This window comes from Aquimarina macrocephali JAMB N27 (assembly GCF_000520995.1).
In the GTDB taxonomy this organism is placed as follows: domain Bacteria; phylum Bacteroidota; class Bacteroidia; order Flavobacteriales; family Flavobacteriaceae; genus Aquimarina; species Aquimarina macrocephali.
Genome location: NZ_JACA01000041.1, coordinates 57672 through 115342, shown reverse-complemented (window position 1 = coordinate 115342; position 57671 = coordinate 57672). Strand labels below are relative to the sequence as shown.

Annotated in this window: 47 protein-coding genes (2 of these 47 cut by a window edge); 35 read left to right on the top strand and 12 right to left on the bottom strand. The window is 33.2% G+C overall.

What is annotated here, in order from left to right:
- Positions 1 to 458, bottom strand: partial view of a putative porin gene (locus Z054_RS0120445; protein WP_024771899.1) — the start only. The gene continues 1528 nt to the left of window position 1, outside the view; 458 of the gene's 1986 nt are visible here — the first part of the coding sequence; its start codon is at positions 456 to 458; its stop codon lies beyond the left edge, outside the window.
- Between the two features lie 282 nt (positions 459 to 740).
- Here Z054_RS0120445 and Z054_RS0120440 point away from each other — a divergent pair, with 282 nt between their 5' ends.
- The 3 genes from Z054_RS0120440 to Z054_RS30475 all read left to right on the top strand — a co-directional run bounded on the left by Z054_RS0120440 (position 741) and on the right by Z054_RS30475 (position 7895).
- Positions 741 to 1343, top strand: coding sequence for a ribonuclease HII (locus Z054_RS0120440; RefSeq protein ID WP_024771898.1), 603 nt, complete (start codon positions 741 to 743; stop codon positions 1341 to 1343).
- A 137-nt stretch (positions 1344 to 1480) separates the two neighbouring features.
- A complete protein-coding gene (locus Z054_RS0120435) occupies positions 1481 to 3949 on the top strand; it encodes a hypothetical protein (protein ID WP_024771897.1) in 2469 nt (822 codons plus the stop codon).
- A 286-nt stretch (positions 3950 to 4235) separates the two neighbouring features.
- Positions 4236 to 7895 carry a reprolysin-like metallopeptidase gene (locus Z054_RS30475; protein WP_024771896.1) on the top strand — a complete coding sequence of 1220 codons (3660 nt, stop codon included), beginning with the start codon at positions 4236 to 4238 and terminating at the stop codon, positions 7893 to 7895.
- A gap of 74 nt (positions 7896 to 7969) precedes the next feature.
- Here Z054_RS30475 and Z054_RS0120425 read toward each other — a convergent pair whose 3' ends face one another.
- From Z054_RS0120425 to Z054_RS0120415, 3 genes are all read right to left on the bottom strand, one after another.
- Positions 7970 to 8506, bottom strand: a complete 537-nt coding sequence (locus Z054_RS0120425) for a hypothetical protein (protein WP_024771895.1) — start codon at positions 8504 to 8506, stop codon at positions 7970 to 7972.
- A gap of 99 nt (positions 8507 to 8605) precedes the next feature.
- Complete coding sequence (lipB, locus tag Z054_RS0120420; protein ID WP_024771894.1) at positions 8606 to 9322, bottom strand: lipoyl(octanoyl) transferase LipB; 717 nt, start codon at positions 9320 to 9322, stop codon at positions 8606 to 8608.
- Positions 9323 to 9366: 44 nt separating this feature from the next.
- Positions 9367 to 10128 carry a hypothetical protein gene (locus Z054_RS0120415; RefSeq protein ID WP_024771893.1) on the bottom strand — a complete coding sequence of 254 codons (762 nt, stop codon included), beginning with the start codon at positions 10126 to 10128 and terminating at the stop codon, positions 9367 to 9369.
- Positions 10129 to 10455: 327 nt separating this feature from the next.
- On the opposite strand from Z054_RS0120415, the gene Z054_RS0120410 reads away from it, so the two are divergent.
- A complete protein-coding gene (locus tag Z054_RS0120410) occupies positions 10456 to 11775 on the top strand; it encodes a hypothetical protein (protein ID WP_152538627.1) in 1320 nt (439 codons plus the stop codon).
- Positions 11776 to 11882: 107 nt separating this feature from the next.
- Here the strand turns inward: Z054_RS0120410 and Z054_RS0120405 are convergent, their stop codons facing one another.
- The 3 genes from Z054_RS0120405 to Z054_RS31085 form a co-directional block, all read right to left on the bottom strand.
- Entirely contained in the window at positions 11883 to 12473 is a 591-nt protein-coding gene (locus tag Z054_RS0120405) for a hypothetical protein (RefSeq protein WP_024771891.1), read from the bottom strand.
- A gap of 15 nt (positions 12474 to 12488) precedes the next feature.
- A complete protein-coding gene (locus Z054_RS0120400; RefSeq protein WP_024771890.1) occupies positions 12489 to 14054 on the bottom strand; it encodes a S41 family peptidase in 1566 nt (521 codons plus the stop codon).
- A gap of 133 nt (positions 14055 to 14187) precedes the next feature.
- On the bottom strand, positions 14188 to 14343 hold the full coding sequence (locus Z054_RS31085; protein WP_074410361.1) for a YqaE/Pmp3 family membrane protein: 156 nt from the start codon (positions 14341 to 14343) through the stop codon (positions 14188 to 14190).
- 160 nt (positions 14344 to 14503) lie between these two features.
- On the opposite strand from Z054_RS31085, the gene Z054_RS0120390 reads away from it, so the two are divergent.
- From Z054_RS0120390 to Z054_RS30470, 7 genes are all read left to right on the top strand, one after another.
- Positions 14504 to 15559, top strand: a complete 1056-nt coding sequence (locus Z054_RS0120390; RefSeq protein ID WP_024771889.1) for a response regulator transcription factor — start codon at positions 14504 to 14506, stop codon at positions 15557 to 15559.
- A 102-nt stretch (positions 15560 to 15661) separates the two neighbouring features.
- The gene (locus tag Z054_RS0120385; RefSeq protein ID WP_024771888.1) at positions 15662 to 16141 is read left to right on the top strand and encodes a DUF1573 domain-containing protein; all 480 of its coding nucleotides are present in this window, start codon (positions 15662 to 15664) and stop codon (positions 16139 to 16141) included.
- A 183-nt stretch (positions 16142 to 16324) separates the two neighbouring features.
- Complete coding sequence (locus Z054_RS32245; RefSeq protein ID WP_024771887.1) at positions 16325 to 17209, top strand: hypothetical protein; 885 nt, start codon at positions 16325 to 16327, stop codon at positions 17207 to 17209.
- A 95-nt stretch (positions 17210 to 17304) separates the two neighbouring features.
- Positions 17305 to 18453: an MBL fold metallo-hydrolase gene (locus Z054_RS0120375; protein WP_024771886.1), complete on the top strand. Its 1149-nt coding sequence runs from the start codon at positions 17305 to 17307 to the stop codon at positions 18451 to 18453.
- 334 nt (positions 18454 to 18787) lie between these two features.
- Positions 18788 to 20479 carry a lysine--tRNA ligase gene (gene lysS, locus Z054_RS0120370; RefSeq protein WP_024771885.1) on the top strand — a complete coding sequence of 564 codons (1692 nt, stop codon included), beginning with the start codon at positions 18788 to 18790 and terminating at the stop codon, positions 20477 to 20479.
- An 89-nt stretch (positions 20480 to 20568) separates the two neighbouring features.
- Positions 20569 to 22164, top strand: coding sequence for a hypothetical protein (locus Z054_RS0120365; RefSeq protein WP_024771884.1), 1596 nt, complete (start codon positions 20569 to 20571; stop codon positions 22162 to 22164).
- 449 nt (positions 22165 to 22613) lie between these two features.
- Positions 22614 to 23222 (top strand): SPOR domain-containing protein, encoded by a 609-nt coding sequence (locus Z054_RS30470; RefSeq protein ID WP_024771883.1) that lies wholly within the window; start codon positions 22614 to 22616, stop codon positions 23220 to 23222.
- 109 nt (positions 23223 to 23331) lie between these two features.
- Here the strand turns inward: Z054_RS30470 and Z054_RS0120355 are convergent, their stop codons facing one another.
- From Z054_RS0120355 to yiaA, 4 genes are all read right to left on the bottom strand, one after another.
- Positions 23332 to 23676, bottom strand: coding sequence for a DUF6515 family protein (locus Z054_RS0120355; RefSeq protein ID WP_024771882.1), 345 nt, complete (start codon positions 23674 to 23676; stop codon positions 23332 to 23334).
- Positions 23677 to 23961: 285 nt separating this feature from the next.
- Positions 23962 to 24507: a GDYXXLXY domain-containing protein gene (locus Z054_RS0120350; RefSeq protein WP_024771881.1), complete on the bottom strand. Its 546-nt coding sequence runs from the start codon at positions 24505 to 24507 to the stop codon at positions 23962 to 23964.
- A 248-nt stretch (positions 24508 to 24755) separates the two neighbouring features.
- Positions 24756 to 26036, bottom strand: coding sequence for a DUF2157 domain-containing protein (locus tag Z054_RS0120345; protein ID WP_024771880.1), 1281 nt, complete (start codon positions 26034 to 26036; stop codon positions 24756 to 24758).
- A 362-nt stretch (positions 26037 to 26398) separates the two neighbouring features.
- On the bottom strand, positions 26399 to 26875 hold the full coding sequence (gene yiaA, locus Z054_RS0120340; RefSeq protein WP_024771879.1) for an inner membrane protein YiaA: 477 nt from the start codon (positions 26873 to 26875) through the stop codon (positions 26399 to 26401).
- A gap of 179 nt (positions 26876 to 27054) precedes the next feature.
- Here yiaA and Z054_RS0120335 point away from each other — a divergent pair, with 179 nt between their 5' ends.
- The 5 genes from Z054_RS0120335 to Z054_RS0120315 all read left to right on the top strand — a co-directional run bounded on the left by Z054_RS0120335 (position 27055) and on the right by Z054_RS0120315 (position 35802).
- On the top strand, positions 27055 to 28539 hold the full coding sequence (locus Z054_RS0120335) for a hypothetical protein (RefSeq protein ID WP_024771878.1): 1485 nt from the start codon (positions 27055 to 27057) through the stop codon (positions 28537 to 28539).
- Between the two features lie 62 nt (positions 28540 to 28601).
- Positions 28602 to 29375: an AraC family transcriptional regulator gene (locus tag Z054_RS30465; RefSeq protein WP_024771877.1), complete on the top strand. Its 774-nt coding sequence runs from the start codon at positions 28602 to 28604 to the stop codon at positions 29373 to 29375.
- Positions 29376 to 29898: 523 nt separating this feature from the next.
- Positions 29899 to 31353, top strand: coding sequence for a S41 family peptidase (locus tag Z054_RS0120325; protein ID WP_024771876.1), 1455 nt, complete (start codon positions 29899 to 29901; stop codon positions 31351 to 31353).
- A 412-nt stretch (positions 31354 to 31765) separates the two neighbouring features.
- Positions 31766 to 34180 (top strand): ATP-binding protein, encoded by a 2415-nt coding sequence (locus Z054_RS0120320; RefSeq protein ID WP_024771875.1) that lies wholly within the window; start codon positions 31766 to 31768, stop codon positions 34178 to 34180.
- Positions 34181 to 34407: 227 nt separating this feature from the next.
- Positions 34408 to 35802, top strand: coding sequence for a hypothetical protein (locus tag Z054_RS0120315; RefSeq protein WP_024771874.1), 1395 nt, complete (start codon positions 34408 to 34410; stop codon positions 35800 to 35802).
- Between the two features lie 152 nt (positions 35803 to 35954).
- On the opposite strand, the gene Z054_RS0120310 is transcribed toward Z054_RS0120315, so the two are convergent.
- Entirely contained in the window at positions 35955 to 36170 is a 216-nt protein-coding gene (locus Z054_RS0120310; protein ID WP_024771873.1) for a helix-turn-helix domain-containing protein, read from the bottom strand.
- A gap of 122 nt (positions 36171 to 36292) precedes the next feature.
- On the opposite strand from Z054_RS0120310, the gene Z054_RS0120305 reads away from it, so the two are divergent.
- From Z054_RS0120305 to Z054_RS0120210, 19 genes are all read left to right on the top strand, one after another.
- Positions 36293 to 36598, top strand: a complete 306-nt coding sequence (locus Z054_RS0120305) for a hypothetical protein (RefSeq protein ID WP_024771872.1) — start codon at positions 36293 to 36295, stop codon at positions 36596 to 36598.
- Positions 36599 to 36824: 226 nt separating this feature from the next.
- Entirely contained in the window at positions 36825 to 37310 is a 486-nt protein-coding gene (locus Z054_RS0120300) for a hypothetical protein (RefSeq protein ID WP_024771871.1), read from the top strand.
- Positions 37311 to 37793: 483 nt separating this feature from the next.
- Positions 37794 to 39053, top strand: coding sequence for a hypothetical protein (locus Z054_RS0120295; protein WP_024771870.1), 1260 nt, complete (start codon positions 37794 to 37796; stop codon positions 39051 to 39053).
- Positions 39054 to 39319: 266 nt separating this feature from the next.
- Positions 39320 to 40327: an LVIVD repeat-containing protein gene (locus tag Z054_RS0120290; RefSeq protein ID WP_024771869.1), complete on the top strand. Its 1008-nt coding sequence runs from the start codon at positions 39320 to 39322 to the stop codon at positions 40325 to 40327.
- Positions 40328 to 40448: 121 nt separating this feature from the next.
- Positions 40449 to 40808 (top strand): hypothetical protein, encoded by a 360-nt coding sequence (locus tag Z054_RS0120285; protein WP_024771868.1) that lies wholly within the window; start codon positions 40449 to 40451, stop codon positions 40806 to 40808.
- Positions 40809 to 40998: 190 nt separating this feature from the next.
- On the top strand, positions 40999 to 41640 hold the full coding sequence (locus Z054_RS0120280; protein WP_024771867.1) for a hypothetical protein: 642 nt from the start codon (positions 40999 to 41001) through the stop codon (positions 41638 to 41640).
- Between the two features lie 404 nt (positions 41641 to 42044).
- Positions 42045 to 44543 (top strand): zinc-dependent metalloprotease, encoded by a 2499-nt coding sequence (locus tag Z054_RS0120275; RefSeq protein ID WP_024771866.1) that lies wholly within the window; start codon positions 42045 to 42047, stop codon positions 44541 to 44543.
- Between the two features lie 224 nt (positions 44544 to 44767).
- Positions 44768 to 45454 carry an aquaporin Z gene (gene aqpZ / locus Z054_RS0120270; protein ID WP_024771865.1) on the top strand — a complete coding sequence of 229 codons (687 nt, stop codon included), beginning with the start codon at positions 44768 to 44770 and terminating at the stop codon, positions 45452 to 45454.
- Positions 45455 to 45790: 336 nt separating this feature from the next.
- Positions 45791 to 46237 (top strand): hypothetical protein, encoded by a 447-nt coding sequence (locus Z054_RS0120265; RefSeq protein ID WP_024771864.1) that lies wholly within the window; start codon positions 45791 to 45793, stop codon positions 46235 to 46237.
- Between the two features lie 127 nt (positions 46238 to 46364).
- Complete coding sequence (locus Z054_RS0120260; RefSeq protein ID WP_024771863.1) at positions 46365 to 47792, top strand: SDR family oxidoreductase; 1428 nt, start codon at positions 46365 to 46367, stop codon at positions 47790 to 47792.
- A 235-nt stretch (positions 47793 to 48027) separates the two neighbouring features.
- Positions 48028 to 49266 (top strand): C1 family peptidase, encoded by a 1239-nt coding sequence (locus Z054_RS0120255; protein WP_024771862.1) that lies wholly within the window; start codon positions 48028 to 48030, stop codon positions 49264 to 49266.
- A gap of 318 nt (positions 49267 to 49584) precedes the next feature.
- On the top strand, positions 49585 to 50052 hold the full coding sequence (locus Z054_RS0120245; RefSeq protein ID WP_024771861.1) for a hypothetical protein: 468 nt from the start codon (positions 49585 to 49587) through the stop codon (positions 50050 to 50052).
- Positions 50053 to 50249: 197 nt separating this feature from the next.
- Positions 50250 to 51161: a DUF5694 domain-containing protein gene (locus Z054_RS30460; protein WP_024771860.1), complete on the top strand. Its 912-nt coding sequence runs from the start codon at positions 50250 to 50252 to the stop codon at positions 51159 to 51161.
- A gap of 284 nt (positions 51162 to 51445) precedes the next feature.
- On the top strand, positions 51446 to 52540 hold the full coding sequence (locus Z054_RS0120235) for a serine hydrolase domain-containing protein (RefSeq protein ID WP_024771859.1): 1095 nt from the start codon (positions 51446 to 51448) through the stop codon (positions 52538 to 52540).
- 150 nt (positions 52541 to 52690) lie between these two features.
- A complete protein-coding gene (locus Z054_RS0120230; RefSeq protein WP_024771858.1) occupies positions 52691 to 53386 on the top strand; it encodes a hypothetical protein in 696 nt (231 codons plus the stop codon).
- Positions 53387 to 53753: 367 nt separating this feature from the next.
- Complete coding sequence (locus Z054_RS0120225) at positions 53754 to 54533, top strand: sensor histidine kinase (protein ID WP_161635317.1); 780 nt, start codon at positions 53754 to 53756, stop codon at positions 54531 to 54533.
- Positions 54530 to 55249, top strand: a complete 720-nt coding sequence (locus Z054_RS0120220) for a LytR/AlgR family response regulator transcription factor (protein WP_024771856.1) — start codon at positions 54530 to 54532, stop codon at positions 55247 to 55249. The genes Z054_RS0120225 and Z054_RS0120220 overlap by 4 nt, the downstream gene beginning before the upstream one ends.
- Positions 55250 to 55394: 145 nt before the next feature.
- Complete coding sequence (locus tag Z054_RS0120215) at positions 55395 to 56891, top strand: serine hydrolase (protein WP_024771855.1); 1497 nt, start codon at positions 55395 to 55397, stop codon at positions 56889 to 56891.
- Positions 56892 to 57101: 210 nt separating this feature from the next.
- On the top strand, positions 57102 to 57671 hold the 5' portion of the coding sequence (locus Z054_RS0120210) for an SIR2 family NAD-dependent protein deacylase (protein WP_024771854.1). Its footprint extends 264 nt past the window's final position; 570 of the gene's 834 nt are visible here — the first part of the coding sequence; the start codon lies at positions 57102 to 57104; the stop codon falls past the right edge of the window.

Genomic DNA, 57671 nt, shown 5'->3' with positions numbered 1-57671 from the left:
TGCTCAAAGGTGGTTTTAAAATACAACTCGGTAAGAGGAGTAGGTACCTGATAATATACTATATCCTCGGCTTCCATAAAATTGAAATGCCTGGCTCTGGCCCCCATTAGTGGTAATATATGATCTCTTTCTTCTTGCTTGGCTAAACTATTATAGGTTTGCCCAACATTATGAATAGGAAGTAACTCAAAATCATCTTTACGCAGATAATTGAACTTATAATCCTTTTGTATGGTCAATGTTGTATCCAGATATGTCGTATCACTTTTTATTGTTATGATCTTATATTCTGTAACCGGTGGCTTCTTTTTTTTAGTCTTTGGTTGTCTTAACGATTTTCTGGGTTCTTGAGATCCATCCCCACCTAGATTAGAATCACCTACTCTCTCCTGGTCTCTTTGCGCCCAAATCACCGAAGCCGATAAAAGTGCAACTATAAATATTATGTTTTTTCTCATTAGAATGCTAAACTGTGGCAAAAATATACTTTTTTAACGAAAGTAAATGCTACTCATTGTTTGTATAATTTGGTTTATGTATTAGAAAATCTATTCCAGTTTCTAACTCCTGCAGAATATAACGCTTCGCTACATTTTTAAGTGTAATCCACTGGCGCTTATAAAATGTTATATTCTATGTAATTAAAATCCTCATCATAAAATTCTAACCTATAAGTTAACTTTTTCATCAATTTCGAAAAATTGTTTTTAGGTATTCTATGCATACTGTATCTTCGTATTATGCTTACATTAAAACTAAATCCTGATCTTCTCGAATGTGGTACCGATGAAGCCGGACGAGGATGCCTGGCAGGTCCGGTCACAGCAGCTGCCGTAATCTTACCTGATGATTTCAATAATTCGGTTCTTAATGATTCTAAACAACTTACCGAAATCAAAAGAAACCAATTAAAACCCATAATAGAAGACTCCTCTTTGACCTATGGTGTGACACATATTTTTATGGAAGAGATTGATGAGATTAATATTTTGAATGCTTCTATTTTGGCTATGCAAAGATCAATAGAGCAGTTAAAACCTCAACCAGAACATATCATTGTAGACGGAAACAGATTTAAGCCATATCATAATACACCCTATACTTGCGTTATTAAGGGAGATGGAAAATATTTAAACATTGCAGCAGCCTCTGTATTGGCAAAAACATATCGTGATGAGTTTATGGAAAAAATACATGAAGAGTTCCCTATGTACAACTGGAAAAAAAATAAAGGATACCCAACAGTAGAACATCGAGATGCCATTCGTAAATATGGTATTACCAAATATCACAGGAAAAGCTTTAGGTTATTACCAGAACAACTTACACTAGATCTTAAATAATTATATCTTTGAGGCTTACAGGAGAAAAACTCCAATTATATTTCTATCATTAAACAAGAATATCTATTTTGCAAACCAGGAAATTGAACTTTTTTATTTTGACAACTGAATTCAGGAATATAAAACGCATCGGCATAATGAAAAAAATAGTTGCAGTTCTCTTAGTTTTTATTGCTATTTCTTGTGACGATACATCGAAAAAATCAAATTCTTTATTGGATCACATCCCAAGAGACACTCAAATCATTATAAAAATCAATGACCTTGAAGGAGCTGCCAGTAAATTAAGAGATAACAATTTTATCAAAAACAATAACCAGATCGCTTTTTTTGAATACTTCAAAAACTTGTCTATCCTGGATCAAACACATCAAACTGAGAGTATTTTATGTTTCTCTCCACTAGGGAAAAATGATTATGAGTATACGTATATTTCAAAATTTGACCCTTCTGTAATCAATACCGATTCACTTAACACAAAACAAATTGAAACTATAAATTATTCGGAGAATACCATTTATAAGGTTACATCAAAAGGAAAATCATTTTTTGCCACTAGACAGGATAGTTTGCTTATTGCCTCTTCGTCTCAATTATTGATCGAAAATGCAATACGAATGCAAACCGCTCCAATTCCTATTGATAAAGATTTACAAAAAGTATATGAAGTTTCTGGTACAGAAAACACACTATCTGTGTTGGTTAACGGAAAAAAACTACAAAACATTCACAATGCTTTACTACCTAATACAGAACTGGAAAGCTTACAAAATTTTAGTGGTTGGATATCTGCCGATGCCACTATAGGTCAAGATGCAATGTATCTGGATGGTATTGCTATAGAAAAAGATTCGCTATCCAGTACCATTGGGATTTTTGACAACACTATCGCTCAGGAAAATAAGATTTCAAAAGTTACACCTGTTACCGCAAAAGGGTTTATCTCTTATACTTATGATGATTTTGATGTATTGAAAAAAAATCTATCTATAGCGCAGGACAGGGAATTAGAAGATATCCCTGGGGATCTTGACGATATATTATCAGGTGTTTCTGAAATAGGCATGATTTTTCTGGACAAAGAAAATATATTAGTTCTAAATTCTCTAAGTCCCGAAACTGTTCAAGAGAGTTTGGCAGGAGACAAAATAGATACCTATAGAAATACACCTATATACAGTTATAAAGGCTCCTCTGCTTTTTCTCAAATCCTTAATCCTTTGGTTAACGATTTTGATGCCAAATATTATTTTGTTAGGGATGACTTTATCATTTTCGGATCTTCTACCAAAGCTCTTAGAGATGTTATTGCCAATATTCTGAATCAGACATTACTCCATGATCAAGAGTATTACAAAACAATTATAAAAGATTTATCTGATGAATCTTCGATATTAATAGCAGGTAATATCAAAAACATAAAAGAATATATCTCTGAAAATGTTGAAGAAGAATATTCATCACAATGGGAAGCTCTTAAAGATAAAGGATATCAAATAGGAATAGTACAGGTTATAAAAGAAAATGATTTTGCTCATGTACATAGCATCTTACAAAAAAACAGGGCTAAAGGAGCGGCAACATCTGTAACGCAAACTGCATCAACTACGTTGGAGAATAAGGTACTAACCAGACCCATTCTTGTTAAAAACCACAGAACCAAAGGTATGGATGTAGCTGTACAGGATATCGAAAACAACATGTATCTAATTTCTGATAAAGGTGCTATTTTCTGGAAAAAACAAATCGACGGTGAAATACTCGGCGATATTCAACAAATAGATATCTACAAAAATGGCAGATATCAACTATTATTTAGTACTGCTAATACCATGTACCTGATTGATCGTGATGGAAAAGATGTAAAACCATATCCTAAGACATTTGAAAAACCAATTACACAACCACTTGCGTTATTTGATTATGACAAAAGCAAACGTTACCGTATTGTTATTACCCAGGGTAATGAAATAAAAATGTTTGATGCTGAAGCAAAAGCTGTAACTGGATTTAGGTTTAAAAACACAGAAACAGATCTTATTTTACCGCCGAAACATATTAGAATCGGGACCAAAGATTATATTTTACTTCCCGAAAAAAATGGAAAGTTAACGATCCTGGATCGACTGGGTAAACCACGAGTTAATGTAAAAGAAAAAGTTGATTTTTCTAAAAATGAATGGTATCAATATCTGAACAAATTTACATCCACCACCAAAAGCGGAAAATTAATTCAAGTACAAAATGATGGCAATGCTGTAGAACAAAATCTAAGTTTACACGAGGATAATAGAATGGTAGCTACCAATAAAACCCTGGTTACTTTTTCTGAAAATAAACTTACCATAAAAGGCAAAACCCTTGAACTCGATTTTGGAGTGTATACAGAACCTAAACTCTATTTTATTAATAATAAGATTTACGTTACCATTACAGATATACAAGCCAAAAAAGTATACTTATACGATAGCAATGCTGAGTTATTTCCTAATTTCCCAGTATACGGTAATTCTGTACTAAGTTTAGGCAATATGGATAAAGATCCTAATCTAGAATTTGTAGTTCAGGGAGAAGAAAATGGCGTGCTCATCTACCAAATAAATTAATCCATTGTTAAAAAAATAACAATAATAGAAAATCTAAAATTTAGATTTTGGATTTTCTATTCACAGAATTCACTTTACATGTAACGCTATAATACGTAAGATTTTACCGATTTTCACCATACTACATTACAGAAATAAACTAATGCATTTTATTTAACATTAAATTAAGATTTCACACAAGTTATTATTATTTTATGTTAAATATCATTTCATAGGCACTAAACTTCATTATCAGGAGTTGTACAGCCAACGACACAAATTTTACTAACACAAATCAAACTCAATTATGAAAACAAGTATTTTTAACAAAATACTGGTGCTCGCGTTCTTTTTAGTGAGTATTAGTGTTAATGCACAACTATGGAGTCCCGTATCTCCTGCAAAAGCACAAGCCAAATCCAAAGAACTTAGAAAAACAACTCCAACTAAGTATCAATTATTTAACTTAAACACTACAGAGTTAAGATCTATCTTGCAACGTACGCCATCAAGAGTGCAGCAAAAAAGTTCAAGTATTGTAATCCAACTCCCAACTGCAAAAGGAGTACTTCAAAAATTTAGAATTCTTGAAGCTTCTGTTCTTGAAGAAGGACTCGCAAAACGATTTCCCAGTATCCAATCTTTTGTCGGTTATGGGATTGATGATCCTACATCTATTGCCAGATTTAGTTTCTCGAAAATTGGTTTACATGCAATGATAACTTCTGGAAATCATTCGACCATTTATATCGATCCTTATACAAAAGATAAGGGAAGTTATATCTGTTATGCTAAATCAGACTTACCTGCCGATCCTAATAATTTTGAGTGCCTTGTTGAAGAAAACGTTAAATCAAACTTTTCTAATCAGCAATTCAATGCTTTAAAAAATGCTAATGACGGTAAGTTAAGAACGTTTAGACTAGCTATCGCATGTACTGGAGAATATTCACAATTTCATATAAATAATCAGGGAATCAGCTCTAGTGCCTCTGATCAGGTAAAAAAAGAAGCTGTACTTTCTGCTGTAAATAATACCATGACTCGAGTAAATGGTATTTTTGAAAGAGATCTTGCTTTAACCATGGTATTGGTAAATAATAATACAGATATTATTTTTCTAGATGCAAATACTGATAACTTAAGTAACAGTAATGCAAATGCTTTAATTAACGAAAGTCAGACTGTTTGTGACAATGCTATAGGTTTTAACAATTATGACATTGGACATGCGTTTAGCACAGGAGGAGGAGGACTGGCACAGCTTAGATCTCCTTGTACAAACTCTAAAGCACGAGGAATCACAGGAAGTGGTCGCCCTATCGGAGATGCATATGATGTGGATTATGTTGCCCATGAAATGGGACATCAGTATGGTGGAAATCACACTCAAAATAATAGTTGCCAGAGATCCAATGCATCTGTCGAGCCAGGAAGTGCTTCTACGATTATGGGGTATGCTGGTATTTGTTCTCCAAACGTACAAAACAATAGTGATGCTTATTTTCATGCGATCAGCATTCAGGAAATGTGGCAGAATATTTCACAGGGAAACAGTAGATGTGGTGCTCAAAGTAATACTGGTAATGCTGCTCCTACTGCCAATGCAGGACAGGATTATACAATCCCGGCTTCGACACCATTTGTATTAAAAGGTAATGGATCTGATGCTAATTCTGGGAACAATCTTACGTATTGCTGGGAGCAAATGGATGCACAACCTGCAACCATGCCACCTGTTGCTACGTCAACAAACGGACCTGCTTTTAGATCTTTGACTCCAATTGCTTCGCCTGATAGATATATGCCGGCATTACCTACAGTTATTTCGGGACAAACGTCTTCTACCTGGGAGGTTGTTCCTTCTGTAAGCAGAACAATGAATTTTAGACTTACCGTAAGAGATAATGCATCTGGTGGTGCTAGTAGTGCCAGCGACGATTCAAAAATAACAGTTGCAGGTGCAGCTGGACCTTTTGTTGTTAATGCACCCAATACTAATGTTAACTGGGCTTCGGGATCTACACAAACCGTTACCTGGGATGTAGCAGGAACGACTGCTAATGGTATTAATGCGGCAAACGTAGATATTTTACTATCTACCGATGGAGGAAATACATATACAACAACAATTGCTTCTGCAGTACCTAATGATGGTTCTCATAGCATCACTGTTCCCAATGCTGTAGGAACACAGAACAGAATAATGGTTAGAGGATCCGGACATATTTTCTATGATATTTCTAATGCTAATTTTGAAATCTCTGGAGGAAGCGGTGGAGATACTCAAGCTCCAACAACTCCTGATGGTTTAGCTGCTTCAAATATCACACAAACTACTGTTGATCTTAACTGGAATGCTGCTACAGATAATGTGGGAGTTACAGGATATGATATCTATCAAGGGAATACTGTAATTACAACAGTAACCTCTACTTCGCATCAGGTGACCGGGTTATCAGCAAATACATCATATAGTTTTAGAGTAAAAGCTAAGGATGCAGCGGGTAATGAATCTAATTTCAGTAACACTGCCAATGCAACTACGCTTTCACAACCAGATACTCAAGCACCAACAGCTCCTGCTAATTTAGCAGCTTCTAATATTACAAAAACTACTGTTGATCTTTCCTGGGATGCTTCTACCGATAATGTAGGAGTTAGCGGATATGATGTTTATAGAGGTACTACAGTGATCACAACCGTTACTACTACTTCTTATCAGGCTACCGGATTATCACCAGATACTGCTTATAACTTTAGCGTAAAGGCAAAAGATGCTTCGGGTAACGAATCTAGCGCCAGTAATACAGTAAATATTACGACTTTACCATCTACAGGAGGTTCTTCTTGTACCGGAGAGATTTCGGCTTTCCCATATACTGAAGGGTTCGAAAATACTCTTGGAGCATGGAAACAGGCAACTGGAGATGATTTTAACTGGACTGTAGACGCTAACGGAACTCCATCAAGAAACACTGGGCCTTCTAGTGCTGTAGAAGGAACCTATTATGTATATATGGAATCGTCTACACCTAATTACTCAACAAAAAGAGCGATTCTTAATTCTCCTTGTTTTGATCTAACAGCTCAAACCGCTGCAAACTTTTCATTCCAATATCATATGTATGGTGCTTCAACTATGGGTAGCTTAGCATTAGAAGCGAGTAATGATAATGGTGTTACATGGACTTCAGTTTGGTCTAAATCAGGAAATCAAGGAAATTCATGGCAATCTGCAACTGTAGATTTAAGTGCATACTTAGGTTCTACTGTACAATTACGTTTTAATGGTGTTACTGGTACTACCTGGCAAGGTGATATGGCAATAGATGATGTAAACTTAGGTGAAGGAGGAGGATCAGGTACTACTTGTACTGATGTGTTATTAACTCTTAATTTTGATAATTACCCACAAGAGACAAGCTGGCAAATTGCTGATAGTAACAATCAAGTTGTTGCGTCTGGAGGAACATATGATACTCAGCCTGATGGATCAACATTAACAATCACAGAGTGTTTAGATCCTGGAACTTATATTTTTACACTTAATGACACGTATGGTGATGGAATTTGCTGTGCATATGGTAATGGTTCCTATACACTTACATCAGAAGGAACTACAATAGCCTCTGGAGGGTCTTTCGGAACTTCTGAAGCTACAACATTTACAATCGGTAGTCCTTCTGCAAGATCATTAGTAACCATTGATGGCACAATGACTACAAAACAACTAGAAATATCTGCATTCCCTAATCCAGTAGGAAAAGATCGCTTACTAAATGTAATCGTTTCTAAAAAAGATACTTCATATGAGGTTGTAAGTATTCTTGGGAAAATTGTAATGAAAGGTAAATTAGTTCAAAAAACAATCAATACCAGTGCATTACCATCGGGATTATATATTTTAAAACTTAACCCTGGAGGTGAAGGTAAATACAAATCTTTTCAATTTGTACAAGAGTAATATTCGATAATAGTTAATTATGGTAAGCGATGTATTGAGAAATACATCGCTTACTTTTTTAAGTTAAACCCAGATTAAAGCCTTATTTTTTCTTTAATGTTGAAGATTTTATGAGAAACTTCAGGTATGTTAAACGATACATCAATATTGATTTCATCTTTTGATTTTTGAAGCTCCAGATTTCCATCTTTAACTTTATAATATCCTGCCTCTCCTCTACAAAAACAGTGTTTCCCAAAAAGTAAATGTACTTGCTCTAACTTCTCCCCTTTTAAACTTAGAGTCTCTGTAGTTTTATTGATTTCTAAATGTATCGTTTCAGAATAATCTGCATCTGCAGTACCTTCAGGTCCTTTGATTAAAAATTTAAATTCGATAACTATCCCATCTCCTTTTTCGATAACAGGGTAATATCTATCTGTGGTATCTTTTTTTAGTACCATCGAAGAATTCTTATGAAGTTTGATAGTACAGTTTCCGCCTTCCGGGCAATACTCCTTATTATTTTGATATTCAGAAACAACCGCTATTTCTTTTGAAGAATCGACTGTGTTTTGAGTTTTACATGCGCATACCAGCATAAGGGTACTAAGAAAAGTATATACCTTCATTTTTATTTATAATTTTAATCATTTCTTTTGTAAAAAGATCAGATCGTTATTGTATATAAAAACCCCGGATTAATTTTTTTAGTATGAAAAACTGAAGATTTAAATTTCTGTTTTTTGTTTTACAAATTCTGCTTCAAAAAGTGTTTTAAAATGTTTTAGCAGTTTTTCTTTAACCTCATCTACATTTATATGGTCTACTCCTAATTCGACTTGTAATGATGTAACCGTTTTATCTTTAATTCCGCAAGGAATAATATGATCAAAATACCCCAGATTAGCATTAACATTTAAAGCAAATCCATGCATCGTAACCCAGCGACTGGCACGAACTCCCATAGCACAGATTTTACGTGCAAACGGAGTACCTACATCAATCCATACTCCGGTTTCTCCTTCACTTCTTGTAGCATTAATATCATATTCTGCCAAAGTGAGGATAACCATTTCCTCCAAAAAACGAAGGTATTTATGAATATCGGTAAAGAAATTATCGAGGTCAAGAATTGGATATCCTACTATTTGCCCTGGGCCATGATAGGTGATATCTCCTCCTCTATTGATTTTATAAAATGTAGCTTCTTTTTCTTTTAATTGCTCTTCTGATAATAACAGATTACTGATATCCCCACTTTTACCTAAAGTATATACATGTGGATGTTCTACAAAAAGAAAATAATTTGGTGTACTAAGCCCGGCATCTTCTCTTCGGTTTTTGATTTTTATATCCAAAATCTCTTTAAAAAGAGTTTCTTGATACTCCCAGGTTTCTTTATAATCTTTACGGCCAATATCCTGGAGTTGAATTCTTTTATTCATAGTTCACAAAGATACATCATAAAAAAAAGTGAAACGATAATTTTTTAATTTTCCAGTTCTACTTCGACATCCAATATCTTAGGGTTTTCCATAAGTTCGATAAACCCGACTTCTAGTACAAAACTCTTCATATCAAGACTAAATGTTGCTTTATCAGATGACATTTTTATTATTTTTCTCGGAAAAGTATACTTTAGTTTATATTTAGAACTAGCTAAAAACATTCGGGCTTTTTCCAAGCTATCCATACTTTTTTTCACCTTCTCTTCATCAATAATCTCTGTAATCCTGCTAAACTTATTGTTTTTAAAACTATACTTCACTTTGGTCCCTCCTTCTTCAGACATCATAGTTTCTAAGGGGTTTATTTTACCTGCCCCTGAACCTTTATTTGCTTCTCCTACAGCCATAGAAATTTTAAAATCCCCAAATACATCTCCTAATTCTGAAACATCTTTAAAGTTCCTATACATGTCCATATTCATTTCTTGAGCTTCAGAATTTACTACCATATGCATTTCATAATCTTTTAATCTCTGCAATCTTTCCTGCATCTCCTTTGATAATTTAGAAATACTATCTTTATGTTCTTCTAAAAAATCTTTAAAAACTACTAATGAATCAACATTTTCTTTTTTCTTTTCTGTAACCTGCCCTTCTCCCATCTTCATAAGCTCTGATCCATCAAAGTTTATGGTAATTTTTCCTGTTCCATCTTCATTCAAATTCAAATTCTCTGAAAATTGACATCCTACCAGAAGTAAAGATGATACTATAGTTAACACACAAAGACTAAATCTTTTCATATATTCTTATTATTTATTTAAACAAGGACAACCTATTATAACAGATCTATTTTTTATTAAAACTATGGGTAGCATTTAGCCTTTCCGCACACTTATGATCTGTGATGTAAAAGTAAATTAAATATTATAAAGTATTCTAAATAATGAGCTCTGAGTTAAGAATTAGTAATCTTTTGCTTAAAAATCGTATTTATTATTTTCACGTTTCTTTTTTTTTGTATTTTACCTATTATTTGAAAACAATGGTAGAATTATTTTTGTTTTTCAGTATAAATATTGTAATTCTTTCTTCACACAAACAATTAAGAGAAGTTCTATAATTATCAAATGAGAAAACAATTACACATATATGGACTTCTATTTTCTATGTCTTTTATTGGGTTTGCGCAAAATGGCCCAGGAGGAGTAGGAACATCTGATGGAACATCTTCTTTAAGGGTATGGCTAAAATCCGATGACATAGATGCTGATGGTGATAATACCGATAACCCTATTAATGGAACCGCAATATCCACCTGGTCTGATAATAGTGGTAATACCAATAATTTTACTCAGGCGGGAGCAAATCGGCCAACTTATAATACAACAGGAACTTTTAATGCTGTTAATTTTAATTCTGGTTTGGCTACTGCACAATTTATGAACGGTACCATAACAGGATCTTTTGCTAATGCAAGTGCTTATTTTGTAATAAACCCTGTTAATACAGGTAATTCTCATTCTTTATTTGATAACACAACTGCTTCTTTACGAGTAGAACAATGGTTTAATACGAGTAGAGTTGGTTTTACTCGTTATGGAGTTGCAGATTATGCTACGACAATGGCTTCTCCATTTGGTATAAACAGTATAATATCATACCATAAAGCAGGAGGATCGACGAATCTTAATGTAAGAGTAAATGCTGCAACACAGGTTTTAAATATAGGCTCTACTACTGCAGGTATTCCTTATGACAGAATTGGTAGAAATTCTAATGGTGCTGATGAAGCAACTGGGGATTTTTTAGAAATATTATTGTATAACAATAGTCTTAATGCTGCACAAACTATTATTGTAGACAACTACTTAAGTGCCAAATACGGAAGTATTCTAATCCCTATAAACGTGTATAATGAGGATGATATAGCAGCCGGGAATTATGACCATGATGTAGCAGGGATAGGAAGAGTTGATGCGGCTAATTTTCATAATGATTCTCAAGGAACTGGTATCATAAGGGTTTTAAACCCATCTGGATTGGGTAACGATGAATTCCTGATGTGGGGGCATGATAATGGAGCCCTACTTTTAAACAATGTAACAGATATACCCACCAGTATACAATCGAGATTAGATCGAGTATGGAGAGTAAGTGAAGTTAGTACATTAGGAGCACCTGTCGATGTAGGAAGCATTGATCTTAGGTTTGACCTAACAGGACTCAGCGGTATTACTACACCTTATTTGAGACTTCTGGTAGATACCGATAATGATGGCTTGTTTAATGACGAAACTCCAATTTATGGAGCTACATCCCTGGGTGGTAATATTTATAGCTTTACAGGAATAACGGCATTATCAAATAATGTAAGGTTTACTCTGGCAACGGCTGTACGTAAGGTGATAACCAATAGGAATATTACATATCGAATTAACAGAAACTAAAGAAATAATCGATGGTATAAAAGTAAATTAATAAGTACAACAATATACTGTAGAATATATTATCGCAGTAATTATTGTTTTACACATAGTTTCTTTGAGAATACTAATTATTTAGTAGCCTTAAAACCATTTTTATTGACACTAACTTCCAATTCTTTACTCTCTACAGGAGTTTCAGAGAAACTTTGTTGCTCTGAATGCGCTTTAAGTTGAACCTGAAGAGTATCGTCTCCATTATATTTAAGTGAATCTATTATAATTCTATCTCCTAAAAAATAAGAATCAATCTGCCTAATTGTTTTACCTTCATAATCTAAAACAAACATACCTACATAATTAAAAATACCTGATCCCTGGTTTGAAACCTTGAAAGGGGCCATAAAATATTGTTTATCTTTAGAAGATTGATTTAAGGTTGTTATTTTTAAATAATCGACGATAACTTCTCCTCGTTCGTCTCCATCAATATAAACGCCTTTTACCACATGTAAAGAATCTGTATCAACTTCTGAAATCTTACATTTAGCATTTGTTTCAGGAATTGTAATAACCCAATCATTAGACGTTTTTAAACTAAATAACTTTAATAAAGCTTCAGATTGCGAAGATGTGTTTTCATCTTTACAACTTTGTGTTATGGCTATTATCATAATAAGGATAATTACTCTACCCGCTCTAACTATTCTTTCTTTGACCATATTATATTTATTATTTTATTTATTCACGTCCTGCAGCACCCACTCAAGCTCTTTATCTATCCCTTTTTCTGCTTCGATATAAACATCTGGTTTAATCCCAAAACCATCGGGCTCTACAGTATGAGGTGCATTTATTTTCATTAACCCCACTCTCATATTTATCTTAGAATTAGGAAGCTCTATATATGCAAAAAAACCTGCAATAGTACCGTTATATGCTCCACCTGTTTCTTCTCCAACAAAAGTAGCGCGTTTGGTCGCTTTTAGATGAGTAGATAAAATACTACTTGCAGAAAAACTTTCTCCATCTATTAATACATAAATTTTACCGGTATACGAATTTGATTTAGGCTTTCTGAGTTTACTATATTTAAATCTAAAATAAGGATCTCCATTTTCTTTTTTAACCTTAAAAAACTGGTATGTGGTTAAAACCGGGGAGAATAATATAGCTCCGGTTTTTCCGATCCAGGATTTTGTATGAAAAACCGGATATAAGAAACTTAACCGTTTAGTCATTTTTGCCTTCTCAATAAACACATACTCTTTATCGATTAAATAAGAATAGAGTTCTTCTATTTCTGCTAATCTACCTCCCAGATTTCCTCTTAAGTCTATAATGAGGTTTTTACTAGTTGCAGAATCTATTTTTGCGAAGCTTTCTTCATAAAAATCCTTATAATTTCCATTCGTAAAACCTCTTATTTTTATATAAGCGATAGCAGAAGTACTATCTGTTGTTATAAATTTAAAATTTCTATTATACTCTTTTTTGTATGTATCAAAACCATATTTATTATGCTGTTTACGCACCGCTTTATTCTTTATCCTGGCTATTTTTTTATCTGCTTTGCTTTGCTTTACTACTGGTACAGTGATAGTGTCTTTTTTTACGGTTTCTTTCTTTTTACTATATCCGGCATGTACATAACGAGAATAAATACTATCTCCGGTTTTTAACTTCACTAGCACACTATCTTTTTGCTGGTGTGTTCTGGCATAAAACACTCCAAAACCATGACCAATATACTTTGGGATAAATGTTCTATTATAGCCATCTCCCGTATGTAGTTTTTGAAAAGACAGTAATAGATCGCTTGTTTTCTCATGATCAACACTCAATATCTCGGAGCCCACTACGAGGGTATCTTTTTTCTCATAATTCTTTTCGACATATACCTTATTGTCAACACTATGAAAAGCTAATGATTTAAAAGGATAGCTTCTTCTACCTTTCATTTTTTTCTCTTTTCTTGTTTGCTTTTTATAAGGAGGATAGATCGCTGTATGCCCCTGTCGTATACTAGCAATTACTGGTGCTAATCGTTTATAAAATGCAATGCTGGATATAGGTTCTTTTATATTTTTCTTTAGTGTACTTATTTTTTCATCCAATGAATCCTTACTTATATACCAATATAAATCCGGATGTAGTTTTTGTAATTTACGATATATAAAATCTATATCATCGTGTATTTCTTCTGGACTATGGAGTTCGCTAATTTGTTGATTATACTTTTTAACTGAAGAACAAGCTGTTAAGGAGAGTACTAATACATACAGAAATAACTTTCTAATCATAAAGACTTGATTTTGGATTTGAATTTATACCACCAAATGCATGCCACAATTATTGTATTATGGGTTCATCACAATAATTTTGTTTTTTTACCGTGATATTTGCTTTCTGCAGAAAAGTCAGAAGAGCTTTCTGTCATTTTGGATTATTAAGTATAACCAATGCTGCTATTACTCCTGGCACCCAACCACAAATAGTTAACAACAATACTATTACGACAGATCCACAACCTTTATCTAATATTGATAACGGTGGAAAAAAAATAGCCAATATAACTCTCCAGATACTCATAGTTTGTAATGTAAAATAAATTAAATGTTATACTTATAAGTAGACGACAATTTTATTATGTTACAATATTACCGTAAAATTAATTTCTATATTTTTAACTTGGCATGAGAATTAAAAACAATGAAACTAGCAATAACAAGTTTTAAAAATATTTAAATGCATGAAATTACCATTTCTAATACTATACTTTATCGTATTGATCAGTCCCAAAATACTTTTGGCGCAATATGAATTCTCTGGTTATGTCGATAAAAAAAACTGGTCGGGAGATATTTATTTATCATTGATAGAGGATTACAGAAAGTTATCTGGAGTCTATCCCGAACAGATTATTCAGAAAACGGTAAGTGACTCCATGGGATATTTTAGCTTTTCGGGAGATAATCTTCCTTTACAAAATCATATGTACAGGATTCATATAGAAGGGTGTTCTGAAGATGAAAAAAAACCAATTCATTTTAATGGGTTTTGTCCTTACAGTAAAGAAATTTTATTTATTGCAAATAACACAGATGCTCTTACCTTACCTTTTTCTTTTGATAATGAAATGTTTTGTAAAATTGTTTCGAATAATGAAAAAAGTAATGCTTTTATCAAGGTCGACTCTATCATAGGTGAAATGCGTTTTGCCTTTGCCTCATATAGAAGTGAAGCTAATCGTAAGATCAATGAAAAAAAGTGGTTTGCCACACTACAAGGTTTTGTAAAAGATCAAAATGAACCACTCACAGAACTCTATGTTTATGCTTTTTTATCAGATAAATCCAATAATTTGTATGCTCATTATCTTGAAGATTTAGAGCAAAATGTATACTATGATAACCTATTAGAACGATTACAAAAAAAATACCCTAGTAGTACATATACCAAACGATATGAAGCAGAACTAGCTTCAGACAAATTTATGATCAGTCCCAAGGAAGTTTCATATAAAAACTTGTGGTTATGGGTAGTGTTGGCATGTGCAATAGTACTTAATATTTTTCAATTCCTGAACTACCGGAAAAAGGTAAAAACATCTCATAATTCTGAAAAGAATCTTACACAGCAAGAACAGAAAGTATTAGACCTTATTCTTGATGACAAGACTAATAAAGAGATTGCTTCTACCATGTTTGTGAGTATAAGTACTATAAAAACTCACATAAACAATCTATATAAAAAGCTTGACGTGAGCTCAAGAGACGAAGTTAAATCACTAAATATCAAGAAGTAACAAAAAATCCACCTGGGGTCTAGTCCCCTTTTCAAACCTGTTTTTATTGATTTTGTTCTCTTATGTTTTCATTTTTGATACCTCTAATCAAAATTTGAAATCATGAAAAAAGAATTCCTAATCTTAGCCAGCCTACTTGTAATGGCTGTAGTATCTTGTAAGGATGATGCTACCAAAAAGATAAACGTAGAAAACGTTGCCGTTTCTGAAAGTCGAGATGCAAAAGTCTCAGATTTTCCGGTAATGGACTTTGCTCAAACCAATCACAATTTCGGGACTATTAATGAAGGTGATGTTGTAGAGCACAAGTTTACCTTTACCAATACTGGTAAAGCACCATTAGTTATTATAAGTGCCAAAGGTAGTTGTGGCTGTACTGTTTCTAAATGGCCCAAAGAGCCAATTGCTCCGGGAGCTACAGGAGATATGATGGTCACCTTTAATTCTAATGGTAAACCCAATATGCAGAACAAGCAGGTAACCATTACCGCGAATACCGAAAAAGGTAAAGAAATACTTAAAATCAAAGCTATGGTTACTCCCAGAGCTAAGGCGGTAAGCGGAGCTCCGATAAGTAAATAATCGCTTTATACAAAAACCAGTTATATAACTCACAATCAATCAACTCCTAATACAGGAGGAGTTATTCTTATACTCAAAGCGATCAGTTCTCGATGAGAGAAGCTATTCTTAAACCTTACATCTCCTCCCGTTGGGAGGAGATTATATATTCTTTATTTACAACATCATAAACACCTTCTTAAAATGAAAACAATTATATGTATTGCCATAGCTATGATTTTATCCATGATGACACTTTCTGCTCAATCTTTTAATCATGAGATCAAAGTAGAAGGAAGTTCTCCTATGCTTCTTGGTAAAATCAATAACCAGGGATTAACACAAGGTCCATATAACGAGTGGTTTTCAAAAAACCATAAAGAATATATTCCAAAACAAAGTAGTATAGACTCCTTAAAAACACAATTATCTTCCTATACGATTACTCTTTTTATGGGTACCTGGTGCGGAGACAGTAAACGCGAAGTTCCTCGTATGTATAAAATATTAGAAGAAAGTAATTTTCCTCTGGATCGACTTACCGTCGTTGCCGTAGACCGAAGCCGGGAAGCCTATAAACAAAGTCCGGGAGGAGAGCACGAAGGTTTAAATATACACCGGGTGCCTACTCTAATTTTTAATAAAGACGGTAAAGAAGTTAATCGCATTGTAGAATCTCCCAGAAAAACACTGGAAGAAGATATGCTAGCTATATTGTCTAAAAATTATACTCCAAAATATAGCTCGGTAATGCTAATGGATGATATTCTTACCAAAAAAGGAATGTCTTATATCACTAAGAACACCAAAAAACTAGTCAAACAATTTAAGGATAAGACCCAGAATTTATACGAATTAAACACCTATGCCAGTGTTCTTTTCTATGCAAATAAAAAAGAAGAAGCCATAGCGATATTAGACTTTAATACGGCATTGTTTCCAAAAGAAGCGAATACCTATGTAAGCCTCGCCAATAAATATCTTTATCTTGAGGATACCGCCAACGCAATCAAATACTACGAAAAATCATTAGAATTTGAAGAAAATAAAGAAATACAAAAAAAAATAAAGACCTTAGCACAACACTAAATATATCTAAGTAATCATGATATGATTTCTAGGTTTTACAATCTGAATTCGATACAAATTCATATACTAATCGTTAGTATTTATTAAAACATACCATGAAATATATAAAACAGCTAGTCTTAGTTTTTCTTTCATTTTTTTTCACTTCCTGCTCGGATTCAAAAACAAAAGAAAAGGCTGAAACATTAGTTCAAAATGAAGCCAGATTAAAACAAGAATTTGGTTTTATTCAACAAAAGATAACTGATAATCTTTATGTTTTAAAATCTAATAATTACAATACCAATATTGGTGTTTTTATAGGGAATAAAGAAATCCTCTTGATTGACCCTATGACAGGCTCTAATAACCATCATACTTTATTAGAAAAAATAAGAGAGCTATCTAATAAACCTATTAAATATGTAATCAATACTCATCATCATGAGGATCACAGCGGAGCAAATTCATTCTTTGCAGAATTAGGAGCAACAATTATTTCTCAAGAAAACATCAAGTATACTAGTGCTAAATATGATGTTATTTTTAAAGATAATTATACCCTCAACTTAGAGAATGAAAAAATTGAGCTTTATCATATTACTTCACATACTTTTGACGATGTGCTTATTTATTTCACTGAAAACAACACCATCTTTATGGGAGATACATATATGACTAATTTTTTTCCACACTATTATTACGGAGGTGGTGATAAAGGTCATATAGAATTCATTAGCAAAGCATTATCTCTAGGAAATAAAAACACAACCATAGTCGCCGGTCACGGTAAATTATCCTCTGATAAAGCAGAACTTAACGCCTATAAAAAAAATTCAATAAAATGGATTGAAAGAATCAAAGAACTATCACTTATAGGTAAAAGCGCTAATGAAATAACTCAAGATATCGAAATTAAGGAGTTAGCATTAACTTTTAGTGGAAATAATAACGTGCATCCTCAAACAATTGAAAAAACAATTTCTGTTGACTACAATTCTATTATTCCGCTTCCAGAGGACGTACTAAAAAGTTACGAAGGAATGTATCAATATAAAAATGAGAAAATTGATGAATTAATTTTTCAAGACAAGAAATTAATTCTACGAAGAAAAGGTACATATATATTTGAGCTCTCTGCACTTTCAAATACAAAATTCCATATTAGAGGACAAGTACCATATAGATACATCACTTTTTCTAATGGAGGAAAAGAATTAACTTATTTTAATGGAAAGGAAAACCAAATAGCAAAAAGAAAATAGTAAATACAAACAATAGCTGATCTACGTAAAACTAAAGCTCTACTAACCTTTTAATTTACAATTGACTCTATTTTATAATCACAATCCATTGATAGATTTTAAAAATTCACATAAAATTATAGATGAACAGGTTACATTTTACTTTACTACCACAACACTTGTAATATTGTAAAACAATGATATGAATCTGAGTTTAATGTAGAGGTCTCAATATAAAAAGTCGTCAAATAGTGTGATTTTTTGATGTCTTATAATTGAGGTTAAAAGTTTTTAATCAGACCTTTCTTTAACTTCTTCAAATAGGCTATTTTTGTCCCTTTAAAATGACGAATTTATGCAATTATCAGAACAAGAACTTGTAAGAAGAGAGAAATTAAACGCATTACGCAATCTAGGTATCGATCCTTATCCGGCTGCATTGTATCCGGTTGATTATACCTCGAAACAGATAAAGAGCAAGTTTGAAGAAGGTAAAAAGGTAATTATTGCAGGTAGATTAATGTCGAGAAGAATACAGGGTAAAGCTTCTTTTGCAGAATTACAAGATACCGATGGTCGTATACAAGTTTATTTTAACAGAGATGAAATTTGTCCTGGTGAGGATAAACTCTTATATAATGAAGTCTATAAAAAACTATTAGATATAGGTGATTTTATAGGTATAGAAGGAGAGCTTTTTACTACCCAGGTTGGTGAAAAGACTGTATTGGTTAAAAACTTTACACTATTAAGTAAATCATTAAAGCCACTTCCTCTTCCTAAAACAGATAAAGAAGGAAATACTTTTGACGAATTTAATGATCCAGAGTTAAGATATCGTCAGCGTTATGCTGATCTGGTGGTAAATCCAAAAGTTAGAGATACATTTATTAAACGTACGCAGATTGTAAATACCATTCGTAGTTTTTATAATGAAATGGGCTTTTTAGAGGTCGAGACTCCTATTCTTCAGCCTATACCAGGAGGTGCCGCAGCACGTCCGTTTATAACACATCACAATGCACTGGATATTCCTTTATATCTTCGTGTTGCCAATGAGCTGTATTTAAAACGTCTGATTGTAGGAGGGTTTGATGGAGTGTATGAGTTTGCAAAAGATTTTAGAAATGAAGGTATGGATCGTACTCACAATCCAGAATTTACCGTAATGGAAATGTATGCTGCATACAAAGACTACCATTGGATGATGGATACTACAGAAAAGTTATTAGAAAAAGTAGCTGTAACACTTCATGGAAGTCCCGAAGCACAATTTGGAGATAATATCATTAACTACAAAGCTCCTTATAAGCGTATTGGTATTCTGGATGCCATAAAAGAGCATACCGGATATGACCTTTATAAAAAGAGCGAAGCTGAAGTTCGTGAAGCTGCTAAAGCATTAGGTCTCGACGTTGATGAAACGATGGGTATCGGAAAAATGATAGATGAAATTTTTGGAGAAAAATGTGAAGCCAGTTATATCCAACCTACATTTATTATCGATTATCCTGTAGAGATGAGTCCGCTTACCAAAAAACACCGTTCTAAAGAAGGGCTTACAGAGCGTTTTGAGCTTATGGTAAATGGTAAAGAATTAGCAAATGCCTATACAGAGCTTAATGATCCTATCGATCAACGCGAACGTTTCGAAGATCAGCTTAAATTATCTGAAAAAGGTGATGACGAGGCTATGTTTATTGATCAGGACTTTCTACGTGCCCTCGAATATGGTATGCCTCCAACCTCGGGGATTGGAATAGGTATCGATCGATTGGCCATGTTTATGACCAACAATCAATCTATCCAGGAAGTACTGTTTTTCCCTCAAATGCGTCCAGAGAAAAAACAAGTAGAACTTAATGATAACGAAAAAGCCATCTTTGAAATTCTTAAAAAAGAAAAAAGCATGGACTTATCCGATCTTAAAAATGCTACAGGCCTAAGTAATAAAGGCTGGGATAAGGGAATCAAAGGGCTTTCTAAATTAGGATTAACAAAAGTTACCAAGACTGATGATACTCTAATCATAGAGGTTACCGAGTAGACAAAGAACAAAGGGTCCTTGTTTCAAACTAAGACGTTAACATTTTTTTAACTATATTTGCGGCTATTTTATAAATAACCTCAACTATTATGAAACAAGGATTACTAACATCTATTACCCTATTGTTTTGTCTAATTTCGTTTGCGCAAAGTGCAGATCTAGATAAAGAAAACTTTAAAGTTTCTTATGTAAAATTACCTACAAAACCTATTCTGGACGATACCAAAAGAACGTATTCGACTAATAATAGGGGAATTTCAATTTCTGGATTCTCTAAAGTAAAATCTGAAGGAACATTAGATTATAATTATACTTTTAATGGTACCGAAATAGGAGAAGTCAATATTAATAAGAACAAAATTGAGAAAAAGGACAAAGAAGGAAAAGTTGTTTCTGTACGCTACGAATATATGGTAGTTGTTACCTATTCATCTTCTGGATCCTTATCGCTTAACAATGCAGAGACTGCAGAAAATTTTCAAAAAACATATTCAGAAAGTACCACCTATAAGAGTAGTACTTTTAGCAGTTATACTAAGGCAAAAGATTATTACAATAATAATCGAAACAACTTAAGAAACAAATATAGAAGTGCTCATAAGAGTACTATTATAAGTAATATCAATACCTATACAAATCGTGCATATGGGTACATCCCTTATACAACCGAATATGAGTATTTATGGATTTTAGGTTCAAAAAAGCATCCAGAATTTCAGAAACACCATGAAGCATTTGATAAGGTAAAAGCGGCGTTTGATAACATCAAATATGATGAACCAATTGATGAGATCAAGAAAGAGATGGAGCCGATAATCGAGTATTTTAATAGTGTAATCCCAAACTACCCGGGAGATAAACGTAAATTAAGAAAAGTGCGATATGCCAGTTACTATAACATCGCAAATCTATACTACTATCTAGAGATGCCTGAGAAAGTAAAAGAGTACGCTCAGAAAATCATTGATAATAATTATGATAAAAAAGATGGTAAATATTTTATCAATAAGGCAGATAAGTTAATCAAGTCTTTAGAGATCAATAAAACTAATACCAGGCATATGAAGGTGCTTACCGAGGATCTTAGTAATGTACCCGATGAGGAAGAAGAAACTGAGACTGCAGATGTAGAATTAAATAAAGCATACTTGATCACCAAAGAAAATGATACTACATTGGTTGATATCAAATCCAGTGATATTGCTTCAATCGGATACAAGTTAAAAACGGTAGAGTATGATCAAAACGGTACTCCAATCGGAAGCAGAGTAAAGAGTGCAAAAAAATGTAAAGAACTTGTATTTGTTGATGGGCTTCATTACAGAAATATCAAGTTTAAAGAATCTTCTATCAAATCAGGAGCTGTAGATGCCGGACAAATGGTATTAGGTGGTGCTACTGATAAGCTTTGTAAAGTGCTTTTTGAGTCTGATAAGATTAACTTATACCTGTTTAATCAATCTGAGTTGGTTATTCTTCCTGCCGGAAGTGAAAAAGGAAAATCAACTATGGGAGCTGGTTTTGTTTTTGGTTTTAAAAAGAACCTTACCAAATATGCTGAAGGTTGCCCAACAGTAATTGAAAAAGTAGCTAATAAAGAGTACAAAAACAATCAGGAAAGTTTACTTAAGTTTTGTGATGAACTTACCAAATGTAGTTCGACACCGGCTCAAGACGGAAACTAATAGTAAGATCAAAAAATACTGTAAAAAATAAAAAACGCAACCTCATTGGTTGCGTTTTCCCCTTAATAAACAATTCTGATTATACAAGAATTCCCCAGTTGTATTCGCATATTCTTTTCTAACAATGCAATAATGATATGCTAGTACACCTTGTAGTATTTCCCAGAATGTTATACTTATTTATGTATTCTCAATTCTAAATATTTGGATAGTGTATATCATCAATATCCAAAATCAAGTATCAAATAATTCCTTTTTGATCATTTTTTTTACGAGATAAATATAACATTACTTTTAGATATAAATGTTATATTTTTATTAAAAACCGTAACTTAATTACGTTTATACCTTCATATTTCTGATTTAGATCATATAAGAATTCCTAAAACTCACAAAACCTTGAAGTTTTATAATAAACAATTATATTTGAATACCTAAACACAAATCAGATGCCTATTATAACAGACGAAGAATTACAGGGTTTTAAAGACCAAATAGAAAAAGTCGAAGAATCCAAACGTGCTATAGAATATACACGTGACAAAGCTGTAAAAGACGAAAAAGAAAACTCTCGAAAATTTAAAATAGCAACCATTATACTTGGTATTATCGCATTACTAGGTGTTGCAGGAACTGTGTATTTCATGAATTTTAATACTCCGGATAACATGATTTCTCAGAAAAAACATAAATCTGAGGTTACCACACGAGATACGAAAATAGCCGAGCTAACAGAAACGATTAAAAATCTATCTATGAATCAGGAATTAGATTCAAATAGTACTGGAGGAGGAAATGGTCGTTCCCTGGAAGATGAATTAGTATATGCTGTACAAATCGGAGCTTTTGAAAGTATCGATTTGTCTATGTATTCTGAGAATTTTGTGAATTTCAGGCAAATTAAAAGTGGCGGATATAATAAATATGCCTTAGGAAATTTTGAAACGCTTAATGAAGCCAAAAAATTTCGTAGACAATTAGTACGACTCGGGTTTAGAAATGCTTTTATCGCTTCATATCAAAACGGAGAACGACTACAGATTGAAGAAGCTTGGTAGATACAGGTTCTGGTTATAGTTAGAAAAACCAGAATAACAATATAAAGGAAAACCCCGGCGCCAAAACGTCGGGGTGTACCATCAAAACTAACTAATCAACTCAATACAACTAAACTTGTACTACAATATATTTTCTACCTGATCTCTTGTAGTATACTCCTTTACATCTGTAATATTTTACACCTCTTACTTTTACTGTTTTATATCCTCTGGGTAATGTAGTTACTCGCACTCCTGTAGGAACCGTAACTCTTTTATAGGCTCTATTCTTTTTTACATACCACACACCATCACTTCTATAATAATGTACATTTTTATGTACTACAACTTTAGGACGATGTACTTTGGTAACCACAACTCCTCGTGCCGGACGTACTTTTAATGTAGTCGCACAAGACGTCATTAAAAAACCAAACAATACAACCGGTACAACTATTCTCATCACATTTTTCATATCCTTATAATATTTTGATTTCTTATACTAAGACCCAAGGATTATAAAAAGGTTTAATGGGTACATATTAAAAATGTGATTTTTATCATTCTACACTTGTTATGTATTTTGATTCATCTTTTAAAAAAGCGTCAATTCGAGTGGTTTTTCATAATAGAATGGAGAAAAATTGTATCGAGAATAGCTTTTTTTATCCAAAATCCTATTCTCGATACTCTTCTTCCTACGGTCGAAGCACTCGAATTGACGAATTTTGGATCAAAAAATATCAAAATGCATAACGACTCATTCTACATACTCCTGTATCGGTAGTCCTGCAATAATTACATCTTCTAAGACCGATGCTCCATCTTTAACATATACCACAGCATAAACATCCTCTTCCTGTGCATTTCTATTTACCTCCCTATAGGCTTTTTCTGCATCGTATGCTTTGGTTTCTTCCATATAAAATCTATTAAATGGTAGCTCAAACATGATTTCATCATTATATGTATTAGTTACTTTGGCCATAACATAATCACCACCAATATCAAGAGGCTCTCTACTTACCCGAACAACTTTAGCAAAGCCTTCCTGATCATTTTCTATATACACTCGTACCTCATCTCCATACACGTAGGTAGTATCTGAGGTTTTAAAAGAATTCATTTCAAACTGAAGTGTAATATATTTTCCTCTAAACGGATCTGTAGGATCAATCGGCCTGGTTTTAAATTTATATGCCGTTCCCGATATCAGGATATCCTCGTTATCAAAAATCATCTTTAGCGGAGTACCAATTTGCACTACTGCCAAGACTATAAATACTATAAAATAAATCGGTTTCATCTGTTCTTTTTTTATTGTTTTTTAGTTGTCAGATGGAATTCGCCATTGAACATCTCGGTTGGTATCAACTCAATTGTTATGGCTCATTTCATATGTTTTTTTATTTATGTTTTTAATATCTCTTGTCACACTGAGCCTGTCGAAGTGCTTTCAAATTTGCGTTTTCAAATGTCTTCGACAAGCTCAGACTGACAATGCAAAAGCGAAATAGACATCACTCTTTTTATGTATTATAACATATCATCAAATTACTTCTTAATGCGCTGTTGTTTTTTCAGCATGATATAATTGGTTAAAAAGAACCCTGCTCCTACCATTACAAATAAAATCCCTCTAACAACAAAGCTCATTCCGGTATCAAAAAACCTACAGATGATAAGTATCGAAATGATCAATAATCCATAATTAAGGATCCCGAAGTTAACTTTATCTGCTCCAATTTTTATGGCAGACATCCCCAGGGCAAATACCAATGCATTCATTAATACAACAGGTAAAATCCCTGTATCAGGCAGTAAGAAGTATACTAACCCAAAGACCACAAAAGCTATCTGAAACAGGTTAACAGCTCGTATTCCCTTTCTTATAACCGTATACCCCAAAACAGAGATACTTAACAAGGATACTACTACTGCTGTATAGAGCTCCTGGGTATCATAATTGAATGTCTCTGGGAGTTCATCCCATATCCAACGAAACGTAAAAATCATCAGCGATACTATAGTCCCTAGCGAACCAATGATCAAAAAGCCATTTCTAAGTGTTCTTAACTCTTTAAATACAGTAAGTTTTCCTATAGAATATAAGAATCCAAACATGGTGATGTACATCACAAAACCAAGGTCTTCACTACGGCCTATAAATGCACTTAATGCAATTGCAATACTTGCCGGAAAAATCCAGGTAAAAATGGTAACCGTATTACTGGCCGTATTCTTTGTAATAAGAGTGTAGTAATACGGCAACACTGCTCCAATAAAAGCAATATACAACCAGGGAGTTTCTGTATTTCTATAGTTCCATAGTCCGACTTCTACCGCGTAGTAAGTACTTAGCAGTATCGTAAGTAAGGCTACTGCATGCGATCGTAACAAGTATACCAATGGTAAGCAAAGTACAATCCAGGTAAGCAAAAAAGAGCCTAATTCTCCCGGGATATTATAAATCTGACTCACCAATGCCATACATGCACCCACTGCGAAAAAAAGAAAAGTCCCTGATGCTTCTTTCCAGGTTGCACTTTTATTTTTTAATATAGAAAAACCAGCAAAGATCTGACCCAGTATCAAAGGACCAAATGCTAAAATTGTTTTTGTTAATCGCGAAAAATCATCCCAATTGTGTGCCAGCATTAAAATAATACCAGACCCGACTAATAACGCACCAAAAATCCCAAAGATCATAAACAGCTTATTAGGCTTTCCTGCATCTTTGGTAGCGTAGTATTGTCCTATTTTATCTGCAAGCTCTGGAGAGATAATCTTATCTCCTACCAGTGTTTGCAGTTCTTTATTAAATTTTGATCCCATAATATCATGTTGTTTAGTGAATTGATAACTCGCTGTGTATAGAATCGTAACGCAAAAGCGTTAAAATGCACAACGGGTTGTTTTCTATTGATAAAAAGACAGCCGCAACCATACGGCCGTCTTCTTTAATCATCAAAACAAGAGACCTCAAGCCCCCCTAAGGTCCCTTCTTTTGATTCCACTGTTCTAACCCGGATTATGCATCAGAAAATCTATTACGTCTTGAAACTACTTCAAAATATACCGTTGCACTACATTTTTCAGTTTAACCGTAGCGATGCTATGCTAATACTAAGAAAATGTCATATTTTATGGTACTTTCAAGCCTCATAACGAAGTTCTGATGCATAATTCGGATTTAATTACTCCTCGCTGTTTTCGATAAACTTCTTATCCCTGGTATTCTTCTGCACTGCAATGGCAGCAAATAAACTTAAAGCAAAAGACATCCCATAAAACCCTTTTTCACTAAGCTCCAGGTCGGCATTCCATAAGCCGATAATCAGCAATAAAATAGACGTGAGTGTGGTAAACCAACTAATCCCATAATAGATATCGGTAACCGGGATTCCCTCTAGCCTATCCCTAACACTTTTTTGCACAGATACTGCAGAGAACAATCCAAATAGCAGGATCGTAAAATAGTACCCTTTCTCATTAAGAACCATACCCGCATTCCATAATCCGGTGCAATAGGATATCATTCCTATAAATAGTGCAGACCATGATGCCGATATAAAAGCCGGAGTTGGCTTTTGATCATATACTTTGTTTTCTTTCTTTTCTACATTTTCGATTACTGTATCCTCGGATACATCATTACTAAATTTGTAATTCATAATAATTGATTTTGATGATTAAATAAAAATTCAATTGTTTATTTTGAACAGGACAAATGTGCGATGATATGCTTTGATATAAAATTCGATTTATCAAAAAAACTTACGATATATTTATGTTAATAAATCAATTATATCAATATTCATAGTATCTTTATCAAAATTATACTTACGATACAATGCATGTTATTTCTTCTATAATCCATACCTTATCTGATGAATCGAAGCGAAATTTCATCACGATATTGCGGCAAAAGAATAAAAGAAACGATACCAAAAACATTCAGTTATTTAAGCTTTTAGATACTACATCAACGGCTAAAGACCTCGATATCCAGATTTATGGAAAAAGAGCCAAGGGTGCCTATCACGCACTATGCAAAAGACTTTATGATACGCTGATAGATTTTATTGCCGCCAAAAGTTTTGAGGAAGAGACTTCAGAAGAGATGGAAACTCTAAAGCTCCTTAGAGCCAGCAGGAGTTTCTTTGAACAAAAACAATATAAAATTGCTTTTAAAACCGTTTCCAAAGCAGAACAAAAGGCCAAAACCTATGCGCTTTTCAGTATTCTAAATGAGATTTATTATACACAGATTCAATACGCTCATCTTAACCGTGGGATAGCAATAGAAGCTTTATTTGCTAATTTCAGGAATAATAAAAAATCACTACAGCAAGAAGAAAACCTAAATCTGTTTTATGCTACGGTACAGCATGAACTGATGAAACAAAGAAGAGATGCTGTACCGATTATAAAAAACACATTATCCAAATTTGGATTATCGATTACACAAGATCTTACGTTTCGATCCTTATTTAAGATCCTGGAGATCACGAACCAAACGGCTCATATCACCAGGGATTATCACGCCATACTTCCTTTTGTAGAAGAAGTTTATACGCAAATAGATGCAAAAGAGGATGTAATCGACAAGCACCTCTTCTACCATATCCAGATCTTATACTATGTAAGTAATTCTTATTTCAGGAATAAAGATTTTGATACCTCGCAGCAGTATCTGGTACTCATGCATGAGCAGATGAAAAAACATCAGGACAAATATTACAAGCGATTTTTTCCGCAGTACACCCTACTACTGTCGCTTAATCTTAATTATACAGGCCAGGCAGAAGATGCTATTTTGATGTTAGATACCTTTGATTATGAAAAATACAAAGACCAGATCGCTTATATCCTGGATCTTAAATTAAGCCACATTGTATATTATTTTCAGCAACAACAGTTTAAAGAAGCGCTGGGTATTCTTAATGACTTTTATCACAGTGATCACTGGTATACCGAAAAAGCGGGGCTTGCCTGGGTAATTAATAAAAATCTGATTGAGATCTTATTGCGCATAGAACTTGATCATATAGATGTCGTAGAATCCAGGGTAAACAGTTTTAAAAAGAAACATGGTGCGTATCTTAAAAGCAATAGAGAAACGCGGGCATCAAAATTCCTGAAACTAGCGACTATGTACTACCACAAACCAGAGATTGTAACCACTGCAGCATTTAAGGATAAGATTTATAATGAACTCACTACTCCTACTCCCGAGGACGAAGACATTTTTGATATGAGTTTTTATGCCTGGATAAAGACTAAAGCCGAAGGTACTACGCTGTATGAAACCACTTTACAACTGGTACAACAATAAAAAAAAAGAGAGGAGTTGTATGGTCTATCACATAAATTTGCTAATTTCCTGAAAAATTAAAAATGCCATTAGATAATCTTGAATTTTTATCCATTACAGATCAAGCACAGGATTTCCCGATGCATTATCACGATACGTTTTGCATTGCATATGTTCGTTCGGGAATCGAGCAAACACAATTACAAAACCAGACCTTATTATGTACTGCAGGTGCAATTTCTGTTACACATCCCTACGAGGTACATACCACACCAGTTTTAGATAAAGATATTGGGGTAAGTTTTGATACGCTTTACCTTTCTAATGATGTGGTAAAATTCTTTCTTAATGGCAAGACCTTAAACTTTTCAGAACGGGTTATTTTTGATGATACGTTAACTCAATTGTTTTTTCAACTAAAAGAAGCCCAGGAAAAACACGACATAAGCATAACCGAGCAGTATTTAAAAAACTTTATCCGGCAACTAAGCCTATACTCTACTGTTTCGGCTTATCAATATGATGACTGCATTCGGGATTTTAATACCATTACTTGTTATATCGAAAACAACCTTACTCAAAAAATCTCTTTAGAAGATCTGGCTAAAATCGCCAACATCAACAAGTTTAGTTTTACCAGAAAATTTAGAACAGAGACCGGTTTAACACCGATAAACTACCTGTTAATGAAAAAGATCATGGCTGCCAAAACGGCGATTCATAAAAACTCAGAACTCACCCAGATTGCTTACCAGTATAACTTTACCGATATGGCTCATTTTTCAAGAACTTTTAAAAGGTATATTGGTATATCGCCCAAAGTATTTCAGGATCGGTTGATACCAGTTCTCGAATAAAATTACGTACTAACTTGTTGATTTTTATTTATATCTTCTTACGTCTCATCGAGTGATTTTATTAGTAGCGATAGAGCGGTTGATAAAATCGTACTTCGACAGGCTCAGCAGAGCTATCGAGATGCAATAAAACCTATTACCACATTTAGTTCTCGATACAATTTTTCTCCATTACATTACGAAAAACCACTCGAACTGACGGGCTAACACGCTACGTCATAGTTTATCCCGAATTTTCCTCAGGATCGAGTGTTTTTTTGAAGCATAGCGTAGAAAAAATGTATCGAGACGCAATTAAAAACGATAGTAAAAACGGGTTTTTGATAGCACTGTTGAGCTGGTTCTCGATAGTCCTGCTGAGCCTGCCGAAGTACAATTTTTCTTCATTACGTTACGAAAAACCACTCGAACTGACGCTTTTTTAAACATTTTGGCTTAGATCGAACTCAGATTATAAAATTGTCAATATTATACAAGCCTGTTACACAAGATGCCTCGTTCTTTGTAGAAATCATTTTTATATATGAAGCATTTTATCGCAATCCTTAGTATCACCCTTCTTTTTTCATGCAAATCTGAAAAAAAAGATCCGCTATTCGCTATGACCCCCGATCAAATGGAAGAAGATTTTCAACTCTTTCAATCCATATATGAAGAAGCGAATGCCGGCCTTTATAAATATCATAAAAAAGAACAGGTAGATAGTGCTTTTGCTGCCAACAAAGCTCAGATTACAGAAAGTACATCCTACCGGGAGTTCTATACCCTGCTATGGAATGTAATTGACTATACAGGAAGTTGCCATAACCGCTTGACCTATCCCGAGGCTGTGGACGATGTGTTAAATGAAAAAGACATTTTCTTTCCTATCCCATTAAAATATATCGACGGAAAATTCTATACAAATTACACCTACAATGGTATTGCTATGGGTAGCGAAGTGCTTGCTATAAACGAGATGTCTATTAAAGACGTAGCAAAACGTTGCGGGCATTTTATAAGTACCGATGGGCATAACCAAACCGGTAAGTATGCTGATTTAGATTCTGACTGGTTTGCTTTTTATATGTATTTGGTATTTGGAGAGCAGCAGCAATTTACATTGCAATACCAAAATAAAGCAGAATCTACATCTACTACCTTACAAAGTGTAGATTATATCACCTTTTTTAATAATTATCAAAAGCGTCATTCTGCGACATATGATCACCGTATTACCAAAGACTACTTTTTTACATACAAAGGCAGCATCGGGTATCTCAACATCAACACCTTTGCCATGGGAGGACCCAAGTCTGAAGGTCATAAGAAATACGCTACCTTTTTGGATTCGGTTTTTATAGCGCTAAAAAAGAACCATACCCAAAAGCTTATTGTTGATATTAGAGGTAATGGTGGCGGTAATGACCCTAACGACTTATTGTTGTATTCTTATCTCACGGATCGAAGTTTTAGAGAAAACACCACTGCACACACCCTTTTTCAGGAAGTTCCTTTTCCTGATTATTATCTCGATGATGACATCGATGAGCTTGCCAAAGAATTAAAAAAAGAGCATTCGGTTTTTAAAGATGGTAAATATTATCAAAACTCCACCTTTAATACTGCATGGGAGCCCAAACCAAATGCATTTACAGGTGATCTTGTACTCTTGATTGATCCTCCTGTAGCCTCGGCCGGCTCTCTATTTGCCAGCTTGGTAAAAAGTGACAATAACACTACCGTTATCGGAGAAGAAACACTAGGCGGGTACTATGGCCATACGGGACACATCCCTGTATATTATGAATTACCCAATTCTAAATTAGAGCTCAAATTTTCGATAGTTGACCTGGAGCAGGATGTTCAGCAACTACCCGATGAGCAGTATGGTGATGGCGTGCAACCCGATGATAAAGTGGTACAAACCTACCCCGATTTCCTTACCCACAGAGATACACAACTAGAGTATGCGATTAAAAAAATAAGTTTGAAGTAAAAAATGCCCGTCAGTTCGAGTGATTTTTCGTAATGTAATGGAGAAAAATTGTACTTCGGCAAGCTCAGCAGGACTATCGAGAACCAATCATATTATCGTTTTCAAATGCATCTCGATACACGCTCGTTCCTCACGCACTCGATCCCGAGGAAAATTCGGGACAAGTTGTGACGTATCCATACCGTACCCTTCGTATATCTTTTACGTACCCTGAGGCTCTCGAAGGGTACGCGCTATACAAAAAACTTTCTCCCCTACCATGTGGTTTCCCGTAACCGTAATAAAAAAGGTAGCAGTAGTTTTAGAGGATTAAAACATAAAAAACGTTTATAAATTTTTATATATACGTACAAACGGGTATAAAGGATATATATCCTTTATACCCGTTTGTTAGGCACAATTAGAAAAAAATATGACCGGAAAATTACAATTAGTAAGGAAATCAAAAATTGAGGAAATCAAAAATTTAAATGTAAAAACTGAATCTACAGATTTAGATTACAAGGAGATTTATACAATTTCAGATACAAAATCTAAAATTGAGTTTGCTAAAGATGTACTTGCTTTTGCTAATTCTAAAGGTGGCTACCTAATCTATGGTGTAAGTAATAGTTTTGAATGGATTGGTTTAGATGATAGAAGTGATAGCGATACAGATGAAGCAAATATTTCAAATATTTTAGACAACTACGCAGATGGAACTATTGAGTTTATTACTAATACTTTAGAAATAGATGGAGCATATTTTTTCATTTTATACATTTTTCCTTCAAAAATAATTATCCCATTTAAAAAAGATGGTCAATATAACAAAGCCTCTTGGAAAGCTGGAAAGAACAAAAATGTAACTGTTTTTAAATCTGGGGATGTCTATTGTAGAAGAGGAAGTCGCTCAATAAAAGCTGACAATCTTTTTTATAAACTTAAAAGCAACAACTTCAAAGTAATAGAAAATGTAAATTCACAACCGATAATGTACAACGAGTTTATTGGTAGAAAAGAACATCTAACTGATTTAAATAATAAATTAAACAATAAAAATAATCGTCTAATTCAAATCGACGGTATTGGAGGTATTGGTAAAACAACTTTTGTTCATCATTTTGCAAAAATGCTTATCGAAAATGATGAGTTTCAAAACAATTTTGACTTTATTATTTGGACAAGCTCAAAAAGAAATAAATATACACCTCAAGGAATTAAAGATTTAAGTGAATTCATTGCTAATTACTCAGAATTACTGAAAGACATATATAATTTTGTTAGTGAATTAGGTTTAGAAGAAAATGAAGATTACGAAATAGAAGAAACAGTATTAAATTTTCTAAAAAACAATAAGGTTTTACTAATTGTCGATAATCTTGAAACATTAAATGACAAAGATTTAATTTCCTTCCTAGAACATTTCCCTATCAACTCTAAAGCTATTTTAACAACTAGAGAAACTCTAGGAGATTTCTATATGTCAAGAATTAACTTAAATGGGTTTAACGAAGACGGAGAGTTTCCAGAATTTTTAAATTCACAATACAAATTGTTCTGTGGTAATGATAAAGTATCTTTTATCAATTTGTATGGAGAAAGCTTGAATAAGTTGTATCTATATACAAAAGGCATGCCTTTAGCTGGACAGTTAATTGCTCATCAGTTGTCAACTGGCACACCAATTGAAACAGTTCTTGAAAATTTAAAGAACGGTAATGCTTATGAAGACATTTTAAGGTTTTGTTTTAAAGGGTCAATTGACAAGCTTTCAAATACTGAACAAGCTTTATTATTTGTTTTTTCTCTTTCAGAAAAAGAAGAACTTTTAACGATAGATGATTTAATATATATAAGTGGATATTCAAGCGATGATATTGGGTTAAAAGCAATTCCAAAGCTTACAAAAATATCTCTTTGCTTGAAACAAAAAACGGAAAGTGGAGAAATAGGTTACTCTATTCCGCACCTTGCCAAAATATTTTCTAAACAATTTTTAGTATTAGAAAATGAACAAGAAATCATTAGTAATTATGAAAATTTTGTTCAAGAAAAAAGTAAATTTAATTCGGAAAATTCGGAAAGTGTAAATTTATTTTATCGTTCACAAGCAAAAAATCATACAGAGAAAGTTGCCGCAACTGAAGCACTTAAAGCATTATCAGTAGCTTATTATGATTACGATACAGCTATTACAACAATTGAAAGATTAATTAAAGAAAATAGCAAGTTTGCATTTCTATATTTAATAAAAGGTAAAATTGAAGATAGTGGTATTTATAAAGAATCATATGAAAAAGCAAAGAAAGAATTTCTTATCGCTATAGAACTAGATAATCAATTTTTGGAAGCATTAATTGAGTTAGGTTATTTAGAATATAAAAGTCGAATTGGCAATCGAGATAAAATAAAAGAAATTATACAATCTAGTATTGATTATTTTGAACGAGCTCTTAAAATCAATGATAAAGACCAAAGAATTTATTTAGGTCTTGCACAGGGTTACTCTATGCAAGCAACTAAGACAAGCTTTTATCATTCAAAACAAAAAAGATATGAACTTGGAGCAATAGCAAATGAACATTTCGAAAAAGCACTTTATTTAGGAGAAAATCTATCTAAAGTAGAAGTTCATTCAAATGCTATTAATTGTTTTGGTAAAGCAATTAACATTAGAAATAATATTCGTGATGATTTAAAAGCTTTAGAAGTATGTGAAAAAGGACTTACCTACGAACCTGAAAACACAAAGCTTTTAATACTTAAAGAGGAACTGGAATTTAAAGTAAACCCTGACAATTATACTAAGAATGCTTTTGCAGAAAAAGGCTGGAAAGTAAAATAACTGTACCTAACAATGTAAGAAAACATAGGGCTTTTGTGCTTGATTCAAAAGGTCTGTATTTATTTGCAAAGTCGCCAACTATAAAATTTGGTATTTAACCTAAAAAAGATAAAAACAAAATATTTATATTTAGCTAAGTAATAAACCGAAACGAAAGTGCTTATCACTTGCCCTACGTTTCTTATACTGAACGTTAGGTGTCATTTGAGCAACAACCATAAAAATCTATGAAGAAAGACATTATTACAATGGGATTTGAAATTCCTGGACATTCAAATCTTGAAAAAGACTTTACTTCAAATATTTCATTAATGGATGCTGACATTATCGCTATTTCACCTGAAATAGTATATCCTGATGGTTATGGTTGGGTAAACTTTTCGTCAGGAGGAACTGGATGTTACGATGTTGCAACTTCAAAAGGATTTTTACAAAAATCAGAGCATTTAAAAAAGGAGTTGTCAGATATGTTAAAACTAGGAAAAACTGTTTTCTTATTTTTACATCAAAAGAAAAGTTATTCTCTTGGCTTAAGTGTTTCAAGTCCTAGAAAAGGACAGAGTACTTACAATACAAAGTCATCATCAAATTATGATTTTTTACCAATTAACATAGGGAAACTTACTTCTGCATCTGGAAAAAAAATTCAATTTTCAGGAAATCAATTATTCAGTAATTTCAATAAAAACTTTCGTAATAATTTAGCTTACGACGCTTATTTGGAAAATCCTGATTCTAGTCAAGTAATTTACACAGGTAAAGACAAAAATAAAGTATTAGGTTCAATTCATCCAGTTGGAAATGGTCATTTAATTACTTTGCCTAAAATAGATTATGACGAGAATAAATTTATTGAGTATAATGAAGAAAAGGATGAAAATTTTTGGTCAAAAGAGGCAATAACTTTTGGTAAATCTCTAATTCAGAGTTTAATAGATATTGACCGAAACATTTCTTTAAATTCTGATAAAACACCTATCCCAAATTGGGCAAATAGCGATGAATTTTCAACAAAAAAAGCACTATCCATAGAAGGAACTATTGAAACTAATCATCTAAAAATTAAAGAACTCAAAGAAATTAATACTCAATTAAATGAAAAAATTTTAGAGGAGAATAAATTTAAAGATTTACTTTTTGAAACTGGAAACCTGTTAGAAGATTCTGTTACTGAAGCTCTTCGTATACTCGGTTATGAAGCGGAAAATTATGATGACGGCGTACTTGAACTAGACCAAGTTATAACAAGTCCTGAAAAACATAGGTTTATTGGCGAGTGTGAAGGAAAAGATAATAAAGATATAAACATAACTAAATTTAGACAATTACTAGAATCCTTGAATGCTGATTTTGCAAGAGACGAAGTCCAAGAAAAAGCTTATGGAATTTTATTTGGTAATCCGCAAAGATTATTAGAACCTAAATCTAGGAATTTAGATTTTACTGAAAAATGTAAAATTGGTGCGGAAAGAGAAAAAATTGCACTAGTAAAGACATCAGATTTATTTGTTGTCATCAAATATTTACGCGAAAATGAGAATGAAGGATTTAAAAAGAAATGTAGAGAAGCAATTTATAAAGGTTTAGGTAAAATTGTGAAATTTCCAAAAATACCAAAATAAAAGACATCGCCTAACAACATGCTAAAAAACATAGGGCAATTGTGCTAAACCGAAAGGTCTGTGATTATTAACTAAGTCTGCCAAATTATAAGATTTGACTTTAATCTCGACAACGCAGATTTGCAATCCGAGCAATATATAAATTAAGATCTTCAAAACGTAACCAACTCCGGTAACGAAACTTCTAAAGCTTTTGAGATTTCCAAAAGTGAATAAATGGTAGGATTCACTTTTCCGTTTTCTAATTTCTCCAATGCTTGCCTGTCTTTATCGCAAGCTCTGGCCAAATCAGATTGACTCCAACCCTTTTGAGTTCTTAACTCAACGATTCTTTTACCTATATTTCTTTTTAGCTCGTCTTTGGTCACATAACAAATGTCAATTAATCATATGACATTCTTGTCATATTAAAGTTTGACACTTTAATTTAATTCATTAAGTTTGTCGTATAATAATATGACAACTTAACCAAGCTTAAATACATACTACCATGCACCAAAACAATGAGCAGCTTATCATCGATTTGATACAACAGGATCTTAAACATTGCCAATTGGTATACGGCTTAGCGCAATTGGGATTAGAGGGATCAAATACACATCACCTGGAGATACTGGATATCATATACCAGCTTATGCATATCCCCAGTGATAAAAAAAACGACTACCTGGCCGAGACCTATGCTGCTTTTATGAGTATGGCTACCGAGTATAAGATTACCCCTCTGGGAGAATCCCTGCGCCCCCTGGCAAAAGAATGCTACAATCGGTTAAAATATCTTATAGAATTGGTGTAGGAGGTTCTAAGTACCCTTCGAGAACCTCAGGGTACATGAGTACGTGTTTGTGATTATATACTACCGCACCCTGAGGTTCTCGAAGGGTAAGGCACAGGAGCACAACCTTAACAAAATCAAAAAGTTAGCTAAACCTTTCTTAAAAAAATCCCAGTTCCGAAAAATGAAACTGGCGTACTATATTCTTGTGTCATAAAAATTTATTAACTAAAAAAATATAGTAAGAATGGCATTAGAAAATCTAATTAGCGTAACGTTTACAGAAGACGAGTTAAACAAATTAACCCAGGGGATAGACACAATAAAAGAGGTACTCTTGGGTAAAACGGTAAATCTTACTCCCGAGCAACGCACACAGTACGGGCGTATCGCCAATCAAAACAAGCTTATTGTAGACAAAGCCAAAAACTACATGGAGCAACATCCCACCTGGATTCCTAATTTTTTGGACAAAGAAGAGTTTGATCGCGACTATACCACCCGTAAGCAAATAGAATCTCATGTGCAGAAGTTAGAATACCTGGCGCAACAATTAATAGACACCAAAACTTTACTAGATCATGATAACTACTCTAATGCATTAAGTTTTTATCGTATGATGCGGTATCTGGCGGGTGAAAATGAGCCCGGTGCCAAGCCTGTATACGAGGATATGAAAGTACTTTTTAAGAGAAACGGAGTGACTCCTAAAGAAACTGATACAGAAGCATAACTCGAAGCGTTATCGAGGTGCTTATAAGGATCACCAAGATACATCAATGTATTAAAATCATAGCTCGAAGTACCTCACAAGGTAGCTCGAAGAGGTCTCGAGGTACTTCGAAGCATTAAAAAGGTAGTTCGAGCTACCTTTTTTTGGATCACCACCTATCGATGTATCAAAAAAAAGCCTTATGCTATCGCTTTTAGCCTGTAATCTATCGCTTCGAAGGGTCAATGTACAGCTTCGAAGCGCTATTGTATCCACTCGAAGCATTAAAATAACAGCTCGAACTACCTTTTGATACATTCGACCCCATGTCGATAAGGGGGTATCCCCTTGTTGACATGGGTTATGTACCCTTCGAGAACCTCAGGGTACTGGTACGTATAAATCATTGTAGGCAATAATTAAAGACAATGAACTAAATCTTAATTTTTTAAGTAAACTGTAACATTTGTCATATTATCCCATCTTGATAAAAACTACTATACTATGAAAAATATTAGAAAATTTTTATTTTTTGTTATTGTGTTGCTTGTTTGTTTTGCCTCAAGAAAGTCGTCTGCACAAAATGAGTATTCTATTGACTCGATTATTCAGTTAAATACATATACTTTCAAAATTGTAAACAATGAAATTATTGGAAATGGGAAAGATTTTCTTAAAAGAGAAGCTGAAAATTCTCAATTTTTTATGATTGGTGAGTTACACGGAAATAAAGAGACTCCCGAATTTACTTCTGCTATTCTTAACTTACTAAAACCTAAAGGATACAACAACTTTGCTATTGAGATTGGTCCTTTTAGTAAAAAAAAAATGCTATCTATTATTAAGCAAAAAAATGGTATTGATTCTTTATCCAATTTTTATAAAAAGTATAATCCAGATGATTTAACAAATCCAATTCCCTTTTTTGATGGGGTTGATGAAGTTAGAATGCTAGAAACTGCTATAACTAATGCGTATAATATCTGGGGAATCGATCAAGAGTTTGTATATGCTGCTCCCTTTTTATTTGATGATATTTTTAATAAGACAAAAAAATTAAAAAACAATTCAAAAAACTATGAAAAGATCTATAAAGAAGCTCGCGCATCTTTATTAAAGCATCTTACTACGAAATCAAAATCTAAATTTAATCTTTTATTGAAAGATAAACATATTCTTGAGTTTATTTCTGAATCAAAAGGAGTAGATAACGAGGTTACTACGCTATTGACAGAGTTAGAAAAAAGTTGGAAAATATATGCTTACGGAAATGGTCCAACAAAACAATACTTTGAAAGTAATAACTCCAGAGCGATTATGATGAAACATTACTTTTTTGACTATTATAAAAAAGCTTTATTAAAGGAACCTAACCCAAAAATGATCTTAAAAATGGGTAGTATGCATACTGTTTATGGAAAAAATCCTTTAGCTATTTATGATATTGGAAATACTTTATATGAATTATCAATATTAAATAATTCCAAAAGTTTTAATCTTGCCCTTGCTGGCAGATATTATATTAGAAGTAGTGGAGAAAAAATTGATCGCTTAAAATATGTTCCAGAATATAAAAAATTATTTAAGCATCAGGAAGAAAATCTTTGGACTCTCTTGGATTTAAGGCCTCTTAAAAAGGCTATTTACAATGGAAAAATTAAGGTAGACGATAAGAAATTCAAAAAGCTACTTTATAGATATGATTCTGTTCTCATGAAAACTCTTACAGCTGCTACAGAGGATATTAGAGATTATAAAAAGTAAATTTGTCTACTAAATTCATTTATGAAAATATATGAATGACTCAAGGAAAATTGAAATTTTTGGAATGGGTTGTACAATTCAAACCCGACAGCGCGGATTTATAATTCGATAACGGTACTCAAATAAAAAAGTTCTTCTCCTACCCTATACATTACCATTGCTATATCAAAAAGATAATGGTAGTTTTATGAAATTAAAAGAATTAAACCTTGATAGGCTTAAACAAAGGTCGTTGCACGTTTGCCACGTCTGATAAATAACTAAATATGATTAAGTTAAGTAACGTAGATAAGTATACCGAAATACCATTAATATTAAACGAACCTTATGAAAAAATAGAACATGAGATTGAAAAAAACTTTTCTGATTCTATTTGTTTTGATGATGTAATTATAAGTCGACATCCAAAAAAAATCAAAATATGGGATATCAAAAAATTACCACAAATAAATATGATCTCTTCTTTTGAAATTGATTGGTCTGGAGAATTCATTAAAAAAAATGGTAATCTACTTTATGTTGGACAAAGTAAGGAGATAAAAGTATTTGATATCTCAGATTTACAACATCCGGTTTTGGTTAGGACAGTTACTTTTCCAAATGATGACAGTTTACCAACTAATAATTATGTAAACTTTCACATAACGAAGGGTTTGATTTATGTAATGATTGATAAAGCTATATATGTAATTGATGAAACTAATAATTTTTTAAAAATCATTGATTTATCTGAAAATAGTGCAATGATGTTTGATTACCCTATGGATATTAAAAAATATGGAAACAATTTGTATATGGTTTTCAGACATTGTGGATTATATGTTTATCAACAATCAGAACATGATAGAAAGTACAAATTCCTAAGCAAACATAAACCTGTTAATGGCTATACCCCCACTTACATGCAATGGTTAAACCAAGGTAATGATATACTGTTAATTGGGAATGACAATGTTGTACAGTATAATGTTACAAACGGCGAAAAATTGAAAAGATATAAAGCGGCTAAAATAGGAAAATCCGAAATCCATGGAGGAACAATTGAACGTGAAAATGAGTTATTGGTTGTTGGCACAAAAGGATCAAAGGATCAATTTGTTACAGCAATAATACAACAAGACAATAAAGGTATTCAATTAGTTAATACTCCTAAATTAGAGTATAAAGCAAGAAAGAAATTTGGTGAAGGTATAAGTGGGCTGGCATTAAAAGACAATTATCTACTTATTATTGGAAGAGAAACTGGCTTCTTTCTTTTTGAGGCTAGAGAATAGACTTTATTTAAGCATACCTATCTTTCTTTAATCAAGAAAACCAACATTTACTAACACTCTGTAAAAATGCATTAAAACCCATTTTACACTAACTGTTAACGATATATACACAAAAAAAATAATGAAAAGGATATTTATCTTACTATTCATTTTCTCCTCTTTAACATCTTGTAATCTTAAAGAGAAAATTCAGAAAATAAGTAAAATCAATGATGAATTAGAAACTGAATTCAAGCATGATCAAATCTTTAGCGCTTTCAACTTTGGAACAGATGAAGAAAGTAACTATTTCTTAATAAGCTTTTATGAATATGACTTAACAAACAAAACGCATTCTGAATTAGAAACAATTGCTAAAAAGGTTAAGACTTTTTTTAAGAAAAATAATCCGGAATATAATAATCTTGATTTTATTGAAATTAGATTTACGAAATCAGATCAGGAAACTGCAAACTCTTTTGTAAATTTTAGATTTGAATGAACTATTACTAACAATACCTATGAGTTTATTGTGGCGAAATTCCTTGACGGAATTTCACGCGGATTTGCAATCCGTGTAACACAATACTCAGCGTCTACATAAAAACTTTGACAAGTGTGAGTCTTATGATATACATAAACGGATCAATTTTTGATAATAATTGCCAATATAATTTGTCGCTACTCGAGATATGAATAGAAATTTGATATTATTAATAATTTTTATCCCAATTATATCATTTTCACAATCAATTAAAAATTGGAATGAGAAAACTTATGATGCTTTAAATACAATTAAACCCGATTTAACAAAAGAGCAGTTTAACTATTTTAAATCTATAATTCTAAACAGACAAAAGTATCAGACACAAAAAAGAATAGATTCAACAAAAGGAGTTATCAAAATAGCAGAAGGCTATGATTTTATAGATAATAAGTTTGGAATTATTGAAGAATATCGTTTTTCAAATGGAAAAATATTCACTTATTCGAACAATTTAAAAGAATGGGGAGTGAGTTTCGATGATTATGACAATTTTGTTGAAGCAAGTATTAGAAAGCACAAAATTGATACAATTCTTCCGCGAAAATACACTGCTGTATTAGGTTGTTTAGTAAATAAACGCACAATTAGAAAATCAAAAAGAATTGAGAAGATGGCTAAAAACCAAGGTGTCGTAATTGAAAATTATTTAAAAATAGAAACGTTAATTGACTCGGTAGTTGATAAAATTTATATTTCATTTTTAATTCCAAAAAGTGGAGCTAGAGAAGTTCAGATATCTTATGGACCATTTTATCTTGATGTTGAATTGGAATATTGGTTGAATTAACAACTGGTTACAACAAGGTATATGTGCTCATACCCGAAAGCTCGGATTTGCAATCCGTGCAATGTAACAAGCACTCTCATCACTATTGGCCATACACATAAATTTACAAAAAACACTTAGCCTCGGAACAAGTTGTAACATACCCTTCGACAGGGCCTGTCCTGAGTTTATCGAAGGGCTCAGGGTACGTGTGAGAGAAATGTGTTTTTGATACATATACTATACCGTACTCTTCGAGAACCTTAGGGTACGGTACATGTTTTTTAAATTCCTAAACAACAACAAAACTCATAATAAATTCACAATTAACAGAGGTTACGCCCTTTATCAATCTACCTTTAACCTTACTTTCACATATGTCGGTTTCTTATTTTATTACCTTCCGCCGATTAAAAATTCTTCACATGCTCAAAAATACATTTAGATTGCTTCTATGCTTAGTAGTAATCACCACTAGTGGTTGTTCTGTTCTTCAACCTAAAAAAGGAAAAACCCCTACGGCCGAAGCCAAAAAACCAGGTAAAAACAAGGATACGATTAAACCTTATAGCGAAGTCATTACCGAAAAGGCTAAAACCGACAAAGGTTTATTTGCCGTTCATAATATAGACGATAAATACTATTATGAGATTCCGGATTCATTGTTTAACCGGGAAATGCTTATGGTTACGCGTATTGCCAAAACCGCTACGGGGATTGGTTTTGGAGGAGGAAAACAAAACACCCAGGTATTGCGCTGGCAACGAAAAAACAAACAGATATTACTTCGTGTTGTATCACATCAGGTCTTCGCTTCGGATTCTTTACCTATTCATGAGGCCGTAGAGAATTCTAATTTCGAACCGGTGTTATATGCATTTCCGATCAAGGCATTTTATAAAGACTCTACCAATGTGGTAAAGAATGCAACAGTGATCGAAGTTACCGATTTGTTTAAAAAAGATGTAAAACCATTAGGATTTCCTGATAGCAGACGAAAGCAGTATAAAATTTCAAAATTAGATGTTGCCCGATCGTATATCGATACGATTAGAAGTTACCCGTTAAATATCGAAACCCGTCATGTAAAAACCTATAGTGCTGCCGAGCCACCTTCTAATGCCAGTACAGGATCTATCTCATTAGAAATGAGTAACTCTATGATCCTACTTCCTAAAACACCTATGAGGCGTCGATATTTTGACCAACGAGTAGGATGGTTTGCCCGCGGACAAACGGATTATGGATTAGAAGCGCAAGAAAGTAAAACGGTACGTTACCTGGATCGATGGAGGTTAGAGGTAAAAGATGAAGATCTTGCAAAGTTTAAACGAGGCGAATTGGTAGTTCCTAAAAAGCAAATCGTATACTATATAGACCGTGCAACTCCAAAAAAATGGAGAACATATATTAAGCAAGGGATCGAAGACTGGCAGGTTGCCTTCGAACAGGCTGGGTTTAAAGAGGCCATTATCGCCAAAGACCCTCCAACAGTAGAAGAAGATCCTGATTGGAGTCCAGAGGATGTGCGCTACTCTGTAGTGCACTACCTGGCCTCTCCAATCCCTAATGCCAACGGACCACATGTAAGTGATCCCAGATCAGGAGAGATCCTGGAGAGTGACATCAACTGGTATCATAATGTAATGACCTTATTACGAAATTGGTTTTTTGTACAAACCGCAGCAATCAATCCACAAGCGCAAAGTGTTGCTTTTAAGGATGAAGTAATGGGAAGATTGATTCGATTTGTATCTGCTCACGAGGTAGGTCACACCCTGGGACTACCGCATAATATGGGAAGTAGTGTTGCCTATCCTGTAGAATCCTTGAGAGATCCTGTGTTTACCAAAAAATATGGTACAGCACCATCGATAATGGACTATGCAAGATTTAACTATGTTGCCCAACCAGGAGATGGTGATGTTGCCTTAATGCCTAATATCGGTATCTATGATAAGCACGCAATACAATGGGGATATCGACCGATATTTACACCAACTGCAGAAGAAGAGAAAAAGACACTGGACAGCTGGATACTGGAGCATCAAAATGATCCTATGTATCGATTTGGGAAACAACAGTTTGGAGTTATTGATCCAAGCTCGCAAACCGAAGATCTTGGGGATGATGCCGTACTGGCCAGTACCTACGGAATCAAAAACCTAAAAAGAATTGTACCCAACCTCATCACATGGACTGCCGAAGACGGTAAAAACTATGATGATCTGGGCACTATGTACAGACAGGTATTGGGGCAGTTTAATCGATATATGGGTCATGTATCTTCTAATATTGGTGGAGTATATGAATACTACAAAACCTACGATCAAAAAGGAGCAGTATATTCTCATGTGACCAAAGCGAATCAGAAACGTGCCATGAAATTTTTACACGAGCAATTGTTTAGCACTCCGGATTGGTTACTCGACAACACTATTTTTGATAAAATAGAATCTGCAGGAAATGTAGAACGCATTCGTAATTTCCAGGTGAGAACCTTAAACAACCTGTTAGATCATGGTCGTATGGCGCGATTAATCGAGAATGAAGCCTTAAACAATAAAGAGGCCTATACCCTACTAGATATGATGACCGAACTACGATCGGGATTATGGAGCGAATTGCGAAGTGGTCGTACTATCGATGTATATCGTCGTAACCTACAAAGAGCATATATCGATCGACTGGAATTTTTAATGACCAAAGAGCAGCCTAAGATTCCAGAGAATATAAGACGCTTTGTAGTACGAACTAATGTAAATGCCTCGCAAAGTGATATTAGAGCGGTAGTGCGTGCAGAATTAAATACGCTACGCCGCGCAGTTAGAAACGCTACTGGCAGAACATCAGATAGAATGACGCAATATCACCTGCAGGATATCGCAGAGCGTATCACCGCCATCCTAGAACCTAAGAAATAAGATAATACACCTGTAGTATAACACCCCCTGTTTGAATCATCAAGCAGGGGGTTTCTTTTAATAGGTACTTGTCTGATCGAGTGATTATATTATAGTTATCCTATTATTCTGCACTTAATCCGAAGTTAAAGAAAAGATCATACCAGAATATAACCTATAAAAGAAATATAAGTACCTTAGTAATTCATACCCTCATTATTAACATCAACAATAGAATAAACAACATGAAAAAATTAATTTCAGAATTTATTGGGACCTTATGGTTAGTATTAGGTGGGTGTGGAAGTGCTGTATTAGCAGCAGCATACCCAGAGTTAGGAATTGGATTTGCAGGAGTCGCTCTTGCATTTGGTTTAACCGTTGTAACGATGGCCTATGCCATTGGGCATATTTCGGGTTGCCATCTTAATCCTGCAGTATCTATCGGATTATGGATAGGTGGTCGTTTTGATAAAAAAGAACTGCTACCTTACATTGTTGCCCAGGTATTGGGTGGTATTGCCGGTGCAGGAATTTTATACCTTATTGCTACAGGAAAATCTGGGTTCGAAATTGGTGGGTTTGCTGCCAATGGATATGAAGAGCATTCCCCGGGTGGCTATTCTATGCTTGCAGCTTTAGTAACCGAAATCGTAATGACATTTATGTTTTTGATCATTATTCTGGGAGCTACTCATTCCAAAGCTCCTAAAGGTTTTGCAGGCCTCGCCATAGGATTAGGATTAACTCTGATTCACCTTATAAGTATACCGGTAACCAACACCTCGGTAAATCCTGCAAGAAGTACAAGCCAGGCATTATTTGCTGGAGGTTGGGCAATAGAGCAATTATGGTTATTTTGGGTAGCCCCAATCATAGGAGCAATTTTAGCCGGATTGGTGTACAAATTTATTTCTCCGGAAGAAGCATAAAAAACACAATAAACCTATACTATAAACCCTTGTATGATGATTCATGCAAGGGTTTATTGTTTATGCTACTCGATCCCAAGGAAAATTCTAGACACGTTGTGATGTATCCTTCGGCTACGCTCTGGGTACATGCCCGTCAGTTCGAGTGGTTTTTCGTAATGTAATGGAGAAAAATTGTATCGAGAACCAATCATTCCCTTACCATGAGGTTTCCCGTAACTTTATTAAAAAAGGTCATCGTACTTTTATATAAGAGAGATAGATGTTACTCTGGTAACGTTATCTGGTCATATTTAGAATATCATTATTTGGATCATTGTTAATACTAAATTTAAAATGGGCTACGAAAATAAAACAATAGAACGGTTTGCTGGATATGATGCCGAAATCAATACTAAAGGGGTGTTTATTTTAATCCTTAACATACTGATTATCGTTAGCATCACAATAATCATAGGAGAGTTAACAACACTCGTCTCCCCCTTACACCTTTCTCCGTTTAAGGTGATCACCAGTTTAATAATCCTTTTTTCATTTTTTTCTATACTGATTACTGTGTATACAATAACTCCATATTTAAATTCGTATAAAAAGTTCTTTTGGCTTTTTAATAGTATTGCGAATAGTAACAAAAAAGAGGACGAAGAAAAAGATATCGATAGTCAAATTTATGATTTAGAAAAAGGATTAAAAAGAAAACATAAGGGTGTTAAAATGGCTTTACTTATTAATTTTATTCAACTACTTTTTCTAACCTATATCGCATATATTATTGTATTTTAGATAAAATTCTCTAGTCATTATTAAAAATAAAAGCGTTGATGTACATGCATATCGTGATACAAAAAAACGCGCAAATACATATACATAAATTTAAACGATTATACAGGGTATATGCCTGTTTACACGAATGAAAATACTCCTAACAGGTGCCACAGGCTATATCGGCAAACGAATTCTCCCTTTATTAGTAAATAAGGGGCATCATGTGGTATGTTGCGTTAGGGATACCTCTAGATTTCATCCTCCCCAATCGTTGAGCGCAAGTATTTCTGTATTAGAAATTGATTTATTAGATGCTTCCTCTCTATCAAAAATCCCAAATGATATTGATGTGGCATACTATCTGGTACACTCTATGTCGACATCTGACGATTATAAATCATTAGAACAAAAATCTGCTATCAATTTTCGGAATACATTATCTAACACAGCTGTTAAACAAGTGATATACTTAAGTGGTATAGTTAATGAATCTAATCTATCTAAACATCTGCTATCAAGAAAAACGGTTGAAGAAGAACTAGGAAAAGGCAGCTACAACCTAACTTGCTTTAGGGCAGGAATCATTGTTGGATCGGGCAGTGCATCCTTTGAGATCATGCGCGACTTGGTAGAAAAACTTCCTGTTATGATTACGCCAAAATGGCTTCTTACCAAATGTCAACCCATAGGGATAGCAGATGTGCAAAGCTTTTTAACAGAATGTATCCTTAAAGAGGAAACATACAACAGGAATTTTGATATTGGCTGTGATGATATTCTATCGTATAAAGAAATGCTACTTGATTTTGCTAAAGTTAGAAATTTAAAAAGGAGAATCTGGATCGTACCTGTAATGACCCCGAAGCTCTCTTCTTATTGGCTATATTTTGTAACCTCTACTTCTTACAAGTTGGCCAGATCCTTAGTCGATAGTATGAAGGTTGAAGTTGTATGTAGAAATCATGAAATCAATACCCTACTAAAAATCCAACCCATATCCTACAAGCAAGCCTTATTAAGAGCATTTGATAATATTAAAAACAATGAGATTGCTTCAAGCTGGAAAGATTCTTATTCTAGTAGTGAGATAACCAGCAACATATCAGAATTTATAGAGGTTCCAGAATTTGGATGTTTTAAAGACATGCGTGTTCGACAAACTGAAAACTATGCATCATCAATAGAGAAGATCTGGAGTATTGGTGGTGAGAATGGATGGTATTACGGGAATTGGTTATGGAAAATCCGTGGTTTTTTTGATAAATTATTTGGTGGAGTTGGATTGCGGAGAGGTCGTACAAATCAATCCACTATATCTGTTGGAGACTCATTAGATTTCTGGCGGGTGCTCTATGCAAATAAACAAGAAGGAAGATTATTACTTTTTGCAGAAATGAAACTACCAGGAGAAGCCTGGCTTGAATTTAAAATAGTGGATAACGATGTGATCCAAACTGCCACATTTAGACCCTTAGGTTTGGCTGGCAGATTATACTGGTATGCTGTATACCCGTTTCATGGCTTTATTTTTAAAGGATTAATCAACCAAATAAGCACACATAACAAGACCTAATTAATTCTTAGTAAGGGTACTAAAACCCTTCACAATTCCCTACTCCTGCATCTCTTTTGTAGCCATACAAAAAACTTTTAAAATTCAACTAATCCTGGTAACCATATGATCCATAATCATATACCTTAAAAATGGCTCACAGCCTCAATATCACAACAAAAGGGCTAGAAGCGTAAAATATTCCTTATTTTAGTTACGCATATACACACATTAATCAACTTTAAAATTATTAATCATGAAAAAAATTCTACTCTTATTACTAATATTTTCGACAGAGTTATTTTGTCAAAATATCCCATGTGACTTTTCATGGGCAAATGCTCCGACTACAAGTGGTAATCAAAATTTTGTAACAAGCCCGAGAGCTCAGCCTTATCAAGGACCATGCTTAGCTTTTGCTTTTAATGCAGCTATTGAAACAACCTATGCTATGGAGAACAATGTATACGGTTCTAATTTATTTTCTCTTTCTGATGCATATCTTGATTATAAGGTATGGAATGCTCCTTATTACCTTCCTGATTTAAATTCGAATTTCAAAATCCCTTTGATAGCAAGTGGACAAATTAATTCGTTTGCACCTGCAACATGCCCTGTAAATAATCCTGATAGTAATGGATGTAGTATTAAAAGATCAGATGTATTAGATTACATAGAGCATCCAAATGGCCAAAGGTCATACAGGATTTTTTTAAACACAAACTTTTCGCCACCAATTTGGGATATTGAAGATGGAGGTTCTTTAGGTAATTATGTTACAGTAGGTAATGCTATTCAACTAAGTCAGAATGATATTAATTCTGTTGATGATATTAAAATGAAGATCTTAAATAGTGGTCCTGTAGTTGTAAAAGTATCAGGCAATCAAAATGGAGTTCATAACGCCAAAAAGTTTAGAAACTATAATATACCTACTGCTGGGCTATCCTACCATGCTTTTTCAATTATAGGTTGGACAAACGATTCCCGTTGGATTATTAAAGATAGTTGGCCTGGAATGTCTGGAATTGTGAATACAAAACAAAATGTTGATATAGTAAACTTAATGAATAATGGAAACGTAGAGCTTTATCAAGTATCTGATATATCTTACAATGGAAATAATGCATCTACAAACCCAACAACTTTATCTCTTCCTGTATGTAACCCTACGGTAGATTTAGAATTATCATCTATAAGCATTGATATTGATTATGCCCATATTGGAAGCTATTTGTATCATAAGTTTTGGGTTTCAAGTAATGTCTCTGTAGACAGATGGGTTTGGGGGATTGGATATCCTAATGGTTCATTAAAACGATCTCAAGTGAATAACTCCAATTCTAGCTCTGTTTTATTGACTCCAACCACTAGTGGATTGGTAACAATTTATGTTAGAGCTTACAAAAACGGTGAAACTGTTACTAAAGAAAGAAGAATATACCTGTCTAATGGTCAATCCTCAGGAGGAGGGGGATCTGGTAATGCTTGGTAAAACTATTGCCAACAATGTATATAAAGAATAGCGGAGTAAATGCTAAAACGAAAAGTTAGTGCATGAAAATCCGCTACTTTTTATATATGAGATCGTTGTAGATAATTAACGAAATATGGAAAATGAATTACGAAATAGTAGATTCTAAAAACAGGCTAGTAACCGCTTCTTTTTCAAATAGTGGAGAGTTTGTAGCGGATGAAGTACTAAAATTGATTAACAAAAAAGAATAAAAAGACGACTCTGTGTTTATTTAAAAACGTAGTTTTTTAATGCTACATTTCACATGAAAATCGTTTATAAACACCATTCTAAACTATGAAATTATCTGATTTAATTGACAAAAAAATCTCAAAAATTCGATTCAATTACAAATTCGAAAATGAACAGGGTATTCAAGAATTTCAATCTCAGATTAGATTGTCAAATGGCCAAATTGTATTGTTACCTAAACATTTGGATGACAATTATGATTTAATTGAACATTATTCAAATCATAGAAGTACACCATTTGAGAAAGCTCAAAGATGCGGATTAACATCGAGATTAATGTTCAGAAATAAACAGATAATAGATATACATTTTAAGTTTTTGGATAACAAGTATTTAATGAATTCGTGCGCAATACTTGAATTAGATAACGGAAAATTCATAACTGAGAGCAATTATGGTTCAAAAGGCCTAACGAATATAGATTTAAAAATTATGAACAAAGCTCAATTCCAAGAGCTTGCCGATGATGAAATCCAAATACGATCGCTTCGAAAAGATATTTTGAATCGTTAACAGTAAACGTATTCTAACAACGTCTATTAATTAGAATTAGCTAAGTTCAGGTCCAAAAGTTCAATTCTCTGAATTCCCGTACTAACCATCGTCGATATATTATAGTACTATAAATCTATCCAAGAAAATAGATTCAGGCAACTATCCCAACAAAATTTGCGTCTATACTAATAGAGCTATTTAGCTTGATAAAAACAATGAATCTAAAAAAACCAATGAAATATTTCTTCAAAGTATTATTAATTCTTCTTCTAACTTCATGTAGTTCAAAAAATAAAGATAAAACCAAGCAACATCATATGTCTGATTTTCAGAAAGCACTCGCTGCATATCCGTCAATTGATAGTATCTCTAAACATCAGGTTTTAACCTTAGGAGTGTTTCATTTTGACAGATCAAGAGATGGTAGCGATGTGATTGCCAATGAGCATATTGATATCTCAACAGATAGCAATCAAAAGGAGTTGGATAGCTTGATCAATTTATTAGAGCAATTTAACCCCGGAAAAATAGCTGTAGAATGGCGTACATCTAATCAAGAATGGATGGACTCACTGTATACCGAATATCAAAAAGGAAATTACAAACTAGGTAAACATGAAACATTTCAACTAGGTTTTAAATTAGCCAAAGCCCTTGGTCATAGTAGAGTATATTGCATAGATAACAACCCTCCGTTCCCCGAATACATAAACGCCATTGATGACTGGGGAGTATATGCAGATAGCCTTGGGCATCTGGAATTATGGAAAGCTTATGATGCTGAAAATAAAAGGTACAATACATTTATGGACACCATACAAAGACATCTCAATGTATACGATTATATAAAACTAATTAACTCGAAACAGCACTCAAAAAGGTCAAAGCAACTTTGGACAACTGGACTTGTAAATGTTGATCATGGAAGTAACTACTTAGGAGCAGACGCTGTTGGCAGATGGTATAGAAGAAACGTACGACTATTCGCTAATTCGAAAAACTTAGTATCAAAAAATGAAAATTTACTCATCATATATGGAGGGGCTCATAAGTGGATTCTGGATGAACTATTTGAATCAGCACCGGATTTTCGAGTAATGACATTTAATGATTTGACAAAGCACTAACATTTACGTGACGAGTTATCAGGTTTGATTCCTAAAATAGCATTGAATTGTTTGACTTCGCGTTTATGAAATTGAAAGAATTTACGTAGAAAAAAAACGAATCTCTGATTGGGTTGTTTCATGTGTATATAATTTTGGATATACCTTATTAGTAGTACTACATATCAAAATATCACACTTTTTAGAAGAAATTTTTGAGATGCATACATGTATGGGTTAAGTTTTTAAAATAAACACAAACAGGTATATACATATTGGTACATATATTGTGGTTACTTTTTAATATGAAAAATATAGCAACCCTAACGCTTTTTGTTCTCTTAATAAATACATTTTGCTACGGACAAAACCCATATAAGTATTCTAAGCCAAAAGACCTTGATGACGGATGGAAAACAGCCCATCTAAGTTTACAGAATGTCGACACCACAAAAATCTATCAATTATTCGAACAAATACATAATGGCAAAAATAGGTTACACAGTGTTTTGTTAGTGAAAAATGATCAAATCATTATCGAAGAATATTTTAACGACCATTTTTCAAATAAGCAACACGACCTTCGTTCTACAACAAAAAGCATAAGGTCAATTTTATTGGGAATTGCAATTGATAAAGGATTTATTGATAGCATAGACGATCCTATATCAAAGTATCTCAAAAAACCGGTGCCAACCAAAAATCTAGACAAGAGAAAAGATAAAATAACAATCAGGCATCTATTAACAATGTCACCTGGATTTGATTGTAACGATTGGGATAAGAAATCAAAAGGGCAAGAGGATAAAGTTTATAAAAAAAGGGATTGGCTTCAATATACGCTTAATTTACCAATGGTTAATGAACCAGGAGCTGTCTCAAATTATTGCTCGATGGGCGTAGTGTTACTAGTCGAAATAATAAGTCAAGCTTCGAAAATGACAATCGACAAATTTTCTGAGCAATACCTATTCAATCCATTAGGTATTACCAATATAAGTTGGGGGCATACTTCAGATAAAAAGGTGATCCCATCGGGAAAAAGGTTGTATATGACCTCACGTGACATGGCTAAAATCGGGCAATTGATCCTCAATAATGGAAAATGGAATGATAAACAAATTGTTTCTGAAAAATGGATTGAAGAATCAACCACGCCAAAAACAAAAATTACTGGAATTGATTACGGTTATTTGTGGTGGAACATTCCGTTCAAAATAAACGAAAAAGTGATAATTTCTAAAACAGCAACTGGAAACGGAGGACAATATATCATGATTTTTCCTAAATTGGATATGGTTGCTGTATTTACAGGAGGTGCATACAACTCACAAGAAGACAAATTTCCTTTTGCTATAATGAAAAACATCTTCCTGCCAACATTCATAAACGAAAAATAACAACAAGTACAATCCCATAAATTATTTCAAAAACTGAAAGACACGACAAATCAATATCTTTACTAGATCAAAACGTTTTGTTAGTTGAGACGTTATACTACAGTTTGCTCCCAATATGAAACACATCTATAACATGATCAAACACTAAACATGGTATCTCAAAAAAAACTTCTAATTTCAATATTAATAATATCTTCTATAATTGTACAGGCTCAAGAAGGAATTTGGATTAATGAATACGCTATTAATCCCCAAACTAATAAAAAGAGTAATGAATTTTCGAATAGACTAATGTTTAAAATTGAAAAAGATTCCATATTCTCATTTGATCCGGGAAAAGAAGAATGGAAAGGAACTTTTGATAATGGATATCATTATCTTAAAAACAAAAACATACTTTCAATTCCATCTATTGGAATCAAATTTGAATTCCCCAATAAGCATCAGATAATTCTTCGAAATAAAGATGAAGTTTTATATTTCAGGAAAGTTGAGTCAAAAAAAATAGCTTTAAAAAAATTTAGGAAACTAATTCTAAAAAACATATTTATAAGCGATTTAGGATATCAGGAAAAAGACACCATTTCTTTTTATGAAACCCCTCATTCACCTAAATATAGTTTTAACAACATAGGCATTCGCTTTATGGAATTAGATAATTCATATCTTTTGTTTGCTGATTTCAAAGGTGCAGGTGTTTATGAAATAAATGATATTAGAAAAAACTCTTTTTCATTAAATGTGAATTCAAAAAAAGGAGTTCAAAAAATTGAGTTTAACGTTTTGAAGGTAAACAATCTCGATACATTTATCTTAAAAGAAGAAACATTAATAATAGAAAAATAGACACAATGCACTTGGTAATACAGTCTTAATGTAAAGAACACACCTATTGTGGCTGTGCATAGGTATTAAGGTTAAATCTATTGAAACAAACGACCAGATGATAAAAAAGAATCATATCCATAATAAAAACATCCTTACTGTTTTTATACATATAGGCTTTTGGTGCCTTGTGTTTTTATGGCCTCTTTTATCGTTAGATGAAATTTCTAACACACAATATATTATCAATAGAAATTGGCTATCTACATGCAGCCTTTTGATTGTTTTCTACATCAATTATTTTCTATTGGTGGATCAGTACTTTTTTAAAAATAAAAAAACACTCTTTTATATCATTAACTTCTTACTAATTATTATACTCTTTTTTTTGATAAAGAGCTTCTTAGAATTAAACCTCTTTAACCCTACAGAAAATGGCATTAGGCTAAGAGAAGTTAGAAGCGGTACCACCTCATCTCTACAACTCATTTTACCAATGATATTAAGTGTTGGAATGTGCGCTGGTTTAAAAATTAATAAAAAATGGATTAATGATCAATTGGTATTACAGGATGTAAAACAAGCGCAATTAAATTCTGAAATTAAATATTTAAGATATCAGATTCAACCTCATTTCTTATTCAATACTCTAAACAATGTGTATTCATTAATTGATAGTTCCCCAAAAATAGCCAAGACATCCATTCACAGTTTAGGTAAAATGATGCGCTATTTACTACACGATACTGCAACGAACAAAGTACCTTTGGTAAAAGAAATTGATTTTTTAGAGCATTATATTGATCTAATGCAATTAAGAGTGTCTTCGAATTTAAGAGTAGAAAAAAGTTTTCCTATCATTAACCAACCCATACAGATAGCTCCACTCCTGCTCATTTCTTTTATCGAAAATGCCTTTAAACATGGTATCGATGCAGTACAGCCTAGTCATATAAAAGTTGAGCTAACTATCGAAAATCATAATACGATACACTACAGCGTGATCAACTCTTCTTTTCCGCAAATTGAAAACGTAACGGATTCTGGGATTGGACTCGAAAATTTAAAAAAGAGACTCGAATTATTATATCCTAGTAAATTTGAGTTGATAACAGAAGAAAAAGACAACCTATATATCGCTAAATTAATACTTAACTTTAAAGAATGATGATTAGATGTTTATTGATCGATGATGAGCCTTTAGCGCTTAACCTATTAGAAAGTTATGTAGAAGCTACACCATTTTTAACACTGGTCGCAAAATGTCATAGCGCTATTGCTGCAATTGAAATAATGGATCAAAAAGACATTGATTTGATTTTTACAGACATTCAAATGCCTAATTTATCGGGGATGGAATTCTCTAAAATGATTGCCAACAATGGATCAAAAATCATTTTCACTACTGCTTTTGAAGAGTTTGCATTAGAAAGCTATAAGGTTAACGCCATCGATTATCTGGTAAAACCAATTAATTATCCAGAGTTTGTTACCGCAGCCAATAAGGCAAAACAGCAGATTTTAAATACAATAGCACATCCAGAAACAACGAATTATAATGATGATTACATTTTTGTAAAGTCTGATTATAAATTGATCAAAATAGATTTAAAAGATCTTATTTATATCGAAGGTTTAAAAGACTATGTAAAGTACTACACCATCTGTTCAGAAAAGCCTATTCTATCTTTAAAAAGCATGAAATCCTTAGAAGAAGAGTTATCTGGTAAACATTTTATGCGAGTTCATCGTTCTTATATTGTGAACTTAAAAAAAATAACAACCATAGAACGTAATCGCATTGTATTTGGCGAAAAATACATTCCTGTTTCAGAAAAGCATAAAGAAAACTTTCAAAAGTTTATAGACTCTGATTTTTCATAATGAATTAATATTCTTTTTAAATAGACAAAATCCTTTAAAACGTCTATTAAATCCTCTTGTATATCTATATTGTTTGAATCCATACTTGTTTTGATTCAATTTTGAAGTATTAATCATTAAGGTTAATGCCTAAACAAAATACGTAATGAAAGGAATACAAATACTCTCAAAATCACTTTATCATTTTGAATTACGAATAAAGAAAACACCTTCGGTGCTTAAAATATGTATCTGTATTGTATGTGTATCACTAAATATACATGCGCAAGAGTTAAATAAAAAAATTGATGGCGTGATGCAGAAATATGTAGAACTAGACCTGTTTTCTGGCACCGTACTACTTGCCAAAGAAGGCAAAGTTGTCTATGCAAAAGCCTTTGGAGATGCAAATAAAAGCTACCAAATAAAAAACAATATAGATACTAAATTTAATATTTGTTCTATGGGTAAAATGTTTACGGGAGTCTCTATTTTACAACTCGAAGAACGAGAAAAATTAAAACTCAATGATCCAGTTAGTAAGCATCTAATAGACTTTCCGTTAGGAGATAAAATTACAATTCACCATTTACTTTCACATACCTCTGGTGTAGGCAATTACATGAGACATCCTGTGTATCGGTCTAAAAGAAGTGAAATGCGTACGATAAACGACCTGTTACCATTTATTTATGAGCAAAAATTAGATTTTAAAATACCGGGTAAACGATTTTCATATTCTAACTCCGGGATGATTCTCCTGGGAGCCATTATCGAAAAAATTACAGGGCAATCCTATTCTGATTATATTACTAAAAACATTTTTTCTCCTGCTAAGATGAATGACACACAGATGAAATTCTGGGATGATGTGGTTAAGAATCGTTCAATCGGATATATGAAGTCACTTTCTGGTAAATACCAAAACAATGTCTATAAAAGTAGTGCTCCGCAATCAGATGGCGGAATCCTATCCACAGTAGGTGATATGTTAAAATTTGACCAAGCGCTTTACAGTTCTATTTTAATTAATGAGGCATCAAAACAAAAACTGTTTACTGCAGTCATGCCAAAGGTAACGTATGGTTTAGCTTTTCAGGTAGAAGATAGACATAAGAATAAAGTGGTTGGTCATAGTGGCGGCGCACCAGGTTTTTCCTCCTACTTTTCAAGATACTTGAAAGATAAATATACCATAATTGCACTATCAAATTATGATATGATTTCGAAAAATGTCGTGCATTATATAGAAGATATTCTATATAAAGTAGAGTATAAACTACCAAGACCCAGGCTTAATCAATTTATTTATAATAACATGAATAAAATTAGTGCCTTAGGATCATTAGAAAAAATGACTGATTTTATTGGGACCTACTATACCATTCGTTCTCCTCAGCATCTAAATATGATTGCTTATGAATTTATTCATGAAGATGAAAAAGATTTTGCAATTGAATTATTTAAACTTAATGTACACTTATTTCCAAATGTTGCTAATGGTTATGATAGTCTGGGAGAAGCCTATGAAAAAAACAAACAATATGATTTAGCACTCAAAAATTATGAGAAAGCCGTTGAAGTTGCGAAAAAGAATGCTGATCTATCATTAAATTCTTTTACTCAAACACTACAGCGGTTTAAGAAAGAATATCATAAATAAGCAAAAGAGAGTGTTTTACGTATTCAAAAAATTGTAACCTCCTATACACCAGTAATACCAAAATGCTATAAATAGTAATCAAAATATCATATCATAGTTTGCAAAACCTTATTTTTGACATGAGCCTACCTATACCAGGTGGGTTTTTAAAAAAATATAAACAAATATATCTGTACTAGTGTGTGTGTATTATTGCTATGTATAACTTGAATGAATGAACTAAATGACATAATAGAAGAAGTATTATCGAAAGAGAAACGAAACAAATTCACTTTCTTGACTGGTGCAGGCATCTCTGCTGACAGTGGGATTCCAACATATCGTGGTTCGGACGGAATCTGGGTTAAAGGAACTAAATATCATAAACCTGAAGAATTTGGGACATACAAATACTTCATAGAACATCAAGAAGAAGTCTGGCAATACACATTATTTAGGAAAAAAATGATTGAAAATGCTAAACCAAATGAGAGTCATAAGATACTTGCTGACCTTGAAAACATATTAGGTGACAGATTTCATTTAATAACTCAAAATATTGATAATCTTCATAGGAGAGCTGGAAATCAAAATATATATGAAGTTCACGGTAATTACAGAGAAGTTAAATGCTCTATGGATTGCAAGGATATTTTATCTATTCCAAGTAACCTTAAAGGAAAAGATATAAAAGAAGAGCTTAGAAAAGATGAAATTGATTCTCTAAAATGTTCTGAGTGTGGAAATTGGTTGAGACCAAATATTTTATGGTTTGATGAATATTACGATGAAAAAACTAAC

Bases quoted from the DNA above. Each gene is read 5' to 3' on its own strand.
- Z054_RS0120440 (WP_024771898.1), top strand. From the start codon at position 741: ATGCTTACATTAAAACTAAATCCTGATCTTCTCGAATGTGGTACCGAT.
- Z054_RS0120355 (WP_024771882.1), bottom strand. From the start codon at position 23,676: ATGAAAAATGTGATGAGAATAGTTGTACCGGTTGTATTGTTTGGTTTT.
- Z054_RS0120365 (WP_024771884.1), top strand. From the start codon at position 20,569: ATGAAACAAGGATTACTAACATCTATTACCCTATTGTTTTGTCTAATT.
- Z054_RS0120260 (WP_024771863.1), top strand. From the start codon at position 46,365: ATGAAAATACTCCTAACAGGTGCCACAGGCTATATCGGCAAACGAATT.
- Z054_RS0120410 (WP_152538627.1), top strand. From the start codon at position 10,456: ATGAGAAAACAATTACACATATATGGACTTCTATTTTCTATGTCTTTT.
- Z054_RS0120305 (WP_024771872.1), top strand. From the start codon at position 36,293: ATGCACCAAAACAATGAGCAGCTTATCATCGATTTGATACAACAGGAT.
- Z054_RS0120275 (WP_024771866.1), top strand. From the start codon at position 42,045: ATGCTCAAAAATACATTTAGATTGCTTCTATGCTTAGTAGTAATCACC.
- Z054_RS0120245 (WP_024771861.1), top strand. From the start codon at position 49,585: ATGAAATTATCTGATTTAATTGACAAAAAAATCTCAAAAATTCGATTC.
- Z054_RS0120375 (WP_024771886.1), top strand. From the start codon at position 17,305: ATGAAATATATAAAACAGCTAGTCTTAGTTTTTCTTTCATTTTTTTTC.
- Z054_RS31085 (WP_074410361.1), bottom strand. From the start codon at position 14,343: ATGAGTATCTGGAGAGTTATATTGGCTATTTTTTTTCCACCGTTATCA.
- Z054_RS30465 (WP_024771877.1), top strand. From the start codon at position 28,602: ATGCCATTAGATAATCTTGAATTTTTATCCATTACAGATCAAGCACAG.
- Z054_RS0120345 (WP_024771880.1), bottom strand. From the start codon at position 26,036: ATGGGATCAAAATTTAATAAAGAACTGCAAACACTGGTAGGAGATAAG.
- Z054_RS32245 (WP_024771887.1), top strand. From the start codon at position 16,325: ATGAAAACAATTATATGTATTGCCATAGCTATGATTTTATCCATGATG.
- Z054_RS0120215 (WP_024771855.1), top strand. From the start codon at position 55,395: ATGAAAGGAATACAAATACTCTCAAAATCACTTTATCATTTTGAATTA.
- Z054_RS30460 (WP_024771860.1), top strand. From the start codon at position 50,250: ATGAATCTAAAAAAACCAATGAAATATTTCTTCAAAGTATTATTAATT.
- Z054_RS0120385 (WP_024771888.1), top strand. From the start codon at position 15,662: ATGAAAAAAGAATTCCTAATCTTAGCCAGCCTACTTGTAATGGCTGTA.
- lipB (WP_024771894.1), bottom strand. From the start codon at position 9,322: ATGAATAAAAGAATTCAACTCCAGGATATTGGCCGTAAAGATTATAAA.
- Z054_RS0120235 (WP_024771859.1), top strand. From the start codon at position 51,446: ATGAAAAATATAGCAACCCTAACGCTTTTTGTTCTCTTAATAAATACA.
- Z054_RS0120335 (WP_024771878.1), top strand. From the start codon at position 27,055: ATGCATGTTATTTCTTCTATAATCCATACCTTATCTGATGAATCGAAG.
- Z054_RS0120265 (WP_024771864.1), top strand. From the start codon at position 45,791: ATGGGCTACGAAAATAAAACAATAGAACGGTTTGCTGGATATGATGCC.
- Z054_RS30470 (WP_024771883.1), top strand. From the start codon at position 22,614: ATGCCTATTATAACAGACGAAGAATTACAGGGTTTTAAAGACCAAATA.
- Z054_RS0120300 (WP_024771871.1), top strand. From the start codon at position 36,825: ATGGCATTAGAAAATCTAATTAGCGTAACGTTTACAGAAGACGAGTTA.
- Z054_RS0120350 (WP_024771881.1), bottom strand. From the start codon at position 24,507: ATGAAACCGATTTATTTTATAGTATTTATAGTCTTGGCAGTAGTGCAA.
- Z054_RS0120255 (WP_024771862.1), top strand. From the start codon at position 48,028: ATGAAAAAAATTCTACTCTTATTACTAATATTTTCGACAGAGTTATTT.
- Z054_RS0120400 (WP_024771890.1), bottom strand. From the start codon at position 14,054: ATGATTAGAAAGTTATTTCTGTATGTATTAGTACTCTCCTTAACAGCT.
- Z054_RS0120390 (WP_024771889.1), top strand. From the start codon at position 14,504: ATGAAATTACCATTTCTAATACTATACTTTATCGTATTGATCAGTCCC.
- Z054_RS0120230 (WP_024771858.1), top strand. From the start codon at position 52,691: ATGGTATCTCAAAAAAAACTTCTAATTTCAATATTAATAATATCTTCT.
- Z054_RS0120295 (WP_024771870.1), top strand. From the start codon at position 37,794: ATGAAAAATATTAGAAAATTTTTATTTTTTGTTATTGTGTTGCTTGTT.
- Z054_RS0120325 (WP_024771876.1), top strand. From the start codon at position 29,899: ATGAAGCATTTTATCGCAATCCTTAGTATCACCCTTCTTTTTTCATGC.
- Z054_RS0120285 (WP_024771868.1), top strand. From the start codon at position 40,449: ATGAAAAGGATATTTATCTTACTATTCATTTTCTCCTCTTTAACATCT.
- Z054_RS0120290 (WP_024771869.1), top strand. From the start codon at position 39,320: ATGATTAAGTTAAGTAACGTAGATAAGTATACCGAAATACCATTAATA.
- Z054_RS0120425 (WP_024771895.1), bottom strand. From the start codon at position 8,506: ATGAAGGTATATACTTTTCTTAGTACCCTTATGCTGGTATGCGCATGT.
- yiaA (WP_024771879.1), bottom strand. From the start codon at position 26,875: ATGAATTACAAATTTAGTAATGATGTATCCGAGGATACAGTAATCGAA.
- lysS (WP_024771885.1), top strand. From the start codon at position 18,788: ATGCAATTATCAGAACAAGAACTTGTAAGAAGAGAGAAATTAAACGCA.
- Z054_RS0120415 (WP_024771893.1), bottom strand. From the start codon at position 10,128: ATGAAAAGATTTAGTCTTTGTGTGTTAACTATAGTATCATCTTTACTT.
- Z054_RS0120280 (WP_024771867.1), top strand. From the start codon at position 40,999: ATGAATAGAAATTTGATATTATTAATAATTTTTATCCCAATTATATCA.
- Z054_RS0120220 (WP_024771856.1), top strand. From the start codon at position 54,530: ATGATGATTAGATGTTTATTGATCGATGATGAGCCTTTAGCGCTTAAC.
- Z054_RS0120435 (WP_024771897.1), top strand. From the start codon at position 1,481: ATGAAAAAAATAGTTGCAGTTCTCTTAGTTTTTATTGCTATTTCTTGT.
- aqpZ (WP_024771865.1), top strand. From the start codon at position 44,768: ATGAAAAAATTAATTTCAGAATTTATTGGGACCTTATGGTTAGTATTA.
- Z054_RS0120405 (WP_024771891.1), bottom strand. From the start codon at position 12,473: ATGGTCAAAGAAAGAATAGTTAGAGCGGGTAGAGTAATTATCCTTATT.
- Z054_RS30475 (WP_024771896.1), top strand. From the start codon at position 4,236: ATGAAAACAAGTATTTTTAACAAAATACTGGTGCTCGCGTTCTTTTTA.
- Z054_RS0120320 (WP_024771875.1), top strand. From the start codon at position 31,766: ATGACCGGAAAATTACAATTAGTAAGGAAATCAAAAATTGAGGAAATC.
- Z054_RS0120315 (WP_024771874.1), top strand. From the start codon at position 34,408: ATGAAGAAAGACATTATTACAATGGGATTTGAAATTCCTGGACATTCA.